General features: G+C 42.2%; 50 protein-coding genes (2 of these 50 running past the window's edge). 21 read left to right on the top strand and 29 right to left on the bottom strand.

What is annotated here, in order from left to right; genetic code table 11:
* The 9 genes from J7384_RS01285 to galE form a co-directional block, all read left to right on the top strand.
* Nucleotides 1-257, top strand: partial view of a nucleotide sugar dehydrogenase gene (locus J7384_RS01285; RefSeq protein WP_209110421.1) — the 3' end only. Its footprint begins 910 nt before the window's first position; 257 of the gene's 1167 nt are visible here — the last part of the coding sequence; its start codon lies off the left edge, out of view; its stop codon occupies nt 255-257.
* A 24-nt stretch (nt 258-281) separates the two neighbouring features.
* Complete coding sequence (locus tag J7384_RS01280; RefSeq protein ID WP_209110419.1) at nt 282-1289, top strand: NAD-dependent epimerase; 1008 nt, start codon at nt 282-284, stop codon at nt 1287-1289.
* A gap of 123 nt (nt 1290-1412) precedes the next feature.
* Nucleotides 1413-2309, top strand: a complete 897-nt coding sequence (galU, locus tag J7384_RS01275; protein WP_209110417.1) for a UTP--glucose-1-phosphate uridylyltransferase GalU — start codon at nt 1413-1415, stop codon at nt 2307-2309.
* Nucleotides 2310-2452: 143 nt separating this feature from the next.
* Nucleotides 2453-3352, top strand: coding sequence for a sulfate adenylyltransferase subunit CysD (gene cysD, locus J7384_RS01270; protein WP_209110416.1), 900 nt, complete (start codon nt 2453-2455; stop codon nt 3350-3352).
* Nucleotides 3353-3415: 63 nt separating this feature from the next.
* The gene (gene cysN / locus J7384_RS01265) at nt 3416-4831 is read left to right on the top strand and encodes a sulfate adenylyltransferase subunit CysN (RefSeq protein WP_209110414.1); all 1416 of its coding nucleotides are present in this window, start codon (nt 3416-3418) and stop codon (nt 4829-4831) included.
* A 159-nt stretch (nt 4832-4990) separates the two neighbouring features.
* Entirely contained in the window at nt 4991-6718 is a 1728-nt protein-coding gene (locus tag J7384_RS01260) for an SLC13 family permease (RefSeq protein WP_209110412.1), read from the top strand.
* Between the two features lie 64 nt (nt 6719-6782).
* Entirely contained in the window at nt 6783-7397 is a 615-nt protein-coding gene (gene cysC, locus J7384_RS01255) for an adenylyl-sulfate kinase (protein WP_209110410.1), read from the top strand.
* Between the two features lie 10 nt (nt 7398-7407).
* Complete coding sequence (locus J7384_RS01250; RefSeq protein WP_209110408.1) at nt 7408-8394, top strand: DHH family phosphoesterase; 987 nt, start codon at nt 7408-7410, stop codon at nt 8392-8394.
* 41 nt (nt 8395-8435) lie between these two features.
* The gene (galE, locus tag J7384_RS01245) at nt 8436-9446 is read left to right on the top strand and encodes a UDP-glucose 4-epimerase GalE (RefSeq protein WP_209110406.1); all 1011 of its coding nucleotides are present in this window, start codon (nt 8436-8438) and stop codon (nt 9444-9446) included.
* A 128-nt stretch (nt 9447-9574) separates the two neighbouring features.
* On the opposite strand, the gene J7384_RS01240 is transcribed toward galE, so the two are convergent.
* The 15 genes from J7384_RS01240 to J7384_RS01170 all read right to left on the bottom strand — a co-directional run bounded on the left by J7384_RS01240 (nt 9575) and on the right by J7384_RS01170 (nt 24150).
* Nucleotides 9575-10795 carry an HDOD domain-containing protein gene (locus tag J7384_RS01240; RefSeq protein WP_209110404.1) on the bottom strand — a complete coding sequence of 407 codons (1221 nt, stop codon included), beginning with the start codon at nt 10793-10795 and terminating at the stop codon, nt 9575-9577.
* 112 nt (nt 10796-10907) lie between these two features.
* Nucleotides 10908-12365 carry a sodium/proline symporter PutP gene (putP, locus tag J7384_RS01235; protein ID WP_209110403.1) on the bottom strand — a complete coding sequence of 486 codons (1458 nt, stop codon included), beginning with the start codon at nt 12363-12365 and terminating at the stop codon, nt 10908-10910.
* A gap of 148 nt (nt 12366-12513) precedes the next feature.
* A complete protein-coding gene (locus tag J7384_RS01230) occupies nt 12514-13236 on the bottom strand; it encodes a DUF3379 family protein (RefSeq protein WP_209110401.1) in 723 nt (240 codons plus the stop codon).
* Nucleotides 13229-13744, bottom strand: a complete 516-nt coding sequence (locus J7384_RS01225) for a sigma-70 family RNA polymerase sigma factor (protein ID WP_247741561.1) — start codon at nt 13742-13744, stop codon at nt 13229-13231. The genes J7384_RS01230 and J7384_RS01225 overlap by 8 nt, the downstream gene beginning before the upstream one ends.
* A gap of 223 nt (nt 13745-13967) precedes the next feature.
* Complete coding sequence (locus J7384_RS01220; RefSeq protein WP_209110397.1) at nt 13968-15740, bottom strand: BatD family protein; 1773 nt, start codon at nt 15738-15740, stop codon at nt 13968-13970.
* Nucleotides 15740-17740 carry a VWA domain-containing protein gene (locus J7384_RS01215; protein WP_209110395.1) on the bottom strand — a complete coding sequence of 667 codons (2001 nt, stop codon included), beginning with the start codon at nt 17738-17740 and terminating at the stop codon, nt 15740-15742. Before J7384_RS01215 ends, J7384_RS01220 begins: the two co-directional genes overlap by 1 nt.
* Nucleotides 17733-18731, bottom strand: coding sequence for a VWA domain-containing protein (locus J7384_RS01210; protein WP_209110393.1), 999 nt, complete (start codon nt 18729-18731; stop codon nt 17733-17735). The genes J7384_RS01215 and J7384_RS01210 overlap by 8 nt, the downstream gene beginning before the upstream one ends.
* Nucleotides 18724-19239: a DUF4381 domain-containing protein gene (locus J7384_RS01205; protein WP_209110392.1), complete on the bottom strand. Its 516-nt coding sequence runs from the start codon at nt 19237-19239 to the stop codon at nt 18724-18726. The genes J7384_RS01210 and J7384_RS01205 overlap by 8 nt, the downstream gene beginning before the upstream one ends.
* The gene (locus J7384_RS01200) at nt 19236-20267 is read right to left on the bottom strand and encodes a DUF58 domain-containing protein (RefSeq protein WP_209110390.1); all 1032 of its coding nucleotides are present in this window, start codon (nt 20265-20267) and stop codon (nt 19236-19238) included. Before J7384_RS01200 ends, J7384_RS01205 begins: the two co-directional genes overlap by 4 nt.
* A 34-nt stretch (nt 20268-20301) precedes the next feature.
* Entirely contained in the window at nt 20302-21258 is a 957-nt protein-coding gene (locus J7384_RS01195; RefSeq protein WP_209110388.1) for a MoxR family ATPase, read from the bottom strand.
* 132 nt (nt 21259-21390) lie between these two features.
* A complete protein-coding gene (locus J7384_RS01190) occupies nt 21391-22608 on the bottom strand; it encodes a putative manganese transporter (RefSeq protein ID WP_209110386.1) in 1218 nt (405 codons plus the stop codon).
* Nucleotides 22609-22629: 21 nt separating this feature from the next.
* Nucleotides 22630-22926: a hypothetical protein gene (locus tag J7384_RS01185; RefSeq protein WP_209110385.1), complete on the bottom strand. Its 297-nt coding sequence runs from the start codon at nt 22924-22926 to the stop codon at nt 22630-22632.
* Complete coding sequence (gene sodN / locus J7384_RS01180) at nt 22926-23429, bottom strand: superoxide dismutase, Ni (RefSeq protein WP_209110383.1); 504 nt, start codon at nt 23427-23429, stop codon at nt 22926-22928. Before sodN ends, J7384_RS01185 begins: the two co-directional genes overlap by 1 nt.
* A gap of 24 nt (nt 23430-23453) precedes the next feature.
* Nucleotides 23454-23678 (bottom strand): hypothetical protein, encoded by a 225-nt coding sequence (locus J7384_RS01175; protein WP_209110376.1) that lies wholly within the window; start codon nt 23676-23678, stop codon nt 23454-23456.
* A 25-nt stretch (nt 23679-23703) separates the two neighbouring features.
* Nucleotides 23704-24150 carry a hypothetical protein gene (locus tag J7384_RS01170; protein WP_209110374.1) on the bottom strand — a complete coding sequence of 149 codons (447 nt, stop codon included), beginning with the start codon at nt 24148-24150 and terminating at the stop codon, nt 23704-23706.
* 275 nt (nt 24151-24425) lie between these two features.
* On the opposite strand from J7384_RS01170, the gene fadI reads away from it, so the two are divergent.
* The 4 genes from fadI to J7384_RS01150 all read left to right on the top strand — a co-directional run bounded on the left by fadI (nt 24426) and on the right by J7384_RS01150 (nt 28571).
* Nucleotides 24426-25733 (top strand): acetyl-CoA C-acyltransferase FadI, encoded by a 1308-nt coding sequence (fadI, locus tag J7384_RS01165; protein ID WP_247741560.1) that lies wholly within the window; start codon nt 24426-24428, stop codon nt 25731-25733.
* The gene (gene fadJ, locus J7384_RS01160) at nt 25733-27964 is read left to right on the top strand and encodes a fatty acid oxidation complex subunit alpha FadJ (protein ID WP_209110372.1); all 2232 of its coding nucleotides are present in this window, start codon (nt 25733-25735) and stop codon (nt 27962-27964) included. The genes fadI and fadJ overlap by 1 nt, the downstream gene beginning before the upstream one ends.
* Nucleotides 27965-28146: 182 nt before the next feature.
* A complete protein-coding gene (locus J7384_RS01155) occupies nt 28147-28347 on the top strand; it encodes a hypothetical protein (RefSeq protein ID WP_209110371.1) in 201 nt (66 codons plus the stop codon).
* A 29-nt stretch (nt 28348-28376) separates the two neighbouring features.
* Nucleotides 28377-28571: a hypothetical protein gene (locus J7384_RS01150; protein ID WP_209110369.1), complete on the top strand. Its 195-nt coding sequence runs from the start codon at nt 28377-28379 to the stop codon at nt 28569-28571.
* A gap of 184 nt (nt 28572-28755) precedes the next feature.
* Here J7384_RS01150 and J7384_RS01145 read toward each other — a convergent pair whose 3' ends face one another.
* The 3 genes from J7384_RS01145 to J7384_RS01135 form a co-directional block, all read right to left on the bottom strand.
* Nucleotides 28756-29193: a hypothetical protein gene (locus tag J7384_RS01145; protein WP_209110368.1), complete on the bottom strand. Its 438-nt coding sequence runs from the start codon at nt 29191-29193 to the stop codon at nt 28756-28758.
* A 128-nt stretch (nt 29194-29321) separates the two neighbouring features.
* Nucleotides 29322-33791 (bottom strand): EAL domain-containing protein, encoded by a 4470-nt coding sequence (locus tag J7384_RS01140; protein WP_209110366.1) that lies wholly within the window; start codon nt 33789-33791, stop codon nt 29322-29324.
* A 284-nt stretch (nt 33792-34075) separates the two neighbouring features.
* Nucleotides 34076-36844: an insulinase family protein gene (locus J7384_RS01135; RefSeq protein ID WP_209110364.1), complete on the bottom strand. Its 2769-nt coding sequence runs from the start codon at nt 36842-36844 to the stop codon at nt 34076-34078.
* A gap of 192 nt (nt 36845-37036) precedes the next feature.
* Here J7384_RS01135 and sixA point away from each other — a divergent pair, with 192 nt between their 5' ends.
* Nucleotides 37037-37516, top strand: coding sequence for a phosphohistidine phosphatase SixA (sixA, locus tag J7384_RS01130; protein ID WP_209110362.1), 480 nt, complete (start codon nt 37037-37039; stop codon nt 37514-37516).
* Nucleotides 37517-37543: 27 nt separating this feature from the next.
* Here the strand turns inward: sixA and smrB are convergent, their stop codons facing one another.
* Nucleotides 37544-38083 carry an endonuclease SmrB gene (gene smrB, locus J7384_RS01125; RefSeq protein ID WP_209110360.1) on the bottom strand — a complete coding sequence of 180 codons (540 nt, stop codon included), beginning with the start codon at nt 38081-38083 and terminating at the stop codon, nt 37544-37546.
* Nucleotides 38084-38147: 64 nt separating this feature from the next.
* On the opposite strand from smrB, the gene prmB reads away from it, so the two are divergent.
* From prmB to J7384_RS01110, 3 genes are all read left to right on the top strand, one after another.
* Nucleotides 38148-39170 carry a 50S ribosomal protein L3 N(5)-glutamine methyltransferase gene (gene prmB, locus J7384_RS01120; RefSeq protein WP_247741559.1) on the top strand — a complete coding sequence of 341 codons (1023 nt, stop codon included), beginning with the start codon at nt 38148-38150 and terminating at the stop codon, nt 39168-39170.
* A 99-nt stretch (nt 39171-39269) separates the two neighbouring features.
* Nucleotides 39270-40358, top strand: coding sequence for a chorismate synthase (gene aroC / locus J7384_RS01115; protein WP_209110358.1), 1089 nt, complete (start codon nt 39270-39272; stop codon nt 40356-40358).
* 112 nt (nt 40359-40470) lie between these two features.
* Nucleotides 40471-41628, top strand: a complete 1158-nt coding sequence (locus tag J7384_RS01110) for an MFS transporter (protein WP_209110357.1) — start codon at nt 40471-40473, stop codon at nt 41626-41628.
* A gap of 125 nt (nt 41629-41753) precedes the next feature.
* Here J7384_RS01110 and J7384_RS01105 read toward each other — a convergent pair whose 3' ends face one another.
* A complete protein-coding gene (locus tag J7384_RS01105; RefSeq protein WP_209110355.1) occupies nt 41754-42206 on the bottom strand; it encodes an Hsp20 family protein in 453 nt (150 codons plus the stop codon).
* A 332-nt stretch (nt 42207-42538) separates the two neighbouring features.
* On the opposite strand from J7384_RS01105, the gene J7384_RS01100 reads away from it, so the two are divergent.
* A complete protein-coding gene (locus tag J7384_RS01100; RefSeq protein WP_209110353.1) occupies nt 42539-43201 on the top strand; it encodes a DUF924 family protein in 663 nt (220 codons plus the stop codon).
* Nucleotides 43202-43262: 61 nt separating this feature from the next.
* Here the strand turns inward: J7384_RS01100 and tpx are convergent, their stop codons facing one another.
* Entirely contained in the window at nt 43263-43928 is a 666-nt protein-coding gene (tpx, locus tag J7384_RS01095; protein ID WP_209110351.1) for a thiol peroxidase, read from the bottom strand.
* 159 nt (nt 43929-44087) lie between these two features.
* Between tpx and J7384_RS01090 the strand changes: the two genes are divergently transcribed.
* Both J7384_RS01090 and J7384_RS01085 read left to right on the top strand, forming a co-directional pair.
* Nucleotides 44088-45176, top strand: coding sequence for a response regulator (locus J7384_RS01090; RefSeq protein WP_209110350.1), 1089 nt, complete (start codon nt 44088-44090; stop codon nt 45174-45176).
* 10 nt (nt 45177-45186) lie between these two features.
* The gene (locus J7384_RS01085) at nt 45187-46140 is read left to right on the top strand and encodes a diguanylate cyclase (protein WP_209110348.1); all 954 of its coding nucleotides are present in this window, start codon (nt 45187-45189) and stop codon (nt 46138-46140) included.
* A gap of 228 nt (nt 46141-46368) precedes the next feature.
* Here J7384_RS01085 and J7384_RS01080 read toward each other — a convergent pair whose 3' ends face one another.
* From J7384_RS01080 to J7384_RS01045, 8 genes are all read right to left on the bottom strand, one after another.
* Nucleotides 46369-48102, bottom strand: coding sequence for an amidohydrolase (locus J7384_RS01080; RefSeq protein ID WP_209110347.1), 1734 nt, complete (start codon nt 48100-48102; stop codon nt 46369-46371).
* Between the two features lie 67 nt (nt 48103-48169).
* Nucleotides 48170-49795, bottom strand: a complete 1626-nt coding sequence (lnt, locus tag J7384_RS01075; RefSeq protein ID WP_209110345.1) for an apolipoprotein N-acyltransferase — start codon at nt 49793-49795, stop codon at nt 48170-48172.
* A 19-nt stretch (nt 49796-49814) separates the two neighbouring features.
* Nucleotides 49815-50693, bottom strand: coding sequence for a transporter associated domain-containing protein (locus J7384_RS01070; RefSeq protein ID WP_209110343.1), 879 nt, complete (start codon nt 50691-50693; stop codon nt 49815-49817).
* 31 nt (nt 50694-50724) lie between these two features.
* On the bottom strand, nt 50725-51180 hold the full coding sequence (ybeY, locus tag J7384_RS01065) for an rRNA maturation RNase YbeY (RefSeq protein WP_209110336.1): 456 nt from the start codon (nt 51178-51180) through the stop codon (nt 50725-50727).
* A gap of 5 nt (nt 51181-51185) precedes the next feature.
* Complete coding sequence (locus J7384_RS01060; RefSeq protein WP_247741558.1) at nt 51186-52328, bottom strand: PhoH family protein; 1143 nt, start codon at nt 52326-52328, stop codon at nt 51186-51188.
* Between the two features lie 34 nt (nt 52329-52362).
* Nucleotides 52363-53811, bottom strand: a complete 1449-nt coding sequence (miaB, locus tag J7384_RS01055; RefSeq protein ID WP_209110334.1) for a tRNA (N6-isopentenyl adenosine(37)-C2)-methylthiotransferase MiaB — start codon at nt 53809-53811, stop codon at nt 52363-52365.
* 112 nt (nt 53812-53923) lie between these two features.
* Nucleotides 53924-56683, bottom strand: coding sequence for a DUF5074 domain-containing protein (locus tag J7384_RS01050; RefSeq protein ID WP_209110332.1), 2760 nt, complete (start codon nt 56681-56683; stop codon nt 53924-53926).
* A gap of 24 nt (nt 56684-56707) precedes the next feature.
* On the bottom strand, nt 56708-57160 hold the full coding sequence (locus J7384_RS01045) for a hypothetical protein (RefSeq protein ID WP_209110331.1): 453 nt from the start codon (nt 57158-57160) through the stop codon (nt 56708-56710).
* A gap of 229 nt (nt 57161-57389) precedes the next feature.
* Here J7384_RS01045 and J7384_RS01040 point away from each other — a divergent pair, with 229 nt between their 5' ends.
* Nucleotides 57390-57671, top strand: partial view of an FAD-dependent monooxygenase gene (locus tag J7384_RS01040; RefSeq protein ID WP_209110329.1) — the 5' end (the start) only. 891 nt of this gene lie beyond the right edge of the window; the window shows 282 of its 1173 coding nt (coding positions 1-282); it begins with the start codon at nt 57390-57392; the stop codon falls past the right edge of the window.

Raw genomic sequence — 57671 nt, 5'->3', positions numbered from 1 at the left:
TAATAATGAAGGCGGGCTCAGACAACTTTAGAGCGTCTTCTATCCAAGGCATTATGAAGCGTATAAAGGCTAAGGGAATACCTGTGGTGATTTACGAGCCAGAATTAACAGAAGACGATTTTTTCAACTCGAAAGTTGTGCGCTCATTAGAGGATTTTAAAAATATTTCAGATGTTATCGTTTCTAACAGAATGTCCGATGATTTAGCTGACGTTGCTGATAAAGTTTATACTCGTGATCTTTTTGGTTCAGATTAATTGTTATTTTTAGGGAATATATAGATGAAGTTTTTGGTCACTGGCGCCGCAGGGTTTATTGGCTTTTATGTTGTTCAGCGTTTATGCGAGCAAGGCCATCAAGTTGTTGGTATCGACAATATTAATGATTATTACGACGTAAATCTAAAGTTGGCAAGATTAGCTGAATTAGACAGTTTAACGAACTTTACCTTTATTAAGCTCGATTTGGCTGATAGAGAGGGTATTGCTGATTTATTTGAACGAGAGCAGTTTAATCGCGTTATTCATTTAGCAGCGCAAGCTGGGGTTCGCTATTCAATAGACAATCCGCTGGCTTATGCTGACTCTAACTTAGTTGGTCATTTGACTATTTTAGAAGGTTGCCGTCACCACAATATCGAGCATCTAGTTTACGCATCATCCAGCTCTGTTTATGGACTAAATAGTAAAGTTCCATTTGCCACTTCTGATAGCGTTGACCACCCAATATCACTTTATGCTGCCACAAAGAAGTCTAATGAGTTAATGTCTCATACTTACTCACATTTGTACGGCATTCCCACTACAGGCTTACGCTTTTTCACCGTTTATGGGCCATGGGGGCGTCCAGATATGGCGTTGTTTAAGTTTACTAAAGCAATTGTTGAAGGTAAGCAGATAGATATCTATAACAACGGTGATATGAGGCGAGATTTTACTTATATCGATGACATTGTTGAAGGTGTTATTCGGGTCCAAGATATCATTCCTAAAGCCGATGATACTTGGAAGGTAGAGACGGGTAATGCCGCGACCAGTAGTGCGCCATATCGCGTGTTTAATATTGGCAATGGTAATCCCGTTAAGTTGATGGAGTTTGTTCAGTCACTAGAGCGCTCATTGGGTCTTGAAGCCAATAAGAACTTTATGCCGATGCAGCCTGGTGATGTCTATCAGACCTATGCAGAGGTTGAAGACTTATTTGAAGTCACTGGACACCGACCTTCGGTCTCTGTTGCCGACGGAGTAGAACGTTTTGTTAACTGGTATCGCGAGTTTTATAAAATTTAGCTAGTACTAATTTGTTAGCGATTGAATTATTTTCAGCCATCTTTAATCGCTATAACATGGATTAGTAACGTTAACTTTGTTAGAACTTACAAATTAAATACGTTTAAATTGGAATTTATATCAATGAGTAAAATAAAAAAAGCGGTAATACCTGTCGCTGGTTTGGGCACGCGAATGTTGCCAGCAACTAAAGCTATTCCAAAAGAAATGCTGCCCATTGTCGATAAACCGCTGATTCAATACATAGTTAATGAATGTATTGACGCAGGCATTACTGAAATAGTGTTAGTGACTCATTCTTCTAAGAATGCTATCGAGAACCACTTTGACAAGTCTTTTGAGCTTGAAACGACACTTGAGAAACGGGTTAAACGCCAGCTGCTTGAGGAAATTCAAGCAATTTGTCCAAAAGAAGTCACTATTTTGCACGTTAGGCAAGGTGAGGCGAAAGGTTTGGGGCACGCAGTATTAAAAGCTAGACCTATTATTGGTAATGAACCATTTGTTGTTGTTTTACCAGACGTGATTTTGGATGACGCTAGCGCAAATTTAAAAACCGAAAATTTGGCTGCTATGCTTAAACGATATCATGAAGTTGGTGGTTACAGTCAAGTCATGGTAGAGCCGGTGCCTATGGAAGAGGTTAGCAGTTATGGTGTCGTTGATTGTGGTGGTGTAGAGCTTAACGCAGGTGAATCTCAAGCGATGACTGCCGTTGTCGAAAAACCACCAGTAGATGAAGCCCCATCCAATCTCGCGGTAGTCGGTCGTTATGTTTTATCTGAGAAAATTTGGGATTTGCTTGAGTATACACCACCAGGGGCCGGTGGTGAAATACAGCTTACCGATGCTATTGCAAGTTTAATGAAGCTTGAAATGGTCGAGGCATTTCATATGATGGGCAAATCTCACGATTGCGGTTCGAAAATCGGTTATATGAAAGCAAATGTTGAATATGCGCTTCGTCACCCCAAATTAGCAGCCGAGTTTACAGATTACCTCAAATCATTAGAGCTCTAGAACATAAGCCGCTTAAACAGCGGCTTTTTTATTGCTCAAGTTCAATATAATTTATGGTTATATAAGAGAGTGTTCTTATATGGATGTGTTGGTAAAGCTATGGCATTATTTCTACAATTACTTAGATTATTGATACCAATACCATGAATCAAACGCACTTAAAAAAGCTTGAAGCTGAATCTATTCATATTATTCGTGAAGTTGCTGCCGAGTTTGACAACCCGGTAATGCTTTATTCGATCGGTAAAGACTCTGCAGTCTTATTACACCTTGCGAGGAAGGCGTTTGCGCCGGGTAAAATCCCTTTTCCATTACTTCACGTTGACACAGACTGGAAGTTTAAAGAAATGATTGCCTTTCGCGATCGTTTAGCGAAAGACTATGGCTTTGAATTATTAGTGCATAAGAACCCAGAGGGTTTGAAAATGGGAGTAGGTCCATTTACTCATGGCAGTGCTAAACACACCGATATCATGAAGACTCAGGCCTTAAAACAAGCCCTAGACAAGTACCAGTTTGATGCTGCTTTCGGCGGTGCTCGTCGTGATGAAGAAAAGTCTCGTGCTAAAGAGCGCGTTTATTCATTCCGTGATACTAATCACCGTTGGGATCCTAAAAACCAGCGTCCAGAGCTTTGGAACACTTACAACGGTAAAGTGAACAAAGGTGAGAGCATTCGTGTGTTCCCATTGTCTAATTGGACAGAACTGGATATTTGGCAATATATCTACCTAGAAAATATCGAAATTGTTCCTTTGTATCTCGCGGCAAAACGTCCAGTTGTCGAACGTGATGGCACACTTATTATGGTTGATGATGACCGTATGCCACTAGAAGACAACGAACAAGTACAAATGAAAAGTGTTCGCTTTAGAACCTTGGGCTGCTACCCATTAACGGGCGCTGTGGAATCTGAAGCGGCAACTTTACCTGAAATTATTCAAGAAATGTTATTAACCAAAACCTCTGAGCGTCAAGGTCGTGTTATTGACCATGATTCATCAGGCTCGATGGAGAAAAAGAAAATGGAAGGTTACTTCTAAGTCATTTTCTTTTGTTTGCATTCAACACTTATTGGTTAATAAAAATTTTATTGGAATTAGATTATGTCTCATCAATCAGAACTTATCGAACAAGACATTCAGGCGTATTTAAAGCAACATGAAAACAAAGAGCTTTTGCGTTTTCTTACCTGTGGTAGCGTAGACGATGGCAAAAGTACTCTAATTGGGCGTTTACTTCACGACTCAAAAATGATCTTTGAAGACCAATTAGCCGCTATTGAAAATGACAGTAAAAAATCCGGTACTACTGGTGAAGCAGTTGACTTAGCATTGTTGGTTGATGGCTTGCAATCAGAGCGTGAACAAGGCATCACTATTGATGTTGCATACCGTTACTTTTCGACCGACAAGCGCAAGTTCATTATTGCCGATACTCCAGGACATGAGCAGTACACCCGCAACATGGCAACCGGCGCTTCAACCTGTGATTTGGCGATTATTTTGATTGATGCCCGCCGCGGTGTACAAGTACAAACCAGACGTCACTCTTTTATTTGTTCACTATTGGGTATTAAGCACGTATTAGTAGCGGTCAACAAAATGGATCTTGTCGATTACAGTCAAGAGACCTATCAGCAAATTAAGAAAGATTATCGTGAATTTGCCAACGACCTTAACTTTACTGATATCCGTTTTGTGCCTATTTCAGCACTTGACGGTGACAATGTTGTTGAAGAAAGTGACAATATGCCATGGTACCCAGGCGCCACCATGATGAAATTATTGAACACTATTAAGGTTGATGACACAGATAGTTTCAGTGAATTCCGCTTCCCAGTTCAATATGTTAACCGCCCTCATTTAGATTTTCGCGGTTTTGCCGGTACAGTGGCTTCGGGTAATGTTCGCGTAGGCGACAGCATAGTTGCGCTACCTTCAGGTAAAGAAAGCAAAGTGGCGTCAATTGTCACCTTTGATGGCGATTTAGAGCGCGCTGAACGTGGTCAAGCGATTACCTTAACGCTTGAAGGTGAAATCGATATTAGTCGCGGCGAGATGATCGTCAAGAAAGGTAATTTACCCAACTCTTCTAAAGAATTTGAAGCGACCGTTGTTTGGATGCATGACGACACTTTAGAAGCCGGTCGCGAATACTACATTAAGCACGGCACTAAGATGACCACGGGTTACGTTAGCCAGATTAATCATCAAATTGATGTTAATACTATGGTTAAAAGTGACAGCAGCCAGTTAGCGCTCAATGAAATTGGCAATGCTAATTTTGCTGTTGCGGAAACCTTGCATTTTGACCCTTATGATACCAACCGCGAAACGGGTTCATTTATTATTGTTGATCGCATCAGTAATATCACCGTCGGTGCTGGCATGATCGTTAGCACGTTAGAGGAGAAGAACGAGCAAGCATTTTCTGCTTTTGAACTTGAGTTGAATGCACTTATTCGCAAGCACTTCCCACACTGGGGAGCGAGAGATTTAACTAAGTTACTTAGCAAGTAAACAAAGTTAGTCTCTTCAATAAGGTGCAAATGCACAAAGGCGCTGTTGAGAGAAAAATGTTTTATTTATTTTTTGATAATCAGCTGAAAGCTAAAACTAACCCCTGTCGCTTTGCACCACCGCTCTTTATATTTCTAGTGCTTGAATCAAGAGGTTATTATGACACTTGACCAAGCACTTATGCTTGTTATTTTTCTTGGCACTTTTGCCGGTTTAATTCGCTGTCAAAACCATCCTGAACGGGTTTTTGGCGTTGCCACCTTAACCTGTCTTGCCGCTTCATTTGTTACCACTGAACAAGTGTTTCTAAATGCGGTCAACCCAGGTTTGATGACCTTAGTGTTACTGGTACTGTGCTCTTTCTCGTTTGAACGCACTAGCGTATTGCGCAAGGTTTCTAGTCTTTTAATTAACGGGTCTAAAGTTAAGTCGAGTTTGCGTACGCTCGTATTGGCTGCATTAGCGTCTGGCTTGATGAATAATACTGCCGTTGTTGCCGCCTTGATTAGCACGGTAAAAAACAACACCTTGATCAATCCAGGCAGGTTATTATTACCTTTGTCATTCGCGGCAGTATTGGGGGGAACACTGACCTTAGTCGGTACCTCAACTAATCTTATTGTCAACAGTATGTTGATTGAGAAAGGTCAGCCAAGCTTGGGGTTTTTCGACTTTACACTGGTTGGCTTAGCAGCACTGTTTTGTTGTTTCTTTGTTATTTTTCTACGTATTCCCAGTTTACCGCGAATGGCGAAACAAGAGTTTTCGCAAAAGCACTATTTTGTTGAGGCGGAAATAACCGCAGAATCTAAGTTAATCGGCAAGAGTGTCGAAGAAAATGGTTTGCGTAACTTAGGGACCTTGTTCTTGGTTGAAGTCGTTCGCTGTGGCCGCATGATCTCACCTGTGACCCCTGAAGAAGTGCTGCAAGCCGGTGACAAACTAATTTTCTCTGGTGATATCTCACAAGTGTTTGTTTTGAAACAATTTGACGGTCTTGAACTATATGCTCAACAAGACGGTTTACTACGAGATAACTTAACTGAAGTGGTAATTAAACCCGATTCAGCGATTGTCGGTAAAACGCTAAAAACCGCCGGTTTTCGCGCTCGCTTTGATGCTGCTGTGGTGGCAGTAAGGCGCGATGGTGGACGATTATCAGGAAAGCTCGGCGATATTAGTATTCAAGCCGGAGATTTTTTGGTACTCGCTGTTGGTAACGACTTTGCTGCACGTACTAACTTGTCGAAAAACTTCTATATTCTCTCTGGCCATCAACCAGAAAATATGCTCCACGGCTGGCGCAACATTAGCACTATTGGTGGCTTTATCTCGGCGATCGCTGTCTCGGTACTATTTTCGGTGCCTTTGCTAACCTGTGCTCTATTTTATCTCGCCTTACTGCTGTTTACCAAGTGTCTAACGGTCAATGAAATTAAGCGTCGATTTCCGTTGGAAATTTGGATGATCGTACTTGGCGCGCTAACTCTGGCTAAAGGAATTGAAAATACTGGGCTAGCGGCTTTGATGTCATCACATATTGAATCACTGTTAGCTGGTCATAGTGTCTATTTAGTCTTTATCGCAATCTTTGGTTTAACCTTATTAGTGACCGAATTAGTCACTAACAACGCAGCAGCAGCGCTAATGTTTCCTATTGCCTATAGCATTGCGCTGGCGATGGGGGTGAACGTGATGCCATTTGTCATGGCCGTCGCTTTTGCTGCTAGTGGCAGTTTTATTAGTCCATATGGCTATCAAACCAATGTTATGGTTTATAACGCCGGCAACTATAAGTTATTGGATTTTATAAAATTTGGAGTGCCAGTTTCACTGGTTTATAGTGCGGTGGTACTGACAGTGTTACCGCGAGTGTTCCCGTTTTAATTTTCACTATCGCTCAAGTACCCGTTGTCTAGACACATTTGAGTAAATTTAATGTAGGCTTCTAATGAAAACTGAAAATACTGTTTGGCATCCTCAGCAAATTACTAAACAACAGCGCGCTCAGCAAAAAGGCCAACGCCCTTGTTTACTTTGGTATACCGGTTTAAGCGGCTCAGGTAAGTCAACCATTGCTAATGCGGTAGACGACTTGTTGTTTGAACGCGGCTATCACAGCTACTTACTTGACGGTGATAATGTTCGTCATGGCTTAAATGGTGATTTAAGCTTTACCGACCAAGATAGAGTAGAAAACATTCGACGTATTAGCGAAGTCGGCAAACTGTTTGTCGATGCCGGATTGATTGTTTCCACTGCCTTTATTTCGCCATTTGCTAGTGATCGCGCCCTTGCAGCAGAAAAAATCGGCGAAGCTGAATTCATCGAAGTTTTTATTGATACCCCAATAGAAGTTTGCGAGCAAAGAGACCCTAAAGGCCTATACAAAAAAGCACGCGCTGGTGAAATCAAGCATTTTACAGGTATCGACTCTGATTATGATGTACCCGCTAATCCTGCTATTCACGTTAAAACTGCAGAAGCCGACATTAAGCAATGTGCGGAGCAAGTACTTAGCTTTTTAGCTGAGCGAGGCTTTATCAGCTCAACCAAAGCAGTTTAGAGAGATTTCTATGCATTTTGACGTTTTTAATGGCGATGCCGACGGCATTATCGCTTTACTGCAATTGCGCTTGGCTGAGCCTAAAACAAGTCAGTTAGTTACCGGTGTTAAACGGGATATTGAGTTGTTACAGCAAGTTGATGTCAATCAAGCTAAGTCAGTAACTGTGCTTGATATCTCAATGGAGAAAAATCACACCGCGTTGGTTGAGCTGTTAAACAGCGGTGTTGATGTTTTTTATGCCGACCACCATCGCGTTGGCGATATACCGCAATCGGAGCGCTTAACCAGTTTAATTGATACTGACGCTAATACTTGTACTAGCCTTATCATTAACCACTACCTTGGTGGTAAATATGCTCATTGGGCTGTCGCTGCCGCTTTTGGAGATAATATGAATCAATCGGCAATGGCGCTTGCCGAGCAGTTAGGTATTTCAGCTACAGATCAAGAACTGCTCAAGCAGCTCGGGATAGTGATTAACTACAATGGCTATGGCAACGATATTGGTGATCTTCATTATCATCCAAAAGATTTGTATCAAGCCTTACTAGAGTACCCTGATCCTTTGCTACTGGTTAATCAAAGCGGTTCGATATTTGAAAAACTTAATCAAGCCTACCAAGCCGATATTGCCTTAGCCGAGTCGGCACAAGTTGTTGCCGATAACGATATTTGTCAGATCGTGTTATTGGACGATGCTCCATGGGCAAGGCGAGTCAGCGGTGTCTACGGTAATTTATTGGCTAACCGTAACCCTGATAAGGCACATGCAGTACTGACCAAAAATAGTCAAAGTAATAGTGAGCCAAATGCTGACTCTGAAGTTAGTTACACGGTTAGCTTACGAGCACCATTAAACAATAAACAAGGTGCTGGCGATATTTGCGTCCAGTTTCCAACCGGCGGTGGTCGCTCAGCAGCTGCGGGAATTAATCAGTTACCTGAGAATTTACTTGAGAACTTTGTTGAAGCCGTGACAAAATACTATCAATAATGCGCTATTGATACGTTTTACATAAGTATATAAGGGAACTGATGAATTTACTCATTACAGGTGGTACCGGTTATATTGGCAGTCATACCGTGGTCGAATTATTAAAATTAGGCCATGACGTTGCTATTGTAGATAACTTAGCTAACTCTTCTACGCAAGTTTTACCCCGAATTGAACAAATAACAGGTCTTAGTCCTCGTTTTATTGAAGCGGACATTTGTGATCGTGCGGCGATGGATAAAGTGTTTAGCGAAAACGCTATTGATGCTGTAATTCACTTCGCTGGTTTAAAAGCCGTCGGTGAGTCTAACGATATCCCATTGAGTTACTATCACAACAATGTTTCTGGCACGGTTACTTTGTTGGAAGTCATGGCAGAGCACAAGGTTAAGAATATCGTATTTAGCTCTTCAGCAACGGTTTATGGTGAAAATAACCAGTCTCCGTTGGTTGAAACCATGCCAACTTCAGCGACTAATCCTTACGGCCAAACTAAGTTGATGATAGAGCATATTTTGTTTGATTTAGCCAAAAGTGATCCCGAGTGGTCAATTGCCTGTTTGCGCTACTTCAACCCAATTGGTGCCCATGAATCAGGCCTTATTGGTGAAAACCCAAATGGTATTCCAAATAATTTATTGCCTTACGTTGCGCAAGTAGCCGTTGGTCGACTGGCTCAATTACAAATATTTGGCGATGATTACGATACCATTGATGGTACTGGTGTTCGTGATTATATTCACGTTGTTGACTTGGCGCTTGGCCATGTCAAAGCGCTAGAGAGTCTTGATAAAATTGACGGCTGTCAGGCGATTAATTTGGGTACCGGCAACGGTACGTCGGTATTGCAAATTGTTGAGCAGTTTAAGCAAACTGCTGAGCGCGACATTCCTTATCAAATCGCACCGAGACGAGCTGGTGATATCGCAACGGTATTTGCCAATGCCGAACTTGCTAACAACTTATTGGGTTGGCAAGCAGAGCGTGGCTTAGTTGAAATGATTACCGATACTTGGCGTTGGCAGTCACAAAACCCGAACGGTTTTGAGTAGGTTGCGATAAAGCCAACAGACTAATTCAGCCAAACTAAAAAGGGATAATAAAAACACCAAAGTGGTTTTATTATCCCTTTTTGTTTTTTAAGGCTTTTGTCTCAATCTTGAGTTTAAACCCAGGGCCTTTATTCAGATATTAGGGCTTGTTCATCCGCCCATGCGACGGCGTCGTTGTAGGCCTTAACGACTTGCTGTTTGTCTAGCTTGAGTTTGTCACAAGCCAGCTCTACTTTTTCCCACTGTGCTTGTTCAATAAGCTCTGTAAGCTTAATTAAATTGGCAAGCATACCTTTTTTAGTCAGTAGGCTTTCTTTAATCTCTTGAGCTAAAGGTAGCTTTTCTAAAATCGCAGCCAAGTCTTCATCTAAAATCGCATCAATTAGCGACATTAAGCCAGTTAAGAAAGCGGTAGGGCCATCCACTTGCGCGTTTATAAACTCAGCAATAGCTTCACAGCACTTCGCCCTTGTCATAGAAAACTTAATCAGCTCAGATGGTTTGTCTGGGTTGACATTGGCGGCAAACATCACGCCGAGAAAACGTTTAAGTTCACTTGAACCAAGTGTGATTAGCGCTTGTTTAATCGTCGAAATTTCTTTTCTACGCCTAAATATTGGCGAGTTAGCATAACGAAGAAGCTTGTAAGACAAGGTTACATCGCGTTCAAAAACAGAAGTAATACTAGCTAAGTCTAATTCTGGCTTAGATGTCTCATAAAGTAGTTCTGCCATCGCCATTTGCGAGGGCGATAGGCTTTTCGTTTTAACCATTTCTGGTTTCGAAAAGAAGTAGCCTTGAAACAAGGTACAGCCAAGCGCTTTCGCTTGCTCGTATTCTTCGTAGGTTTCAACTTTCTCAGCTAAAAGCTGGATGTGAGGAAAGTCTTTGATCGCCGCTTTGACTTGTTCCATTTGCTCAGGTCTACTTTCTAACCAATCAATTTTGATTATTTTGATGTAAGGAAAGAAGTGTTGCCATACTGGTTGATGGACATAATCGTCAAGCGCGAGGGTATAACCTTGCTCAAATAAGTCTTTACACTCGGCTAATAATTTTTTACCCGGTTTTACTGTCTCCAATATTTCAACTACCACTTCGTCAGTGGTTAGCATTTTAGGGTAACCTTTGCTAATGGTGTCTAGTGTAAAGTTGATAAAAGCGGGCTTGTTGTGGGTAAAGTCACTGATACCCATATTAAAGCGGCTAGCTTCAATCATTTTTGTGGTGGCTTCATCACCATCGATATCGGGGAAAACATTGTCAATACTGTCACGAAAAAGTAGCTCGTAAGCGTATAAGTTTTTGTCTAAATCTAAAATCGGCTGGCGAGCCGCATAAAAGTACATGTAAACAAAATTCCTAACTTTTGATGGTTCAGATTTTATGGCTAAATGAGGTAAGCACTAAAGGTTGAACTATAGATGAAAGCGCCTAAGATAGCCATTGTTTTCTTGCTTGTTAGCTGTTTTTATTCAGTTTTACAAAGGTTTGTTCGACGCTTGGCTCGAAGCTTAGACGACTAACTAAATAGCCGACAATTGTCGCAAAAACAAAACCTGGCACTATTTCGTACAAATCGAAAATACCGCCATTTAGCTGTTTCCAAACGATAACAACAACTGCGCCTGTAATAATGGTGGCAATAGCCCCTTGTTTCGAGTATTTCGGCCAGTAGAGTGCGAGTAATATGGTTGGACCAAACGCCGCGCCAAAGCCGGCCCAAGCATAGCTCACTAGGTCTAAAATCGAGCTCTCTGGGTTAGTTGCTATAATCGTTGCAACAACGGCGATTAATAGTAAAGCAAACCGAGATAACCAAACCAGTTGATTTTCTGTCGCAGGTTTTTTAGTGATGTGTTTGTAAAAGTCCTCAACAATAACACTTGAACAAACCAGTAGTTGTGAGTCTATTGTACTCATAATGGCTGATAATATTGCGGCAATTAAAATACCTGCTAACCAAGGATTTAATAATGCTTGAGTTAGGTAAATAAAAACAGTTTCGCTATTTTCAAGTGGGCTATCTGCAAAGTATGCCGAACCGACTAAGCCAACAGCTAAAGCACCAATAAGCGCAACGATCATCCATAGCATCGCGATATTGCGTGACTTTGGAATATCGTCTCGCGATCTAATTGCCATAAAGCGAGACAAAATGTGCGGTTGGCCGAAGTAACCTAAACCCCAAGCCATTAATGAAATAAAGCCAAGCCAAGTAAAGCCATTGAATAAATTGGCAAAGTCTGGGTTGATTTCAGTAAGTTTACTTTCTGTTGCTGAAATACCACCGAGCTCTGTTACCGTGACAATTGGTAAAGCAATCAATGCGATTAGCATCAGGCAGCCTTGAAAAAAGTCGGTCCAGCTAACCGCTAAAAAGCCACCTAAAAAGGTATATGCAACAATAACAAAAGCACCGATAAGCAACGCAGACTGATACGGTAAACCAAAGACTTTTTCGAATAGAATTGCGCCACCAACTAAACCTGAAGAGACGTAAAAAGTGAAGAATATCAAAATAGTTGCCGCAGAAATAAACCTAAGTACATGACTACTATCGTTAAATCGGTGTTCAAAAAATGCGGGTAAGGTTAGGGCATTGTCTGCTTGTTCGGTAAACGTTCTAAGCCTAGGTGCGACCAAAAGCCAGTTAAAGAAAGCGCCAATAACTAAGCCAACGCCTATCCAAACCTCACTGACCCCTGATAAATAGATCGCGCCAGGTAAACCCAATAACAGCCAACCACTCATATCTGAGGCACCAACACTCAGGGCTGTGACACTAGGGCCGAGTTGTCGACCGCCGAGAATATAATCACTTAGCGTATCAGTGGCTTTATAGGCTAGGTAGCCAATCGATAGTGTGGTAAGTAGGTAACCAAAAAAGGTAATTAATGTGGGAGTTTCAAACGCCATAAAAAAATGCTTGCTGGTTGTTAGAATTATTATCCTAACATCCTAACAAGCATTTCTAGATCTCGCTAGTTTTTGTCTATCGCTAGACCAAAAGTTGCGTTCAACGGCTATTTTTTTTGCTACCAAATGACGCTCTAGATTTGGACTGCTAAATAGACCACTGAACCTTGTCGTTGATATTGCGTTGCCACTGGTCGATTGACTCGTTTTCATCGCCAATCACAACAATATTGCCGTTGACTGCCTTTGAGCTGAACTCCATCGCACGGCCTTGGTATTTTTCATCAGCAAAGCTTTCAGTGAATTTCATATCGCTCTCTGGCACAACAAAGACGGTTACAGGATTAGTATTACCTTGAAACACCAAGTGCAATACTTTTAATCCGTTAAAACGACAGTAATCAGCAGCGATAAGTTCACCTAAAGTGCTGTCAAAGCTGGCGTTAAAATCAGACATTTTGTCGTTGAGTGATGCTAAGCTGACTCGTGCCTGACTGTTGTTATCAAAGTAGCCTTCTTCATAATAAACATGTGCTAAAGCGTGGTCTGATAAATTACTATACGCGTTTGAAAACAACATAAAGTTCAGTGTTAAACCAAAAGCAAATGCTATCGACGCTGCGATCGCCAAGTGCCAACGAGTTTTACGCTTTTGTTGACGATGGCTAGCAAAGCTTTGTTTTAGCAATAATTTATCAGCAAGATCGTCTGGCACAGGTACATTTAATGCCTGTAAAATCTCATCATCTAATCGATCTATCTCTTGTGCGAATTGCTGCTTTTTCGGATCTTGACTAAGTGCCGCTTGCAACGCATCGTCTAAATTTTTTGGATCTGCATAAATACTACGTCTAAATTGCAAATCATCCATTGTGTATGCCTCTCATCATTGGCTCATCATCTAAAGCGTCTTTAAGTTGGTTACGCGCTCTAAATAGACGAGTCATTACCGTGTTCTTGTTTAAGGATAATATGCCGGCGATTTCTTCGCCGCTAAAACCACCGAGTACTTGCAGTACTAATGGTTCCCTGTATTCTTCCGGTAACTTGGCTATTTTCTCTCTGAGCCAATGGTTTTCCATTTCTTGTTCGTTACTCGCTGAATACGTGTCAGTGATTGCTGACTCTTCATATTCACCCATGTCAAAGCGCTTGCGCTCAAAGCGTCTGGCATTTTCACGACGTAAAATCGTAATAAGCCACGACTTAGCTGCTTTTTCATCTTTCAATGAATCTAAAGCGCGCCAAGCTCGCAAAAACGTTTCTTGCACTAAGTCTTCTGAAACCTGTTTATCGTGAGTTAGCCAAAATGCGTAGCGATACAAATCACCGTGCAAGGCTTTGACTAACGCCTCGTAGCGTGTTTGTTTTGTTGTCATGTTGGAAGAGACCTGATCTTGCTCAGATTTATTTCGAACTAATTTTTTTATCATGACTTTTTTCAAGATGAATGTGAGATCACGAGTTATCTTACCGCAAAATTAGCGCTTGTACCAAGCTGGTTATTATTAATGCAAGTAAGTAAAAAAGAAAAAGCCATGATATTTCAGTTATTAATATCACGGCTTTGATGTTTTAGCAGGAAAGGGAAGCGCTAAACAACTAGGGATTGAGTTGAATACGCTCAGAACTTTGTCTTACTTTTTTTCGTTCGCTAAGCATAGTATTTGCTTTTTGTAGCAATGTCGTCAGCTTGTCACCACGCCATGGCGTATCACTTTTGTTGAAGTAACTGGCCTGCAATTCATCAATTGCTGCGCTAACATCATCATCGCCCAGTATTTGCAGAGTTTGACTTAAATGACTGACGCGTTTGCCTTGGGTTAACCAAGACTGCGCATTAACCCATTGAGGAAGTAACGATAATACAAGTTGACCGTCATTTTGTTTTGCCGCGGCTAATAGCTTGAGGTAAATGCCATTACTGCTGTCGTCAGAGACAGGAAGCTCGCTAATTTTATTAGCTTTATTTCGTTTACTACTGATAAACCAGGCTAAACAAGTTAACAGCCACAAGGCCAGAAATAGCCACTGTAACCATTGTGTTTGCTGCGCTGATGTCGGCAACGGGTTAGTTAACCCTTGACTAACTTCATTATTTTTTGCCGTTTGCGCTTCCGCCTTGTTCGGTTGCTCAGTCACCTGGGCTTGTTCTGTGTTGGCAAAATCGGGGTTTACAGCAACGGTAATGGTTCGCGCGGGTAGGATAGCTTCTTGATACTTATTGGTGACCGTGTTCCACCAGGGAATGCGCACAGCCGGCAACTGGTATTGGCCAGGTTTACTGGCGACAATGGCAAAGTTGTAGACTTTTTGGCTCACCAATCGCCCTTTATTGATACCGGTATGGCTTTCAGCTTGGTCGGGGTAAACTTTTAAACCATTCGGTAAATCTAGTTCGATATCGGGCAGTTGCTCTTCTGAAACGCCGGCGGCAGTTAAGGTCACTGTCCGAGTAATAGGCTCGCCAACGACAAATTTTTCAGGGCTAGGTTGCCACTCGTGATGCAGGGTTAACAATTCACTTGGCAGCCACTGGCCATTAAAGTTACTCGGAATTGGTTTAACGTCGATCTCAATGTCTTCGCCAAGCACGCTCACTGGCTTGGTTTCATTAAAACCAAAAAAGCCATTATTACGACGTGATGGCACGATTATTTCGCCAGAAAACATAGGTGGTTTTAAGGTGAATTGGCCGCTTTGTTGTGGCTTTATCGCGAAGGTGCGCTCAATCACGCGGTAGCGACGACCATTAATAATTTTTTCGCTTTCACTGTCTTTGCCTACTTGTTTAATATCAGCGCTGCTCAACTCTGGCTCAGTTAGGCTACCTCTTTGCAGCTCGGCGGCAAAGTGCAGTTTTACCGATAACGTGAACTGCTGCTGAACGTAAACGTCAGTAGCCGAGGCTGAAGACTCGATAAATATATCGCGCTGCTGGTTTGATTGACTGGCTTCAACAACGGTTAACGCTATTTCATTGGTGCGGCTATCAGCGACTTGCAGCGAGGGAATAACCACTTTGCCAAGCTGTTTGGGGATTAACACCGTCGTCCACTGAGTGGTGCGACTGGTTTTAAAATTGACCATACTGGTTTGAGAGCTAACTGATGTCCGACCTACGGTGAAGTTTTTTAGCAGTGGCGAGGTATCCAGTGCATTGCGGTCGACATCGCCGTTGGCGATCACGGTAAATATCAGAGACTCGTTCAGCATCACAGGGTTTTTATCAACGGATGCGGTAACAGTTATTTCAGCTTGTGCCACTGACGAAAGCGCCGTTACAAGCAACAAGCTAAAGGTGTATAAAATTTTTTTGAACACAGCTAGCGCATTGACTAATCGCTGCATCGGTTTAGAGGCAGAAAATAACATTACCACTTTTTCTTAGCTCCATTGTTATTGTGTCGGCGCTTTTGATATTCGAGTTGCATTTTATTGCGCAATAACAAATACGGATCGTCCGTCACTTTTTTCAGTATTTGCTGATGTTTTTGCGCCGCTTCTTGATCTTGTTGCTCGGCTAAACTGGCTTGGTCAATTGCCGCAGTTTGCGCTTGTTCACCGGGTTGCTGAGCATCTGGTTGTTGCATTGCGTCAGACGCTGTTTGCTCGCTAGTTTGTTCTTGGTTGCCTTCATTACCAGATTCAGCCGGCTGTTGACTATTGTCTTTGGGCGTGTCGAGTTCGCTTTTATTTGACTGAGAGTTGTTCGATTGGTTGCTGTTATCACTTTGTTGTTCGCCTGAATCAGCACCTTGCTCTGAGTCGTCTTGCTCCGTGCTTTCTGAGTCTGAGTTTTCTGAGCTTGAGTTATCCGAGTTTGCGTTTTCAGTATTGTTCCCATCGGAGTTTTTACCAGCGTTATCACCGTTTTGTTGCTGATTTTGCTCTTGGTTGTTATCACCTTTGTTATCTTGCTGGTTTTGCTGCTCTTGTTGCTTTTTAAGCGCTTCAAGTAATTCTTTGTTAGCCTTCGCGTTGGTGAAGTCAGGTTGCTTATTCAGTGCTTGTTGGTAGGCGTCAATCGCTTCATCTATTCGGCCAAGTTTGGCTAAGGCATTGCCTTGGTTGTATAAGGCTTCAGCGCTGTTTGATTGTTGAAAGCCACTTAGCGCTTGTTCATAGTTACCTGCTTTATAATGAGCGCTGGCGCGCCATTGGCTATCAGCGAACTGTTCTGCCGCTTCTTGGTAAGCCTCGGCGCCAAATTTTTCTTGCGCTTGTTGGTCTTGGGTTTGCCATAAATCGGTCCAAGCATCTTGCAAGGTATTCGCTTGGCTAGGTACTGGTACTAAGCCAATTGATAAAGCCAATAGGGTTGATAACCCCGTGGTTAAGCTGGGTAATACCAAGCTAAAGAGCTGGCCTCGGCGAAAATAATTGAGTACCAAAGGCAAGACCAATAACAGTAAATAAGGGCCAGCTTCTTGCCATTGATCACCGGTATTGGATTGATTGTCAGTGCCTTGCTGTTGGCTGTTTTGATCTTCACTTTGGTCTTTATTCGAGTCTAGAAGAGAGCCGGAAACCAACTTTTCAATATCGCTATTGTCTAGGCTGATGGTGTGATAGTTGCCTTTGCCACTGCGGGCAATACCAGCGAGCTTAGCACTGGGTAATTTGGGAATAACGATGGCGCCGTTATCGTCTTTTAACAGTTCACCACTGGTTAATTTTATCGGTGCGCCAGCTTTGGTGCCGATACCGAGAATATTAACTTTATGGCCGAGTTTTTGTGCTTGCTCGTGCAGGTCGGTAAGCTCTTCGTTGTCGACGCCATCAGTAAACCAATAAATATCACCGCGCAGGTGACCCGCATTTTTTAGCATATCATCGGCCAATGCTAACGCTGCGTATGGGTTGCTGCCAAGCTCAGGCATAATGTCTGGGCTGAGGGAAGGTAGTAGTAACTTGATATTGTTAATGTCTGTGGTTAAAGGGCTGATGGTAAAGGCATCACCAGCGTAGGCTACTAAGCCAATATCGCCTTCGTTGATATTGTCGAGTAGGTCTATTGCCTTGTAACGCGCTCGAGTCAAACGATTAGGGCTGACGTCGGTGGCAAGCATCGAGTAAGACATGTCCATCACCAATACCGACCCGCGAGCAATTTGATAAACCGGTTGCGGCAGTTTTTGCCAAGAGGGACCGGCGAGTGCAATGATGGTTAAAAAGCCAATTAAAGCCGGCGCGAACAGTGACAAGCCAGTCGACTTAGCCGGTTGTTTTATCAATACCTCAGCCAAATGAGCGGGTAGCAGTTTTTGCCATGCAGTGTTGTTTACTTTGAGCCTGGCAACTAACCAGAGTGCGAATATCAATCCGATTAACGTGAACAACCAATACGGGCGAATAAAATGAAAATCAGCCATTATTCTTCCCCAATAATGCTTTTGGCCGACTGAGCCACAACAAATAACTAAATGCCAACAGTAAAGCTAATGATAGCGGCCAATAAAACAGTGCGGTTAACGGCCGCATTTGCTGCTGCTCTTGTTCTATTGGTTCAAGCTGATCTAGCAATCGGTATATTTCAGCCATCGATTCGCTGTCTCTGGCGCGAAAGTACTGACCACCGGTTTGCTCGGCAATATTGGTCAGTGTTTTTTCATCGAGTTCACTCGATGGATTGACTTTTCGGGTGCCAAACAGCGACCGCTCCAACATGACATCAGCACCGATGCCGATAGTGTAAATGGTTACCTTTTTGGCAATCGCCACTTCTAAGGCTTGCTCTGGCGTGATTTTTCCGGCTGTGTTTTGGCCATCCGTCACTAACACCAAGACTCGGTTAGATTTTTGTTTTTGGTCGAAGCGTTTTACCGCTAGTGCAATGGCGTCGCCGATTGCTGTTTTTTTACCAACTAGCCCCAACACGGATTCATCGAGCATTTGTTGGACTGTTTCTCGGTCAAAAGTCATTGGCGTTTGCATATAGGCGTCATCGGCAAAGAAAATTAATCCTAAGCGGTCGCTAACCCGACGTTCAATAAAATCGCCGAGTACGACTTTGAGCATGTCGAGGCGGTTGACCATACGGTTGCCAAGGCTCATATCTTCAACTTGCATGCTGCCTGATAGATCGACCGCTATCATCAGCTCGCGACCTTCAGTTGGAATGTTGACCGCATCACCTAGCCATTGCGGCCTAGCAGCGGCAAGTACTAACAACAACCAAATTACCGATAACAGAATAAGTGGCGCTTTACTTTTACTTTGTTGGCTGCCCGTTGACTGTTCTAAGGTCATCAACTTAGGTACTTGCAACGCGACCGAACTTTGCCTTTTTTTAGCGGGTAACCAATACACCAACAGTGGCAAAGGTAACGCCAGTAATAACCAGAACCAAGCGAAACTAATCATGAAAGCCTCCGCTGGTGCTGTTCTTTTTACTTGGGTTACGAGCAGGTGGTAGTGCTTTTTCTAACCAAAACACCAGCCCTTGCTGCAAATTTTTCTCTGCTTCCACTTGTGTTTTTGCCGCTTTGGTAGCCTCTCGATAATGTTGCTCAAAGCTTGAGGAGACTAACTGTTCAAAGTGTTGCTTGTCTTTATCGGGTAATTGCTCTGTTAAAAATGTGGCAAAGCCTTGACTGTGGATACTAGCAACACGCTCTCGGGGCCAGTAGGCGAGGGCTGCTTGCTTAAAAATAGACGATATTTCAGCTGCGCTGAGCGATTGATTCTTTGCCATCGCTAAAGCTTGTTTTTTGGCGTGGTTGAGCTTTTTGCGTTTGCTCAAGTAGCGAAGTGTGAAAACTAGGCTGAGAATAATAAGTGCTAACAGTAGCCACCAGCCAAGAGCAACCGGATATTGGTGAACATCTTGGGGTAACTGGATGTCTTGTAGTTGAGCGAGGGGATCGTTCACACGCTAACTCCGTATTTTAACTGACGCTCTAAGCTTTGTCCGGTGTGCAAATGGAGCAAGCGCGCGCCCGCTTTTTGTAATTGTTGATCGATTTGCTGATGCAACTGATCTGCCGCTTGCTGATAGTGTTGATGCGTCGTTTTGCTGGCGAGGTTGAGTTCTTGACGTTGCTCGCCATCAGTAATCGCCACTGTCATTGAATTTTGCTCAGGTAGCGCGCACTCAAGCGGGTCGTTAATCAGCGCGACGACAAGTTCACAATGCTGGCTAATTTGACTCAAGTGACGAACCGCAGTTTCAGAAAGCTGATAACCGTCGGTGATCAGATAAACTAAGCTGCCTGGCCGAGCTAATTGGCGCAAGCGTGCGCAGTTTTCAGCAAAATAGTCGTGTCCAGTTTGCTGCACTGGCTTGCGGTGGCCGACGTTTGTTTGATTTAGAGACAATTGCTGATTAACACTGAAATTTTGCCCTTCGTGCAAGGCGTGTAAGTAATGCAAAACACCTTGCTGGCGACTGCGAGGTTTGAGTTCGCTGTGCTGATATTGATTAAAGACAATACCGCCAATGCGATCGCCTCTCGCTTTAGCATTCCATGCCAGTAGCGCGGCAAGGTGACTTGCTTGTAGTGACTTGAATAAGAGCTGACTGCCAAAGTTCATGGTCTCGCCAAGATCTGTCGCGATTAATACCGGTCGCTCAACTTCTTCGCGAAACAGCTTAGTGTGGGTTTTGCCGGTGCGGGCGGTGACGCGCCAGTCAATGGTGCGAATATCGTCACCGGTTTGGTAATGTCTGACTTCGTCAAACTCCATGCCTTTACCTTTTGTTCGGGCAAGGTAGTTGCCTGACATCTGGCTGCGAACATGCTGTTTGGGTGCGAGGTTAATCAGCGATGTTTTGCCTTGATAAGCGATTAGCTCTTCAATCGACAGCAAAACCCCGTTACTGCCAAGTTCAGCCAGTTGCTCTTGGCTGTTTTGCTGGGCAGATTGCTTTTGACTAAATGCTTGACGTAACCAATTCATAAGCGTTTGTACAAGGTTAACCAACTAAACAGAATTAACCGACGGCCACTAAGCTCAACAAGCGATCGAGAATTTCGTTGCTGGTTAAACCTTCCGCTTCTGCTTGATAAGTCAGTAAAATACGATGGCGAAGAACATTGTGAAAAACGGCTTGGACATCTTCAGGACTAACAAAGTCACGACCGTGTAACCAAGCACGAGCGCGGGCGCAGCGATCTAAAGCAATGGTCGCACGCGGGCTTGCGCCATAAGCCAACCACTGTTTTAGTTTGTCGTCGTATTTTTCTGGTGAGCGGGTGGCAATAATCAAATCAACAATATATTGCTCGATAGCAGGTGCCATGTGAATCGATAACACTTGTTCTCGAGCGGCGAAAATATCTGCTTGGGTGATTTCTTCAACTTTTGTCTTTTCGTGCTTTAACGCTTCACCGCGGTTGAGCTTGAGGATTTCTAACTCACTAGCGGCATCTGGATAGTCAATCGCGAGGTGCATTAAAAAGCGGTCGAGCTGAGCTTCAGGTAGCGGATAGGTACCTTCTTGCTCAATCGGGTTTTGCGTTGCCATTACTAAAAACAATTCCGGCAACGGATAGGTTTTGCGGCCAACGGTAATTTGCCCTTCAGCCATTGCTTCAAGCAATGCCGACTGGACTTTTGCTGGCGCACGGTTGATTTCGTCAGCCAAGACTAGATTGCGAAATAGCGGACCAGATTGAAACACAAAACTGCCGTCTTCCGGGCGATAAATATCGGTACCGGTTAAGTCGGCAGGCAGTAAGTCTGGGGTGAATTGGATGCGGTGAAAATCCGCTTCTAGGCCGTCAGCAAGGGCGTTAACGGCACGAGTTTTTGCCAATCCCGGCGGGCCTTCAACAATCAAGTGACCATTTGCCAATAAGGCAATTAATAAGTTTTCGACTAAATTAGCCTGACCAATAATTTGTTGTTCTAAGTGTTGCTTTAATGCCGCAAAACGCTCTATAGCCATAAGGTTAAAATTTAGTTAATTTTATTAATGATAACTATATATAAGGCTAATAACAGTAAAAACAAGGCCGGAAAATATTTTGTCACATATTTATCTAGAATTAACCGCTGACAGAGCAATCTCACATCTTGTTTATTCGAATAGGTAAAAGTAGCCGTAAGCGACCATTAATGCTGGAATAGTTGAGTACAAGGTCGCCATTACTGCTGCTTTGGGGGCTAGTGCAATCGCTGGGAACAGTGCATCACCATCATTGCTAATGGCATTACCCAGTTGTGCTGAAAGTGGTAATGCATCGCTTATATATAAGCTTGTAACAATAATTTGTGGACCACAACCAGGTAGTAAACCAATAACAACGGCGACTAAAGGTGTCAACACGCCTAAGTTTGCAACACTGTTGGCGACGTTGATATCGCTCCAAAATATCACTAGTTCAAAGAGCAAAAAGGCGCTAATCACCCAGCTTGTGACGAAGTTAGTGTCTTGTGCGACTTTTTGATAAAAGCTACTCGTACCAGCTTTCGGATCTTCTGAAACTAAGGTTTGATAATTAACTACTTCACGTGTGGTTGCCCAAAGTATCATGGCAATAATCGCAGCAACAGCTCCTAAGTAAGCCATAGTGTTCGCTGGCAGTGTTAGTGCTTGTTCAATATCAACTTGAAACGAGTACAACAAAGCGACGGCAATACTTGGAAATAATAACCATTGCCAAAACCTGCCTTGCAGTCGCAAGCTGGTTTGGTCAATACCTGTTTCACTTTGCTCGCGGTAGACTTGCTCTTGTTGACATAGCTGCTGGCGTTTGTCTAGCTCATGGTCAGAACACGGCCGCATAAATTTATTGCCGTGGATTTTATCGACGACTAGTCCTGAAATAGCGCCGACCAACATACTGGTGACAATGACCAGCAGTGCGATTGACGGTTTGGCTGCGATCAGTAAAAAAGCGGCATCACCCATAGTGGCGGTTAACACGGCGACCACACTGCCAAAGCTCAGTTTGCCCCGGACATATTGGGTAATAACGACAATCGCGCCGCCACAACCGGGTAGGGCACCCATTAAGGTGGCAAATAATACTTGATAGCTTGAGTGCTGATCTATTAAGCGACTAATGGTATTGTCTTTTCCGAGTTTTACTGTGATCGCGTTGTAAACCGCTAAAGTTGCAGCAACATATGCTGATACCTGCCAAAAGGCATCTGAAAGCACTTGGATGGTTAAAGCTTGGGTATTGGGAGATAACAGTAAAGCGATGAGGGTAACAGGAAGAAACAAGCGCTTGTTAGTCAGTTGCCAGCGCTGTTTAACCAGCTGCTGTTTTACAAGTTGAGCCGAAATCATAACTTTGGTTAGAGAAGTCCTTTAGGGTTGGCGACAAATCAGACAGACTTTGCCGGATACTTGGTTTTTATTGACTGGGCCGATCTCTTCAATAGAAATACTGTGTTCATTCTCCCCGCAAAACCAAAGAAAACCGTATTTGTCGATGGCACTGACGGTTTTAATAAGCTCGCCATATTTAGGGTGATTAAATTTAAGTACCTGACCAACTTTAATCGGTAAAAAATTGAGCCAAGAGCAGACCACAACAAAGCTGTTGTCCGGCACTCTTGGCGACATACTTAAGCCATTTACTTTTGCTATTTGCCAACCGAGCATTAGCTGTCCAATTTAGGGTAAACAACATGTTGTGCTGGCGGATAAGGACAAACAGCAGTGAAGGTCTCAACGCCTTTGGTTGCCCAAAAAATTTCTGCAAAGCGATTAACTTTAGTCAGTAACTCTAGCGTAGCGGTTTTATCTACGTGCTGTTTAGCTGCTGAACACGCCAGCATGATGCTGTGGGTGAGTTCGTGAATTTCAGGAAACAGCTCCATTTGCGGTGTTTTAAAGTAGTCACCCCAAATAATGCGAATTTCTTCTTTTAATTTTAATCCGTGTTCTTCTTTTTGCGCGACAAGTCGATTAAATTGCGCTTGCTGATTGACGGTTAGCTGTTCGTTGGTTGTAAGTTCTTCAAGTAAATCAACCATGCGAATCATGGTTAATACAGCAATTTGTGCCGCCGATGGATCATAGATTTTACAAGGGATGTCACAGTGGGCAGATACGCGATCAAAATTGAGTTTAGTATCGAGCGTTTCAAATAATTTATAGAACATGGTCAATTCTCGTGTGAAGCCTAATTATTTTTTTGAGGTTGATTTGTCGTTTTTGCTGCCTACTAAGCGATATCCCGCATAAGCAATAGCAATAATTGCTGGTAACAACCAAAGTAAGTGAATAAGACCAGACTCTGGCGCGCTGTGATCGTGGCCGCTATGAGCAAACGCTGCACTAGGCAACAACAGGCTAAAGACTAAAGCAAGTGATGCAAAAAGCGGTTTTAAGATTGCGAGTTTAGGTAACATTTTTACAATGACTCCAGTTAATTATTTAATGAACAGTTTCTTGATTTTGGTCTAATTGAGCTTTGAGCGTTTGCAATGCATGTTGGCAATGATTACACGTTGGATATTTTTGACTGTATTGCAGCAAGGGCATTAAAGTGGTTTTTAATGCTCGATGAGCAATTAACTGCATATCTTCAGATAGTGTTTGGTTTTGTGACAAGTCCAGCATTCTTTGGTGGGCAATCAGTAAAAATTGCAGGGCGACTTGGCTTTCTTCTTGGACTTCAAATAGTGCTGATAAGTTGTGGACGCCACTTATCCAAGCCATCAACAACTCAATATTTTCTATATCTTGTTGCCAAAGAGAATCTAGGCTGGTAATAGCCTCTTGATAAAAATACTCGGCTTGTAACCATTGCTGTTGATCGAAACAATCATTGCCTTGCTTCATTAACTGTTGCCAATGCATTTCTTCTAGTCCTAAATTCACAATCAGTAAATTAAATGATAATAATTGTTATTTGTATTATCAAGGGTTTTGTTGGTTAATTAATCGTAATTGTTTATAACACTTATTTTTATTGTTTATATTTAATCGTTAACTAGTTGTTTTTAATTGAGTAATAAGTAAGGGTAGTGTTTAATTATTGTTTGAGTTTGAGCTCTTTTATATTTGCTTTTGCTTTTACCGTTGAAAAAATTTCATTTGCGATTAAAATCTATGCCACAACCAAGAGGTCTGACCTCTCAGCTAAGGGATAAATTATGACACAAACCCGACTTACAACAGGCAGTGGCGAGCGCATAGCGATCGTTTCTGGCTTACGCACGCCATTTGCCAAGCAAGCAACGGCTTATCACGGTGTACCAGCCGTTGATCTAGGTAAAATGGTGGTTAATGAATTAATCAAAAAACACGATCTCGACCCAAAAGTGATTGATCAGTTGGTTTTTGGTCAAGTTGTTCAAATGCCTGAAGCACCAAACATCGCCCGTGAAATCGTGCTTGGCACAGGTATGAATGTACATACTGATGCTTACAGTGTTTCTCGCGCCTGTGCGACCAGCTTTCAGTCGACCGTCAATGTTGCTGAGTCGATTATGGCGGGTGTCGTTGATGTTGGTATTGCTGGTGGTGCTGATTCATCTTCAGTGGCGCCGATCGGCGTGAGTAAAAAGCTGGCTAAAACGCTACTCGATTTGTCAAAAGCTAAAACCTTTGGCCAAAAATTTAATCTAGTTCGCCAGTTAGGTTTGAAAGATTTATTGCCAGTACCGCCTGCAGTTGCAGAGTATTCAACTGGCTTATCTATGGGGCAAACCGCCGAGCAAATGGCGAAAACCCACGGCATAACCCGAGAAGCACAAGACGAACTTGCTCACCGTTCTCACACGTTAGCGACCGAAAGTTGGCAGCAGGGCAAATTGGCGGATGAAGTCATGACTGCACATCCAGAGCCTTATAAGCAGTTTATTGAGAAAGATAACTGTATTCGCGAGAACTCTGTATTAGATGGTTATGCCAAGCTCAAGCCGGTATTTGATCGCAAGCACGGTAGTGTGACTGCCGCTAACAGTACGCCATTAACGGATGGTGCTGCAGCTGTTTTGCTTATGCGTGAAGGGCGCGCAAAAGAGCTCGGTTATGAGCCACTGGGTTATATCCGCAGTTACGGCTTTTCTGCCATTGATGTTTGGCAAGACATGTTAATGGGGCCAAGTTATGCAACCCCAATTGCCTTGAAACGAGCGGGTATGACATTAGCCGATTTAGATCTTGTGGAAATGCACGAAGCTTTTGCCGCACAAACACTAGCCAACGTGAAAATGTTTGCCAGCCGCAAGTTTGCTAGGGAGCAACTGGGCCAAGACCAAGCGATTGGTGAAATTGATATGACTAAATTTAATGTGATGGGCGGCTCTTTAGCTTATGGACATCCGTTTGCCGCAACTGGCGCTCGTTTGATCACCCAAACGTTAAACGAACTTAAACGCCGAGGTGGTGGTGTCGGTTTAACTACCGCATGTGCAGCTGGCGGTTTAGGTGCAGCAATGATTGTGGAGACTAACTAATGGCTGATAAAAAAGTGAAAGACCAAGCTACAGATGTTGATCAGGCCAATGATCAAGTGATTGAACAAGTTGAAAGCACAGAGAGCAAAGCATCAACATTTACCTTAGTGCGTCAAGAGTCAGGTATAGCCCATCTTATTATGGATGTCGTTGGCGATACCATGAACACGTTAAAAGCTGAGTTTGCCGATGAAGTGTCACAAACGCTGCAAGCAATCAAAGCTGACAGCACTATTAAAGGTGTGATTTTACTCAGTGGTAAAAAGGGCTCATTTGTTGCCGGTGCTGATGTCAACATGCTAGCAGCTTGTAATACCAGCGCTGAAGTGGTGGCTATTTCACGTCAAGCGCAAATGATCTTTCAACAACTAGAGCAACTTTCTGTACCGATTGTGGCTGCAATTGACGGCCCGTGTTTAGGCGGCGGTTTAGAGTTGGCAATGGCCTGTCATCAACGCGTATGTACTGACAGTGGCAATACTGCACTAGGTTTGCCGGAAGTTCAGTTGGGCTTACTACCTGGTGGTGGCGGTACTCAGCGTTTACCTAAATTGGTTGGTATTCAAAAAGCATTAGACATGATGTTAACAGGTAAACAACTGCGCGCGAAACAAGCGTTAAAAGCGGGTCTTGTTGACGATGTTGTACCGGCGAGTGTGTTGGTGAAAACGGCCGAAAAAATGGCTCTTGCACAAGCTAAAAAAGGCTTAAAACCTAAACAGCGCAAACAAAGCTTACTTGATAAGGCGCTAGAAAATAATCGCTATGGTCGCCAAGTGGTATTTTCGCAAGCGAGTAAAACGGTAGCGGCGAAAACCAAAGGAAATTATCCTGCGCCATTAAAGATTATTGATTGTGTTCGTGCGGGTGTTGAGCAAGCTTCAGCAGTTGGCTATCAAGTAGAGGCAGACCATTTCGGCGAACTTGTCATGAGCCCTGAATCAGCTCAACTGCGCAATATCTTTTTTGCAACCACTGAAATGAAAAAAGAGCAGGGCGTTGCCGGCGTTAAAGCCGAAAAATTAAATGCCGTTGCTGTTTTAGGCGGTGGCTTAATGGGCGGTGGTATTTCGTTTGTTACCGCAACAAAAGCGAAACTACCGGTGAGATTGAAAGATATCAGCCACCAAGGTATTAGCCATGCGTTGAAATACAGCTACGATTTGCTGAACAAAAAGGTTAAACGTCGCTTTATTCGCAAAAGTGAAATGCAAAAGCAGTTAGCCATGGTTACTGGTACTGTTGATTATACCGGTTTCAAAGACGTCGATATTGTAGTTGAAGCGGTATTTGAAGACTTGTCATTAAAACAGCAGATGGTTGCTGACATTGAACAGCATTGTGGCGAGAACACTATTTTTGCCAGCAATACTTCTAGTTTGCCGATTGGTCAGATTGCCGCAAAAGCGAAACGTCCAGAAAACGTCATTGGTCTGCATTACTTTTCGCCAGTAGATAAAATGCCGCTTGCTGAAATCATTGCTCATGAAGGCACTTCAGATCAAACTATTTCAACGACCGTAGCTTTTGCTAAAAAGCAAGGTAAGACACCGATTGTTGTTAAAGATAAGGCGGGTTTTTACGTCAATCGCATTTTGGCGCCGTATATGAATGAAGCCGCTAACATTTTGTTGCAAGGTGAACCTATCGACAAGCTTGACCGAGCTCTGGTTAACTTTGGCTTCCCGGTTGGGCCGATGCAGTTGCTCGATGAAGTGGGTATTGATATCGGTGCTAAAATCAGTCCTATTTTGAAGGCTGAACTTGGCGATCGTTTTGAAGCACCTGCGGCTTTTGATAAGTTGATTGCTGATGGCCGTCTGGGTAAGAAAGCTAAGAAAGGTTTCTATTTGTACGAGAAATCAGGCAAAGGACTATTTGCTAAAAAAGGCAAACAAGTTGATACCAGCATTTATCGCTTGTTAAATATTGAGCCTGAAGGGCGTTTGTCTGAGCAGGAAGTTGCGAAGCGCTGCTTGTACTTGATGCTGAACGAGGCTGCTCGTTGTCTGGGCGAGGGCATTATTCGCAATGCTCGTGATGGTGATATCGGTGCTATTTTTGGTATCGGTTTCCCACCATTCCTAGGTGGTCCTTTCCGCTACATGGATAAGGTTGGTTTAGTTGCTGTAGTTAAACAGTTAAATCACTGGGCCAATGAACATGGCGATCGTTTTACCCCGTGTGATAAGTTAGTTGCTATGGCTGAAGCAGGTGAGAGCTTTTACTAGCCATATCTGTTTAATGCAGTTAGTTGCCGTTAAGCGGCATTAACATTCCATAAGGAGGGGCAAGACATTGCCCCTCTTTTTGTATTTAAAATCTAATACTGCAGTCATTTTTCACACAAAGTTAATTATTAGTTCTATTTAACTTGCTATAATATTGGCTCGATTTTGCCAGAGGTAGTTGTATGTTGTTGGTGTTGGCCTGTTTAGCTGTTTTGTCTGGGCTATTCTTTTACTGTCAAGCGTTGATGAGTGGCTTAGGTCGCAGACGCTGGGCGTTTGCTGGTGTTGTCTTTGGGCCTTTGTTATGGCCAATGTTTTGTATGAAAAAACGCATGAAGCATTATCAGTCTTTTGGTCTTAATTGTTTGACCTTTAATGCTTAATATTATTCTCAAGACTATAGGTTAATATCGTGACTAACAAAGCTAGCAATAAAGATTTGTCTGCCAATACTCTTCCGCCTAAAGTTTTGGTAGAGACATGGGTTAATATTATTCGGTCTTCTGAAAATCAGTCTGCACGAGAGCGCGCAAAAGACATGTTACTTGGAGCGTTTGGTGATATGCAGTCAGTTGCCACTTATATGAGAGAAAACGGCTTATCTTAACGTTCTGCAGCAATATGAGTAGATAACCGATAACATCCTTGTTATTTGGTTCTAGTGATGCGGGTATGCACAATTACCATCCTTTAGTTGCTTGAATTTCCTTGATTTCTATCGACATAGCAATTTTGTTTGCCTTAGGGCTAACTAAGAAAAAGTCTTTTAACAGCTTAATCATAATATGCTCCTAAATACGAATCATACCGCGACGAGTAGCTGACTCTTGCGTGTCTAACTCATTTGAAATACGAATCATACCGCGACGAGTAGCTGACTCTTGCGTGTCTAACTCATTTGAGATGCGAATCATACCACGACGAGTAGCGGACTCTTGCGTGTCTAACTCATTTGAAATACGAATCATACCGCGACGAGTAGCTGACTCTTGCGCGTCTAACTCATTTGAGATGCGAATCATACCACGACGAGTAGCTGACTCTTGCGTGTCTAACTCATTTGAAATGCGAATCATACCGCGACGAGTAGCTGACTCTTGTGTGTCTAACTCATTTGAAATACGAATCATACCGCGACGAGTAGCTGTTTCATAAACCGCTAAATCGTGTGATTCAACTGTTGCTGGTGTGTTAGCCATCCCAAGTGCCAAAATAATTTCGTTAATCATAGCTTTACCCTTAAGTGTTAATAAACTATTAAGAGTTAAGCTATTTTTGTGCCAAAGATACTAGGTCATATAGTTATTGGGCTGTAGCGATATATTTGAAATACGGTAATTTTTTGACGGTTATAAAATTATCTAGATTTTTTAAACGTCGTAGATTTGTCAGTAATACTGTGGGACAGCAAATAGTTATGAAAGTCTTTCTCAGGTAACGGTTTACTGTATAAATAACCTTGAAGCTGTTCACAGCGCAAACTAGCGAGATATTGTAATTGTTGGTTTGTTTCTACGCCTTCCGCAACCACGTTCAAACCTAGATTATGAGCAATGGTGACAATAGTTGCTACCATGTTACGGCCTTGCTCAGAGTGCTCAATGTCATCAACAAAAGCTTTATCTATTTTAAGAGTATTTAGTGGAAAGCGTTTTAAATACGCTAGAGATGAATAGCCAGTACCAAAGTCATCTAAAGACAAGTTAATTCCCATTGCGCGAATTTGCAGCATGGTTTCTATCGCCTTTTGCGGTGAGTCCATTACTGTACCTTCGGTAATTTCAAGCTCTAAATACTTAGCCGGTAACTGGCTCTCTGTAAGCGCACTTTCAATCACTGAAACGAGGTTCGGTTGAGTAAATTGTACTGCCGATAAATTGACAGCCATACGACCGTCAAATAAACCGGCGTCTACCCATTTTTTGGTTGCAAAACAAGCTTTGCGCAATACTACTTCACCAATGTCGATTATTTGACCTGTTTCTTCAGATACTGGAATAAAGACGCTTGGACTGATGACACCTTTATTTGGCATGTCAAATCTGACAAGCGCTTCCATGCCTGACACTTTACCTGAAGCAATATTTATCTTAGGTTGATAGAAAACAGAGAAGAAATCGCCTTTTAGGCCATGTCGAATCAAGTTTTCAACTTGCAATCGCTGAACTGCTTGCTTATTCATTGATTCGCTAAAAAATTGATAGCGGTTACCACCTAGGTTCTTCGCGTGATACATGGCTGTATCTGCGTTTTTGAGTAATTCTTGCGGGCTAACACCATCTTCTGGGTATAGCACTATACCAATACTACTATACAACACTAGCTCTTGGTTCTTAATGCGCAAAGGTTGAGCGATTGCTGCCAGTATCTCTTTAGCAATAGATGTAATGGTATGAATGTCATTGGTGTTTTCAATTACTAAACTAAACTCATCGCCACCTAAGCGATAAACGGTATCTTGCTGACGACCAATATTTAAAATGCGCTCTGCTACTTTACACAACAGGACATCGCCTGCTTCATGACCTAGTGAATCGTTAATCTTTTTAAAGTTGTCTAAATCAAAAACCAGCAGGGCATGTGGTACTTTGTTTTTGACCAAACGAAGCTGATTAGCTTGAAAATAAGAGCGGTTTGGTAACCCAGTTAGCGTATCTGAATTCGCAAGTTTTCTGAGCTCAGCTTCGGTTTCTTTACGTTTAGTGATATCGGAAAAGACACCGACAAAATGAGATATACTGCCAGCGTCATCTTTGATGATATCTAGGCTAAGTTCAGTCAAAAATACTTCGCTATTTTCTCGACGGTTTTCTATTTCACCGTGCCAACTGCCGTTTTTAATTACGTTCTTTTTAATACTTTGATTAAAAATATCTGAGTACTGTGCAAAATGCATTGGGGTGCCAAGCATTTGTTTTTTAGACTTACCAGTTATGCGAATAAATGCCTGATTAATATCGACAATAGTAAATTGTCGGTCGTAGATTACAACTGCGTCAGAAATACTCTCAATACATTTAGCAAATAACTTTAATCGCTCTTCGGCTTTTTTGATGTGACTAATATCTTTTAGGGTACCAGTCATTCGAGTTGGCTTGTTGTCATCATCTCGATCAACGATTTTTCCTCGATCTAAAATCCAAACCCATTTATTGGTTTTGTCCTGCACTCGGTAAGTGGCCTCGAAGTGCTTGCAGTCGTCATCAAAATGATGTTTCAACGCGCTTTGTACTCGTTTAATGTCTTGAGGGTGAATGTTACTGTATTCTACTTTATTGCTGCGTTTTCCATCTTGTGGAAAATCTAAGGTTCCCCAGATGTTTGAACGATAAATTTTGCCACTGGTAATATTCCAGTCCCACATTTCATCGCCGCTACCCCAAAGGGATAGTTTTAAGCGCTCTTCACTTAACTTGATTTGTAAGTTGTACTGTCGTTTATAGCGATACTGCTGGACGAAGTAACCTATGACTAACAAAGCGAGTAATGTGTAAGCAGCCTTTGCTATGTTCGATAGCCACCATGGTGGCAGTATCTTGATCGTTAATTGTCGGGTTTTGTGGTTTTCGGGGTGATAGATATCGTAAGCCTGTAACTCGAATATGTATTCACCAGCACTCAAATTTGTATAGGTTGCTCTCCTATTATTTTCACCAGAGTCTATCCAACGCTCCTCTAACCCTTTTAGACGATATTTGTAACCAAGTTGCTCTGGTAAGTCTGCATTTGGCGACGAAAACTCTATACTGAATGGTGATTGTGCATGTTTCAAGGTTAGAGTTGTAAGCTTGTTAAGTGATTCTCTAAGGGTAAACTTATCTTTTACCTTGACAGGGGGAATCTCTATACTTACAGGCTTATTTGCAATCAACAGCTTATTAAAAGATGGCGGCGATATTTGAGTATTTAATGCTTTTAGGGTCAATGGATTAAACTCAACTATCCCGTTCAGACCTCCAAAGAAAAATGAATCGCTAGAATACTTAAGTGATGAATGACTAATAAATTCTATATCAGTTAGCGCGAAGTCAGTATAAAATGCCTGCGATTTCAATAAGTGCGGGTCGATAACATTTATACCTTTATTAGTCGAACACCAGGCTGCGCTGTTTTGATCTATTATACACGCGTTTATAAAGTTGTTTGTTAGCCCTGAATTTTCGTTAAATACCGTCGACTTTAAATTGTTTAAGTCTATCAGAGCAATTCCTTGAGATAATGAGCTTAACCAAACGTAATTGTCTGAAACATGTATATTGTTAACAGAAAGAAATGAGAACTCAGAATTTGATGCTATAGTGTATTTCTTCTGCTTCCCATCAGCTATGTTGAATTTTATTAGTTCATTACTTCCAGTTACACTCCATATGTATTTTTGTTCTTGATTGTGCAAGCCCGTCAGTACTTGCTCACTTGCGTTGGTATGTATTGTAAAGTCGTAATTATTTAGATTAAATGACTTAAGTTGACCACTGTTATCCAAGAACCAAATAGAGTCGTTTATTATTGTTAATTCTGTAAACGCATTGAAGTCACTCTGATTGAACCATTGCTCGATTTTTATATAAGAAAAGGTTTCTGGGGAATACTTAAGTAACTGATTACCTGTGGTCACTAGCCATAAAGTACCATGACTATCTGATTTCAATTGAACAATTTCTTTTCCAAGATTCAAGGGAATATTTGTTACTATTTCATTATCTATGTAATTAAGACCTTTTTCGACTGACGCAAACCAAAGCTTGTCATCTGGAGTTTTTGTCATGACTTCAACGCTTATGTGTTCATTGTCGAAATCATATAGTTGGTGCTTAAAAACGGTTGATAATGGGGTAAACTGATTTAAGCCCTTCAAGGTTCCAATCCACAAACTTCCATTTGAGCTTGCAAATATATCCATCACTTGATCATCGGATAAGGACATGTGATGGCTTTCAGATTGATAATTTGAAATGTGGTTATCTAAGACCCTAACCGTGCTAATACCGTTACTCGTGCCCAACCAAATATCATCATTCGATTGTTTAGCTATTGCTCTTACAGTATTTGATAACAACCCGTTTTCAACTGTAAATTGTTGCTCAACCGAAAAATCTTTGCTAATTACATAAGCGCCTTTTTCTGTTGCAAGCCAATATTGGTTATTTATTTCTTTCATGTCATACAATGCTTGCGCATCTATAGACAGATTCAATTTATTATTGTTTTGCAATGAAGTAGCAAATGAAAAGGTATTGTTTGCTATAAAAATACCTTGGTCATAAGTGCCGAGCCAATAATTACCTTGGTTGTCTTGAAATATTGTCCTCACTTCTCTGAGTTTATCGGTAACTCCTCGAATACGAACACGATTAAAGGTGTCATTTACTGAGTTATATTTGTGTATTCCTAGCTCTGTCGATACCCATATAACCCCTTTGTGATCCTGATAAATGTCCCAGATAATGTTGTCGCTGAGTGTTGATACATCGTTAGCGTAGTGTTTGTAGTTTACAAAACTATCAATATCGCGGTTGTATCGGCTCAAGCCATTTTGTGTGCCAACCCAAAGGTTGTTTTGTTTATCTACAAAAACTTTTCTAATGAAATTATCAGCTATTGAGTTTTTTGAAGACAAATTGTGTCGATAATATTTAAACTCATAACCGTCGTACCTATTCAAACCGTCTTGAGTAGCAATCCAAATAAAACCGTCGTTGTCTTGGGTAATACTGTACACGTAGTTTTGCGATAAACCGTCTTTCACTGACAGTTGTTGAAACTTTAATGGTGCATCTAACTGGAGGTTTTCACTGTGAATAGAAAAAGATAATACGAGAGATATCAACGAGAACAAAATGCATTGTGTGCTTCTAGTAATTTTTGAGTCAAGTAGCAATCGAAATTTTGTTACTAATAAGTACACTACGTTGTAACCTTTTAACACCTGTTACCGTACTCGTTAAGCACTTAAGGTTGTTATTGTTTTTATAATTTGAGCACCCATTAGAAATGATGTTGTTTGGTAAGTCAAATTTTCCCTTAAATAGCTGATTAAACGCACTAAAAATAAGCCTTAACAGGACAAAAACAGATTGGTTTTGTCCTGGCTAGCCTCATTAATTTGCCAGATTAATATTTATAGTTTGCAGATGTTGTGAATTTATCGTTTTTGCCGATAATTTTTTTATCTGACATAGCTGTTTGGTAATCTTGTTGTACTGACAACAGTGTCAGGCGGTCCGGAATTACCTGTTTAACAAGTTGTTCATTGATGAACTGCTGGATATCGCTAAGTTCTATTGCCAACAAAGCTTCAATCAGTTTCTGTTTGTGATCAAAACTGAAATCTTGATGGCAAATTGCCGCCCAAAAGCGCTGGCTTTTAATTCTCAGGCTAGTATCTTTTTCTAACAACTGTCCGGCTAGGCCCTGCTTAAGTTGTTGCCATTCACCTTCAGGCATAGCGGCAATATTTTCGCTACTTTGCTCGATAAATTGCTCAATCGCCAACGTTAAATTATCGGCATCGGTGTGTGGTGATTGAATGTAAAACGCGATACCGGGATATCGATTGATTGGAATATAGCCAACACCCACTAAGTAACCGTATTGTTTCTCCGTCCTCATTTCTTGGAAAAATAGTGGTGACAATAAATGGCTGGTGACCATAGTTTTGGCCGTGGTTGTTAATGTTTTATCACTTTGTGGGTAGTATAGCACCGAGGCGTGATCGTGTTCTGGCAAGGTCAATGGTAGTATGATTTCACCTTGCTTAGACATATCGGTTACTGGAATCTTGACACGGTTTTGCACGTTACTCATTTTCGCGAAACTAGCTTCTACTTGTTCGAGTATCGCTAAGGCATGCTGCTGTTGCCAATTGCCATGAATGAGCATTTCGACAAATGTCGCGTTAAACAAGCTTTGATAAAAAGTATTAAACTGGTCAAAGTTAACACTTGCCAGCGCAAGTGCCATATCATCACTACTTGGATTTTTAGGCTGCATTGCTGAACTGAGTTTAGCGAATAACTGAGCGATTGATTTGCTTTTATCGGTATTTTGCCATTGAGTTATTAGCTGCTTTTTAAATAAATTAAAGCGGCTTTCTTTAAATTCACTACAACGCAAACTGTTTAATAGGTGTTGCAACAGTTGAGGTTGTTTTTCACTTAGGCCAGACAGTTGTAATGTCATTCCTCCTTGGTGGGAGTATAAGTGGTAGTGAATACCTGCTAACTCAGCCGCGTAGTTTTGTTCAACAACCTTGTCGTTGAAAAGCTCAATAAACAGTCGCGTCATCACGATGTTATTCGTGCTTACAATCGCAACAGGGGTGTCGATACCGAGATAAATATGACCCTTTGGCACCTTGAAGGTATGATCTTGTTTGAACCAACATGAAATATTTGGGTTGTTAGACAGCTGACGGGGAAGCGCACTTATTTGCTGGCAATCGTGAATTTCGGGCGCTGTCGAAATGTAAGGATTTGGCGGCGGTAGAAAAAGTGCGTTATTGGGCTTTGCTGATGCCCAATGAGTAATAAGATCGGATGAAATTGGCGCCACTCGATATGGCACTTGGTACCAATGGCTAACCCGATCAAACTCATTGTTTTTACTGATGTGGACAATTCGCATATTGTCACTGTTGAAATAGTTGAGTAAATAATCAACTTTTTCTTGTGACATAGAGTCGAGCACGTAATCACCGTAAATATAATCACATTCAGGATAGTGCTGCATGTTTAGCGACATTTGGTTGACGGTGTCAAGTGGCCGTTGTTTTTCTAAAAAGTCAAAGGACAGTTTAGCTATCGCTTGTTTTTCTTGATAAAAATACTCAGGTATTGGTTTTGATTTGAGTAAGGCGAGATAGCTAAACAGTAATTCGACAATATCATCAATGTGATCTTCTCCCAGTTCAGTAAGGGAGATATTGATATTGAAGTCTTTAAAGTTAGAGCCATTAATCCCCGAGCCTGCTGTTAGCCTCATGGCCCATTGATGTTGTTTGAGCAATGATAATAAGCTGCCTGGCCCTTCGTGACCGATTAAATAAGCCAGCAGAGATTCAGGTTTGTGTCGGTATAAGCTGTCAATACTCGGCAGGGCAAAGCTAACGATTAACTGACGTTCATTTTTGACCGGCTTTACCAGCACTTTTATTTGTTGATGTTCTGGTAAATAGAGTGGTTCGGTAATTTTTTGCAGAGGTGCTTTTGCTTGTTTAATCCCACTAAAGTGCGCTGTTGCTAACTCGCAGATTTCATCTAGTGGCATCGGCGCTTCAAGCGCTAACGTCATATACTCGGCACAATAATAGTGTTCAAAAAAGTTGGCGACCTCATCTCTGATTGAACTATTTTCTCTGTCAGCAAGGGTATCAATATTACCGACGGAAAATTGGCTAAATGGATGCGCTTGGTTAATGGTTTCCTTGTGGACGTCGTAAAGTCGTCGAATATCGTCTTTCAGTTTTAGTTTGAATTCTGAGTCGATATTTTTTCGCTCTTTGCTGACAAACTCTTGAGACAGTAATGGCGCGGTAAAAAATTGACTGAAGCGATCTAGTGCCGCTTCAAACGCCGAGTGGTGAATGTCAAAGAAGAAACTGGTGTGCTCGGTCGCGGTCCAAGCGTTATTACTGCCACCATTTTTACTGATAAACTTTTGATATTCACTGCCGTCGGAGTATTTTTCTGTACCGAGGAACAACATGTGCTCAAGAAAGTGGGCCATGCCTTGACGATCGGCCGGGTCGTTAAAATGACCAACATTAACCGTCAATGCGGCGGCAGCTTTTTTACTCTCATAATTACTTATTGCGACTACTCGTAAGCCGTTTGCTAGCGTAAGTGCTTGGTATTCTTTGTTGTCGTTTGGGCTTTTACGCAAGCGAAATTCCTCAGTTGATGGTGAATATCAATGTTTACTAGCTAAACTAACCTAAGCCTTGACACGAGTCTATGGTTTCTCAAATAAAACTCAATAACTTAGTTATTTAGCGAGCAATAGTATTACATTTTGGCTGCTATTTTATTACTATAGCTACTCATTAACCACTTGCTAATCAAGAAAGCCCAATTAATGAAAATTTTTATCATGCGTCATGGTCAAGCTGAAGATATTGCCGTGACAACCAAAGAGCAAGACGCTAAGCGCGCGTTGACGAAACTGGGTGAAGCGCAAGCGGCAAGTATGTCATCGTTATTTAGCGCGGCAGCATTGTCGCACATTTGGGTTAGCCCTTATTTAAGGGCACAGCAAACCTATCAACAAGTGCGCAAAGGCTTGGACATAAATAATGTTGATGTGACCACTAATACGGACATTACGCCATACGGCAATGCCAGCTCGCTGCACGATTATCTCGACGCAGTGCAACAGTCAGATAATATCAGCGCTTTGTTAATTGTTTCTCATATGCCCTTGGTTAGTTACTTGGTTGACAGCTTCACCGCCGGCCAGCAGTCACCGCTGTTCCAAACTGCGGCTGTTGCTGAGCTCGATTACGATGTTGAAACGATGAAGGGCGAACTAGTGACGATGCACCTGCCAACTGCGTAGCGGCCACAGTAACAAATAGCACTTGGTTTACTTACGCATAAATTTATCGTGTAGCTCGATAAGTACCAGTAGTGCACCGTCGCCGCCGTATTCTAATGGCGCTTGATGAAAAGCCATAACGTCTGGATGTTGGACTAGCCAGTGAGGTATTTTGTTTTTTAACACTCGGCTGCCAATCCCGTGCACGATACAAACACATTGGGCGTGTTCTTTTTGGCAAGCATAAAGCAAAGCGGCGATTTCTTGTTTGGCTTGGTGTTGTGCTAAACCGTGCAAGTCTAATATCAGGTCCGGATGGTAGTGGCCGCGTCTAAGGTTTTTCGCTTCAAAACTGTCAACGTCTTCGCGAACGTATTTTACTGGCCCATGTTCGTTGATAAAGGGCTCATATTGATCTGAAAAGTGAAATTGAGCAACTTGTTTAGGGTCGTGTTGGCGTTTTTTAGCTGCCGCCATCGGCTTAGCTTTTACTGGCGCGATTTTGTCTTGTTGCAAAGGCTTTACTTTGCCAATCGCACTTTTAAATAGCTGCTTGTCTTGCTCAGATAAAAGATCTTTAAATTTCATCGCGCCAGTCTATGAATAATTAGGTAAAATAACAACTCTCAGTTAGGAATTTATACAGTTAACCATGGCCAACCAAGACAATACTCAAAACATGACTCATCACCAAGCCGAGGCAGTTGACAATCAAGAGCATCTTTATTCGTCAGAAAACAGCCTTGTGTTTAATTACAGTGAAATCAGTCAATCACTAGATACTATTGCCGATTTTATGCGTTTTGCCACCAGTGAGTTTAATCGCGCTGAACTCTATTTTGGTCACGGCACTAATAACGCTTGGCACGAGGCACAAATTTTAGTGATGTTTGCTTTGCACTTACCAGAAGATATGGCAGAACAAGTGCTTACTTGTCGGTTAACTGAATCGGAAAAGTCAGCAGTGCTATCGGTTATTGAACGTCGCATCAATGAGGGCATACCTGCGGCGTACATCACTAACCATGCATTATTTGCCAACTTGTCTTTTTACGTTGATGAACGCGTATTAGTGCCAAGATCGCCAATTGCCGAGCTTATTGAGCAAAAATTTGACAATTGTGTTAAACAAGTGCCGTCGCGCATTTTAGATTTGTGCACTGGCAGTGGCTGTATCGCAATTGCTTGTGCTTATGCTTTCCCTGAAGCAGAAGTAGACGCGCTTGATTTGTCAGTTGATGCCTTAAACGTTGCCCAAATGAACATTGAGTATCACGGTTTAACAGAACAAGTTATTCCAATACAGTCTGATATTTTCTCTGGGGTAGATGGGCAGAAATATGATTTAATTGTGACTAATCCGCCGTATGTCGATCAAGATGATGTTGACAGCTTGCCGCAAGAGTTTTTGCACGAACCGGAAATGGGGCTAGGCTCGGGACATGACGGTTTAGATATCGTCAGAGTTATTTTGGCCCGTGCAAGCCAACATTTAACCGATGATGGTGTGCTTATTTGCGAAGTAGGTAATTCACAAGTACACGTATGTTCAGTCTATCCTGAGGTGCCATTTAATTGGCTGACCTTTGAGCGAGGTGGACATGGCGTCTTTATGCTAACCAAAGCAGAGCTTGATAAGTATCAAACTGTATTTGATCAACAAGCTGAGCAATAACAAACAATCTGTTGTTGTGATGGCCAGTAAAAGTATGTCGGCAAACGTATAAGTATCAATAATTGAAAATAGACTAAATATAAGTAGGTAAGAAGATTCATGTCAGGTAATACATTTGGAAAATTATTTACAGTCACCACCTTTGGCGAAAGTCACGGACTTGGCATTGGTGCCATTGTTGATGGTTGTCCTCCAGGCTTGAGTCTGACCGAAGAAGACTTGCAGCTAGATCTCGACCGCCGTAAGCCCGGTACTTCGCGTTATACTACGGCGCGCAGAGAAGCCGACCAAGTTAAAATTATGTCTGGGGTCTTTGAGGGTAAAACCACAGGTACGCCAATTGGTTTGATCATTGAAAATACCGACCAACGCTCAAAAGACTACGGCAATATTGCCAGCAGTTTTCGTCCAGGTCATGCCGACTACACATACAGTCAAAAATATGGCTTTCGCGATTATCGCGGCGGTGGTCGCTCGTCTGCTCGTGAAACTGCCATGCGGGTTGCTGCTGGTGCCATCGCGAAAAAATACTTAAAAGAAAAATTTGGTGTTGAAGTACGCGCATGCGTTAGTCAAATTGCCGATATTAGCGCGGAACAATACGACTGGGATTTTGTTGAAACTAATCCATTCTTCTTTCCTGACGAAAGCAAAATAGATCAACTTGATGAGACCTTGCGCGGTATTATCAGACAAAAAGACTCTATTGGTGCCAAAGTTACCGTTGTCGCGAACAATGTTCCTGTTGGCTTAGGTGAACCGATTTTCGACCGTTTAGACGCCGACTTAGCCCATGGCTTAATGAGTATTAATGCGGTAAAAGGTGTCGAGATTGGCGATGGCTTTGAAGTGGTTAATCAAAAGGGATCAGAGCACCGCGACGAGTTAACGCCAGAAGGGTTTAGTACTAATCACGCTGGTGGTGTTTTAGGTGGTATTTCATCAGGACAGCCAATAGTAGCTAACATAGCGTTAAAACCAACATCAAGCATTGGTGTTAGTGGCAAAACCATTGATGCAGAAGGTAACCCGGCAGGTATTATTACCAAAGGTCGTCACGACCCGTGTGTTGGTATTCGCGCAGTACCGATTGCTGAGGCTATGGTAGCGTTAACTTTAATGGACCATTTACTTCGCCATCGCGGTCAAAATGCCGATGTTGCTTGTTCGACACCGGTAATTGAATAGTTTTATTTAAGCGATAACTTTCAACTATTTAAGCATTTGACTAAGCTGTATTGATATATACGCTCGGTCAAATGCTTTTGTGCTTCCAACTATTAACTGACAGCTAATATCAATGCCCTATTTATTTGTCAAGTTTTCTGCAAGCTACTTTTGGTACTTTGCGGTTATTGGTTTGATGATCCCTTACTTACCGGTTTTTCTCGACGGCAGGGGCTTTAACTCTCTGGAAATTGGCGAACTCGTTGCGATTTTTACCGCAACTAAAATCTTTGGTCCGCCGTTATGGGCGGTATTTGCCGATAAAAGCGGGCAACAGTTGCCGATTATTCGTTTGGGCGCTTTATTGGCTGTGACTTGTTTTATTGCGCTTTTTTACTTTGATAGCTACTGGGGAATCGCCTTTAGTCTGGCCGCGTTTAGTTTATTCTGGACGGCGATATTGCCACAAATGGAAGTGATGACCTTAACCAGTATTCGAAAAAGTGCAAAAATTTATGGTCGCATTCGCCTGTGGGGTAGTGTCGGTTTTACCATTACTGCTTTAGTGTGTGGGCAAATTGTCAGTGTTTACGGCAGTGATGCCGTATTAGTGTGTGGCTTTGTTATTTTGCTCAGTTTGTTTTTATCGACGCTATTGTTAAAGCAGTTGAAAAAGCCTGTGGTTAGTACTCACAAACAAAACAGTGCATCAATTCTAAGCCGTATTTTAACACCGAGCTTTATTATCTTTTTTGTTGCCGGCTTGTTATTGCAAGTAAGTTTTGGTCCTTACTATAGCTTTTTGGCACTATATTTAAGAGATCTATCTTACCCTGATTATTTAGTCGGTGTGTTAACCGGCTTTGCAGTTGTTGCTGAAATCGTCGTGTTTATTTACGTTGGTAGGTTATTCCGCTACTTCAGCGTTAAACAGTTGCTAGTGTTTAGCTTTCTGATTACTGCGGTGCGTTGGTGGGTGATGGCTGATTTTGGCCAACACTTGTTGCTTTTATTTGTTGTACAGCTTGCTCATGCTGCCGGTTTTGGTCTTTATCACAGCGCTTCTATGCAATATTTACAAGAGCATTTTGCCGTTGATCAGCAAAATCGAGGGCAAGCGATATATATTAGTGGTGTTTGGGGCGTTGGTGGTGCTGCGGGGGCTTATTTGGCCGGCATTTTATGGGCTGATGGCAGTGGTGCTAGCGCAGCATTTTACTTTGCCGCAACCGCCAGTTTGATTGCGGGTTTACTGGCAATGTTATTACCTAAACCTAAGATTGCTATCTAATAGCTTTGGACGGTAGCATAAAAAAGACCCAGCTACTGAGCTGGGCCAAATGACTCTATATTACAAATACACTATATAGAAGATAAAACAGGGAGAAACATGAGTGCTTTCGCACGGGGCAATAATTAGCTATCAATCAGTGGCTTTTTGTTGATACTGATTTTTCTCGGCTTTAAGGCTTCTGGAATTTCTCTTTCCAAATCGATATGTAACAGGCCATTTTCGAGACTAGCATCAATGATTTTTACGTGGTCACCCAATTGAAATTTTCGTTCAAAGTTACGCTCGGCGATACCTTGATGTAAGAAGCTGCGATCTTTGTTGGCTTCTTTGTCAGCGGTTTTAGTACCAGTAACAATAAGGGTGTTTTGTTTTGATTCAATATCTAGCTCTTGCTCGCTAAAACCAGCAATCGCCATCGTAATTCGGTATTTGTCTTCAGCCAATAACTCGATGTTATATGGGGGATAGCTAGACTGTTTGTCTGCTCGGCTTGCTTTGTCAATTAAGTTAGCTAAGTGATCAAAGCCGATAAAAGAACGGTAAAGAGGGCTGAAGTCTGAAGTTGTGTTACGCATAATTCATATCCTATTAATAAAGTTAGCAATATGGTTTATTCATCGATAACTCAGTATGCTTGATAAACAACCTTAGTCCTCTTAGGAGCGACTGGGTGCTTATTAATACCGATTTATCTTGAATATGTGCCTTTCGTAAAGAACAGGCGGTTAATTAAAATAAGTCCCTAACGGCGACTTAATTAATAGATAGGTTCGGTTAGATAAATTTCAAGAAAAAAACTATAAAAAAATTGTACTTTGTTTTTATCTTATTGATATTTAATGATTAATTTTTTATGTTTTTGTGCGGTAAATTTTTAATAGTTAGCTAAATGGCATTGGGTAACAGCATGACGGATAAAAGTACTTCGGTAATTTTTAGTAGTGATAATAGCACTAGTAGCAGCGAAGCGAGCGAACTGTTGAGCTTTTGGTTTGGCGAGTTAACCAATCAACTACCCAGTGAGGAAAAGCGGCGATTGTGGTATCGGGCGACGGAGGCCGATGATTTGTTGCTGAAAGATAAATATTTATCGTTATATCAACAAGCACGCCTTGGCAAACTAGACAACTGGCGCAATCAGCAAGCATCGAGCTTAGCGTTAATTATATTGCTGGACCAAATACCGAGAAATATTTTCCGTGGCCAAGCGCAAGCATTTGCGACCGATGATTTAGCGCTTGAGGTGTCAAAGCAAGGCATTGCTCAAGGGTTTGATCGAGATTTACCATTAATTTATCGGATATTTTATTACCACCCATTTGAGCATAGTGAGTGTTTGACAGAGCAAAGCCAATCTGTGGCGTATTATCAAGGTTTGTACGACCAATATAGCGCTGAACAGCATCGCGCTTATTTAACCAATACCTTAAACATGGCAATTAAACACCGCGATATTATTGAGCAATATCAGAGGTTTCCACATAGAAATGCGATATTAGGGCGTGAGTCTGTTGAAGCAGAGCGAGAGTATTTGGCAAGCGGGACCAATTTTGGTCAAGTTAAGCGCTAATTAGGGGAGTTAAAAGGGCAAACAGAGAAAATGCTTGCCCGACTTGTTTTTAGTTTTCTAGCTATTTTCCTTGGCTGGTGGCTGAGTCTGTTACTTCAGCTTGTTCGTCACTTGCTTGCTCAGGTGTTGTCATCACTTTTAACTTAGCTAAGGCATCGTCGTAATTTGGGTGCTTGGCAATATTGTCGACTAGTTCTTTGTAGGCGATATTGCCTTGATCATCGATTATAAAGATGGCTCGGGTAAGTAAGCCCATATCTTTAATTAGCAAGCCATACTTGCTGCCAAAGTCGCGCCATACAGCGTCTGAAAGCACTTTTAATTTATCTATCTTTTCAGTTTTACAAAAACGCTTTTGTGCAAAGGGTAAATCGTTGCTGATGGTTAACATGGCAACACTGTCATCTAGGTTCGCCACTTCTTCGTTAAAACGTTTGGTTTGTAGCGAACACACGCCAGTGTCTAAGCTTGGCACCACTGAAATAAGCACCGTTTTATTTTTGAAGTTATTGAGTTCAACAGGTGAAAAGCTCTCGTTCACCACTTTAAAATCAGGCGCAGCTTCTCCAACCTCAACTTGCTGGCCAAGTAGCGTGACAAATTTATTGCCCGCCTTTACTAAGTTGGTTGTTTCGGCTAGTTGAGGATCAATCAAAGTGTTAGCATGGCTTGATAGCGCCAATAAACTAGTGCAAGCTAGACTGATAAAACGAGATGACAATTTCATGATATTTTAATAAGTTAATAATTAATTACGCTACGCTAAAGCTTAACTTTGTCGTGACAAAATAGCTATATTTTTGTTAATTAATCACGACTGGTTTTACGGTTATTGTGTTATTATTGCACTGTTTTTCATTTTCTAAGAAAAAAGTTGGATATCTAGATGTCGACCCGGTTATTAATTTGTGATGATTCGAATATGGCGCGCAAGCAAGTGGCGCGCTCTTTACCTGATGGCTGGGACGTTGACATTAGCTTTGCCACCAATGGCATTGAGGGCATCGAAGCGATTAAAGCGGGTAAAGGCGATGTTTTATTACTCGACTTAAATATGCCCGAAATGGATGGCTATCAAGTGCTTGAGCAAATCATGGCTGAAGACTTGCCAACGCTAACCATTGTTATTTCAGGTGATGTGCAGCCAGAAGCTTATCAAAGAGTCAAAAGCTTAGGTGCGCTCGATTTTATTCAAAAACCTGTTAACAAACAAAAGCTAACCGAAATATTAATGGCTTACGGTGTTTTTAGTAAAGAGCAGCTAGTCGCTGTCGATAAGGCACCAGCATCAGCCGAAAAAAGCAAGCCTACACCGCCAGTTAAACCCGCTAGTACTGCTGAAATTACCTCAGTTTCAACGGATGGTGGAGTAGGTCCCCTTGCCAATGATATTCGCGATTGTTATCAAGAGATTGCTAACGTTGCCATGGGCCGTGCCGGTGACTTACTGGCAAGATTGTTAAACGTGTTTGTTGAACTGCCAATTCCTAACGTCAATTTGATTGAAGTTAGTGAGTTGAGCATGGCGTTGTCGGCGATTGAGCGCGAGCATAGCACTTCGGGTATTTGCCAAGGTTTTATCAGCGCGGGTATTTCCGGTGAAGCACTGTTAATTTTGAACGACTCCAGCTTTCAAGATGTTGCCAAGTTGATGGACTACCAACAAGACCTAGACCAAGGCGCAGAGTTAGAGCTATTGATGGACTTGGCTAATGTGCTTATTGGTGCTTGTTTAAAGGGCTTAGCAGAGCAGTTAGATGTTTCGTTTAGTCAAGGTCACCCTGTTGTTTTGGGGCAACACCGAAACGTTTCTGACTTGATCGCCAGTAACTCGACAAAATGGCAGCGAACACTTGCCATCGAAATTAGCTATGGTATTGAAAACTATCCCATAAAATGCGATTTGTTATTATTATTCACCGAAGAGTCGATGAAAACGCTAAACAACAAGCTCGCATACTTGATTGAAGAATAGGCCGAATTGAATGTCGTTAGATAGCAAACAAATGAATGAACTCCATTGGTTGATGGAGATGTTACACAACATTGATGTTGGCTTGGTGGTACTGAATCGCGATTACCAAATTCAAATTTGGAATGGCTTTATGGAAAATCACAGTGGTTTATTGCCCGGTGAGGTAAAAGGCAAGCTGCTGTTTGATTTGTTTGAAGAAATTCCACAAGCTTGGTTTCAGAACAAAGCTGAATCAGTATTTTTACTGAAAAACAAAGCGTTTACCATTTGGGAACAACGACCGTATTTGTTTAAGTTTCAGAACTACCGCCCGATTACTGGTAGTGCTGACTACATGTATCAAAATACCACCTTTATTCCGCTGTTGTCGGCCAGTGGTGAAGTCACTCATTTGTGTTTATTGGTTTATGATGTAACTGACAGTGCTGTTCACAAAAGTGACTTGGAACAGGTTAATAGTGAATTAGCAACCCTGAGCCAAACCGATGGCTTGACTAAGCTTTTTAATCGTACCCATTGGGAGCGTTGCTTATTGGCTGAGTACAAGCGTTGGACTCGCAGTCAACAACAAAGCAGCTTGTTAATGCTGGATATCGATCACTTTAAACGGGTTAACGATGAATATGGTCACATGGTTGGCGATGAAGTGATTAAACACCTTGCCGGCGCAATTAAAGATTGTGTTCGTGAAACCGACATTGCTGGCCGTTATGGCGGCGAAGAGTTTACTGTGATGCTGCCAGATACCGACAGTGAAGGTGCTCGAGTATTCGCCGAGCGTTTGCGAGCTAAAGTGGCCCGTAGTATCATTCAATACAATGATATTGAACTCAAATACACCGTCAGTATGGGCATCGCTCAGATTGATAAATCGATGACCAGCCATGAAGCGTGGATTATGTCAGCGGACAAAGCCCTTTATCAATCAAAAGATAATGGCCGTAACCAAGTTACTGTGATTTAAATCATATTTAGATCTAAGCAGAGATGTCTAAAGCGATCAGTTGTCATCAACTGATCGCTTTTTTGTACAGGGAAGTACTTATCCAGCGGTGCCATGGACGGCAAGGAGCGGATTTGTACAGGGAAGTACTTATCCAGCGGTGCCATGGTCGACAAAGAATAAGTTTTTACATGGAAGATTTATTCAAACATTTCATTGCGAGTAATACCTACCTTACTCACAGCGACTTTAGTTTTTGTACACTCGGTTGCCATTAACCCAAGTTTCTAAGACCTTTATCTGCCATATATTTTCAGCATCAATAGTAAATGGGTCTTGCGCTAACAAAATAAAATCAGCTTTTTTACCTGCGGCTAGACTGCCAATAATATGCTCTTGATGGCCAGCGTAGGCGGCGTCAATGGTGAAGCTGGCAAAAGCTTCGGTTCTGGTCATCGACTCGCTGCTGATCCAACCGCCTAAAGGTTGATTGTCGCGATCTTGGCGAGTGATTGCTGCATGTAAGCCGAACAACGGATTAGTCGGTTCTATTGGGAAGTCAGAGCCATTGGCAACTTTTGCCTTGGCACTGAGCAGTTTTCGCCAGGCGTAAGCGCCAGCTAAGCGCTTTTTGCCAATTCGATCTTGTGCCATGTTTTTATCACTGGTTGCGTGGGTAGCTTGAATAGAAGCGACAATATTGAGCTTGGCAAAGCGTTCAATATCACTCAATTGCAAGACCTGAGCGTGCTCAATACGGTGGCGTAAATCGCGAGTACCCGTTTGTTTAATTGCGTCTTGATAGTGGTCTAAGACGAGCTTGTTGGCGTTGTCACCAATAGCGTGCGTATTAACTTGAAAGCCAGCTTTCATCGCTTTAAGCATTAAGGCTTTAAGTTCTTTTTCGGGATATAGCAGCAAGCCTTTGTGACCGGGTAGATCTGAATAGTCGTGAATTAGTGCCGCGCCACGGCTACCCAATGCGCCGTCAGATGAGATTTTTACACTATGGAGCGCAAACATTTGATCAGGGCTTTGATAATGACCTTGCGCTAAAATGTTATCGGTTTGGCTGTCGTTAATATCTAGCATACCATTGACGCGAATTGCCATGTTTTGCTCTTCTGCCAACGATTTGTATAGCTCGATATTTTCAGCGCTGATACCTGCATCGTGAACGCTGGTGAGGCCGACTTCTGCCAAGGCTGATAAGCCTCTAATCAGTGCAGCTTTTTTCTCACCAATGCTCAAGGCTGGTTGTACTTTGAAAATCAGCTCCATTGCATTATCAATAAAAATACCTGTGGGTTCACCGTTACTGTCTTTGACAATTTCGCCGCCAGCAGGGGAGGGAGTATTTTTGTTAATCCCAGCGAGTTTCATTGCTTTACTATTGACCCAAATTGCGTGACCGTCGACGCGGTTAAGCAGTACTGCACGCTCTGGAAATACTTTGTCTAAGCTCGCAGCGCTGGGAAATTCTTTGTCAGGCCAGTGGGTTTGGTTCCAACCCCGGCCAAGTACCCAAGTGTCGGCATTTGCAGCAGATTGCTTCTGATAATGGCTTTTGACTTTTTCAACGGCGTTTTGCTCTGAAGTCGTGTCATTTAAATTAGCTGATAACAAGCTCAAGCCGTAGTTGAGGACATGACCATGAGCATCAATTAAGCCCGGTAAGAGCGTTTTACCTTTGCCATCTAATCGAGTCATTGATTGGTCATTTGGCAATGATTCGTGTGTGCGATAGAGCTTTTCTATTTTATCGCCGTTAAATTGAATTGAATGGAATCTTTGTAAGCCGCTATCAGACATAGTATAGCCATTGATGTTGTATATGAGCTGGCTGGTCTCGGCGAGTGTTATTGGGCTCACGACTAAAGGCAAGGTTAAGGTCGCAATCAAGTAAGCTCTCTTAATGAATACTTTTTTTGTCAGTGCTTTTGAGGTTAATGCTCTTTTGCTTAATTCTTTGAAAAATTTCATTATTATTATCTATTGAGCTGATTTAATAATCAGTATAAACCCAAGTCAGTCAATAGATAAAGCAGTATTAAGAAGTGTGCTTTGGTGCCTTGCGCTCAATCACAACAATCGAGATAAAAAGTAACAGTGACAGGATAAATACTGGGTATTTTTGCCAGCGACTAAATGGGGTGTTGCCAGTGACTAGCTCAATATGACTGACCAAGACACCTTGTTCAAATTGTGGCAGGCGGTCAATAAACTGACCATAGGCATCGACACTTGCGGTAATACCTGTATTGGTTGAGCGCAACAGTGGACGGCCAAATTCGAGCGCTCTCATACGAGCAATTTCCATGTGTTGATGTGGCCCGTGTGAGTCAGCGAACCATGCGTCGTTACTCACAGTTAATAACACACTGGTTTGCTCGGTAAAGTTAGCGGCAAGTTGCTCTGGAAAAGCAATTTCAAAGCAAATTAAAGGCAACACGTGTTGCCCTTTGGCAATCAAGTTATTTTGAACATAGTCGCCTCGACTGAATGACGACATGGGTAAGTTAAAAAATGGCGCAAGCGGTCGCAGCCAGTCTTCAAATGGCACAAACTCGCCAATTGGCAATAAGTGATACTTGTAAAAGCGATTGTCGTGATTGTAGCTGTAGCTACCGACTTGGTTTTGCCGATTTGTTAACTCAGTGTTTTGCGAACTTAGTTGAGCTGTTGAACTTGCATTTGTTTGGCCAACTGTGACTAAACCGTTAAAGTACTGTTTGCGCTGATAATTATAATTGAGTACACCCGTAATAATGGCGCTGTCATTTTGATAAGCAAGTTCATCCAGCGTCGTTAGAAAATCTTGAACTCTTGGTTCTAAGGCTGGAATTGCCGATTCAGGCCAAACGATAATATCGCTGTTTAAATGCTGTTTGGTTAGGTTTAAGTATTTGACCAGTGTTGGCCATTCTTGCTCTGGCTGCCACTTCAATTCTTGTTCGATATTGCCTTGAACTAATGCGGTTTTTAGAGACTTACCACTTGGTGTTAGCCACTGAACTTGTGGCAGTAATACCAGCGCTAAGCCTGCGACAAATAAGGTTAAACAAGCGCGAACTCGCACTATTTTTATACTTGGCCAAACAAGGTAGTAGAGGGCAATACTGATAAACAGCAAAAAGAAAGTAATGCCAACTTCGCCAAAAATCGGCGCGATGAATCTCAGTGGGCTATCGATTTGGCTATAACCGAGGGATAACCACGGAAACCCAGTGAGTAGGGTGTTTCGAAGGTATTCTGCTAGGGTCCAAGTTGCCGGTAACAACAAGAGGTTTAGTTGTCTATTTTTGCTAAGACGAGCGGCAAGGTAACAGGCCAGTGCGGGGTAAATAGCTAAATATAGGCAAAGTAGCAGCATCAGCAGCAAAGAGACCACTAACGGCATACCACCGAACAATTCAATACTGACATGCACCCAGCTAATGCCACTAGCAAACCAGCCAAAGGCAAAGAAAAAACCGATGCCTGCCGCGGTTTTAGCAGTTGTTTTATCGAGTAACTTAAACCACAGTGGCAGTGCGACAAACATTAGCCAGTATTGGCCGTATGGTGCATAGGCAAAAACTAGCACTAAGCCGAGTAAAAAACTCAGCCAGTGCTTTTTATTGGTAAGCAGGCGCCTGCTAGCGCTAGCGGCGTTTTTGAACAATGAAGTTGTCACTACTGATGATCTGTCAAAGCTAGTCTGAGATCTTACCGGTAACTTGATGCTCTTTTGGCACGGTTACTTGGATAGTCTGAATACGGCGATTGTCGGCGGCAACAATTTTAAATTCAAAACCGTCAATGACCATCTCTTCACCTTTTTTCGGCATGTGTCCGAACTGATGTAGAACAATACCGCCAATGGTATCAGCATCTTCCTCATCAAACTGGCAGTTGAAGTATTCGTTAAAGTCAGCGAGTTCAGTCAATGATTTTACTAAGTAAACTTGACCCGCTAAATGTTTGATATCTAGTTCGATTTCATCATCGGTTTCGTCTTCGATTTCTCCGACGATTAATTCGAGGATGTCTTCAATGGTAACCAAACCTGAAACGCCGCCGTATTCATCGACGACAATCGCCATATGGTAGCGCTGTGAACGGAATTCTTTAAGTAGAGGCTCTACTTTTTTACTTTCGGGAACGATAATCGCAGGACGGATGATATCGGATAATTTACACTCTTGCTCTTGTTGACCAAAACCATAAGCCAGTAAATCTTTGGCGAGCAAAATACCTTCAACGTGATCGATATCGTCGTTTACGACAGGGAATCGCGAGTGTGCTGATTCTAAAATAGTAGGCAGGAATTGCTCTTGGCTTAAGTTGATATCCAAAGTGACCATTTGCGAACGCGGAATCATAATATCGCGTACTCGCATTTCACTGACGCCTAAAACGCCTTCGATCATTTGTTTGGTTTCTGGTTTGATCAACTCTCGGTCTTCTGCGTCGTTTAACACTTCGACCAATTGTTCTTTATTTTGCGGCTCTCCAGTAAAGGCTTGTACTATTTTCCCGAGTAAAGACTTATTTGCAGAGCCGTTGCTAGAGTGGGGATTATCATCGCTCATGGCGTATTTTTTGTCCTGTAAATTTAGGTTACTAGTCAATCGTGTAAGGGTTATTAAAGCCAAGTTTAGCTAGGATGTCTATTTCCAGCGTTTCCATCTCCAAGGCTTCTTCTTCTGTTATATGGTCAAAACCGAGTAAATGCAAGCAACCGTGAACAACCATATGAGCCCAGTGGGCAATGATTGGTTTTTTTTGCTCGCTAGCCTCAGCTTTAACGACTGGGGCACAAATAACCAAATCGCCCAGTAGATCAAGCTCAATACCTTCAGGTACTTCAAACGGGAAAGACAAGACATTGGTCGGCTTGTCTTTGCCGCGATACTGATGGTTTAAACTTTGGCTTTCACTGTTGTCGACAATGCGAATAGTGAGTTCAAAATTGCGCTGGTAGCTGGCAAGTGCAGCGTCGAGCCAAACTTGGATATCAGACTCAGCCGGCAGGTCAGCCGCTTCACTGGCTATTTGTAAGTCTAAGGTGATGGTCATGGCGCTTAGTCTTTGTTGGCTGCTGAGCTATTAGTTTTTGTCGCTTCAGTTTCAGTAGCTTCAGTGCTGCTAGCTTGCTGCTCCTGTGCTTCAACTTGATCTAGGCTTTGGGCTTGTTGCTTTGCCAGTTGCGCTTGTTGTTTCTGCTGCTTGATTTTGTTGACGTTGTGTTCGTGCTTTTCGTAGGCTTCAACAATACGAGCAACAACAGGGTGGCGAACAACATCTTTTGATTGAAAGAAATTAAAGCTAACCCCAGGGATGTCTTCTAGTACCTCAATGGCGTGACGCAAGCCTGACTTTTGCCCGCGTGGTAAGTCGATTTGGGTAACATCACCGGTGATTACGGCGCGTGAATTAAAGCCGATTCGGGTCAGAAACATCTTCATTTGTTCGACGGTAGTATTTTGGCTTTCATCCAAAATAATAAAGGCGTCGTTCAGGGTCCGGCCGCGCATGTATGCCAGTGGCGCAATTTCAATAACATTGCGCTCAATCAGCTTTTCGACCTTTTCAAAACCGAGCATTTCAAATAAGGCATCGTACAGAGGTCTTAAATAAGGGTCGATTTTTTGTGATAAATCACCTGGTAAAAAGCCGAGTTTTTCACCCGCTTCAACGGCGGGACGAGTTAACAAAATACGGCGGATTTCTTGACGCTCTAGCGCATCAACGGCACATGCAACTGCGAGGTAAGTTTTACCGGTACCAGCGACGCCAACACCAAAGCTAATGTCGTTAGTGATAACGTTTTGGACATAGGCCGATTGGTTGTCGTTTCTCGGCTTGATAATACCGCGCTTGGTTTTGATGGTGACCATTTTTTCATAGTCAACGTCGACTTTGGTTGGCGCTTGTTCAAGGACATTGGCCGCTAAAATGGCTAAATGAACCATTTCAGCGTTAATGGTTTTACTTTGGCCTTTAACAACCTCAGTTTCTAGGTAAAGATCTTTGAGTAATTTGCTGACCGCTTGGCAATTATTGGCCATACCAACAATTTTAAACTGATGGCCGCGGTAACTAATTTCGACACCTAAACGGCGCTCAATAGTTTTTAAGTGATCATCCATTGGGCCGCAAAGGTTTGCCTGTCGGTGATTATCGACAGGCTCTAAGGCAAATTCCAAACTGGTGTGCTTAGTCAATGAAAATCCTATTTATTGTTGTTTTATGCTGTAACTAAGGCGTGTATGTACCTACGCCAAGTTCATCGATACCGGCATTGTTCGCTGCTTGATTGTGGTGGTTGTTGGCCAAAATATCCGCAGGTGAATGAGCGATACGCAGACCCATGTCTTTTTCTTCACGGACCAGCTCACCGCGCAACGAGTTGGCGTAGACGTCGGTAATTTTAACGTCGACAAATTGGCCAATGACATGGTGTGGTGCAACAAAGTTAACAATGCGGTTGTTTTCAGTACGGCCTCTAAGTTCCATTGGATTCTTTTTCGATGGGCCTTCAACCAAAATACGTTGTTCGCTGCCTAGCATTTGACGAGCAATGCGCAGGGCTTGCTGCGTAATTCTGTCTTGCAAAATTTGTAGGCGTTGCTTTTTGGTTTCTTCACTGATGTCATCAGGTAAGTCAGCCGCTGGTGTCCCTGGACGAGCACTGTAAATGAAGCTAAAGCTCAAATCAAAATCTATTGCTTTGATCAAGTCCATCGTGTCTTCAAAATCTTGGTCCGTTTCGCCTGGGAAGCCAACGATAAAGTCAGAAGACATACAAATATCTGGGCGAGCTTTGCGCAAACGGCGAATTTGCGATTTGTACTCAATGGCAGTATGACCGCGTTTCATCTGAGTCAAAATGCGATCTGAGCCACTTTGAACCGGCAAGTGCAGGTGGCTGACAAGTTCAGGAACGTCTTTGTACACTTCAATAATGTCGTCGGTAAACTCGACCGGGTGCGAAGTGGTATAGCGAATGCGATCGATACCGTCAATGGTAGCAATTAAACGCAATAATTCAGAGAAGCGACAAACGCTACCGTCGAAGCTCTCGCCGCGGTAAGCGTTAACATTTTGGCCAAGTAAATTAACCTCGCGAACACCTTGCTCAGCGAGCTGGGCAATTTCGTAAAGTACGTCGTCAAGTGGACGGCTAACCTCTTCACCGCGCGTATAAGGAACAACACAGAAAGTACAGTATTTACTACAACCTTCCATAATTGAGACAAATGCGCTTGGTCCCTCAGCTTTTGGTTCAGGTAAGCGGTCAAACTTTTCAATTTCAGGAAAGCTGACATCAACAACCGGGCTGCGGTCACCGGTGACTTGTTGAATCATTTCTGGCAAACGGTGCAATGTTTGCGGGCCAAAAACCATATCGACATAAGGTGCGCGCTGGCGAATCGTATCGCCTTCTTGTGAGGCAACACAACCGCCAACTCCGATAACTAAGTCAGGGTTGTCATTTTTTAAGTTTTTCCAGCGGCCGAGTTGATGGAAGACCTTTTCCTGTGCCTTTTCTCTAATAGAACAAGTGTTTAGCAAGATGACGTCAGCGTCCTCTGCTTCTTCAGCCAATTCGAAGCCGTGGGTTGAGTCTAATAACTCGGCCATCTTTTGCGAGTCATACTCATTCATTTGACAGCCCCAGGTTTTGATATATAGCTTTTTACTCATGAACTTTTGCCTAAAATGCGAACAGGTTAAAAATTAAAGGACGCGTATTTTACGCTTTTTCCCACCAGTTCGCTAGTTTATCTGTTGTTCAAATGTCGATATTTTACCGTTGTTAATCGAGTTTCATTAGAGGAATGCTGATCACCAGTTGGCTGCCTTGACCTTCGTGGCTATTGTTGAAGGTATTGACTGAAGCTTTGTATTTGCTTGCGATTTGTCTGATATAGTACATTGCCATGTCAAAGCTAATACGGCTTTGGTAGTTAGTGAAACCTTCGTTATCGTCTTGAATAGTCAACCAAACCTTACCCTTAAAATCTTGCATTGAAATACTGAAGTTTCGACTACTGTGATTCAGCATATTTGACGATATCGCTTCGTAAATTATTTTGTAAATATCTGCTTGTAACTCATAACTTAGTTTGCTGCTATCGAGTTCAGTGACTAGTTTGATGTTGATATGGTGTTTTCGATGCATATATTGCACAAAATACGGCAGAGCCACTTCTAACGTTTTACCGTACAAGGCGTCGGGCTCTTCTGCTTTAGTAGCGTTAGTTAATTCTTCAATACTCTGCTCTAACACTTTTTTGATATCAAAGTCAGGTGTGGATTCACTATTGATGCTCTCGAGTACTTGTTTTAAATTTCGTGTCACGTTTAGTGCGGCACGGCCTTTACTTTTACTGTCGTTTCTAAGCGCTTGGTAGATATGGTTAATAGATTTACTGCGCAGATAAAACAGCCATGAGCAAAGTGAGACAACGCCAATTGCGATAACTAGATAAATTATCCGCATTTGTAATGTCCAGTACCACGGAAAAGCAACGCTGATATTTGTGTAAGCGTGGTACTTACTCCACTGTTCTAAACTATTCGTGCCGCGAATCTCGAGGTAGTAATCACCGGGAGATAGACCCGTTAAGGTGATTTGGCTATTGTTAACTTTATTCCACTGACCGTTGTTAATTTTGTACTCAAATGTTTTTGGCGGGCCAGGGCGGTAATCTAAACTGGCGAGATCGAGCGTGACAACGTCGTTTGCCGAGTTGAGTGTAATGCTTTTGTTGAGTAAGTAGGATTTTCCTGAAACTGTAGTTTGGGTAATAAGTACCTTGGGGTGAAAATCTTCTCGCTCTGTAGGTGGGACTTGGAGCACACCGCCTTCGTGGGGAGCATACAAACTGTCATTAAATTTCTTGACAGAACTCTCGATAGAAAATGATTCCGTGCCGGGAATTAAGTTTAGGCTGTAGTTACTTGAATCAAGCTTATATATCCCTGGTCTTGCGGTCGCCCAAATATTATTATTGATTTTAGACAAACTTGTAAATTGAATACCACTACCCTGTTGAGATAAAAGTTGCCCTTGTTGGTTAAAAACATAAAGACCATCGCCCATACTCGCGGCAAGTACTTTATCACCATCGGCTATTAAGGAGACTATTTTATGGGCAGGAGAGTGAAAGATTGTTGTTATTTGTTTACTGAAAGGATCGTAAATATCGACACCTTTAGCAGTCGCTAGCCAAATTTTATTGTCTACTGGTATTAGGTGTAATACCTCCGCAGAGCTAAGGTTGCTGGTTTTGTCAACGCGCTCAATAACCTCTTCTGTGTTGATGTCCATCACCAGAAAGCCATCACCGTCTATGCCAATATACAATTTTCCTTTTGAGTAATTGGCGCCGAGTATAACTTGATTTTTATCGACAATATCAATTCGAGTTAACCGTTGAGTTGATTGGGGGTACTTCCACAAACCGTCAAAAGTGCTTAGATATAAGGTATTATTAACCACAACACTGTCGTATATAAACTTAGATCGCTGAGAAAAAGTGTTTGATTCTGACTCGCCAAATATATTTTTACCAGTCTTGAAGCTAACAAGCCCGTGGCCATAAGTACCAATAATTAACTGGTTGTCGATTAATTCAATGGTACTAGAGTGTAAGTTTGCGCCTACTAAATGGTTTACGGCAGTACTTTCTACGATCCGCTTAATACCTTTTCCTGTACTTAGCCACAGAACACTACTACTATCGTGGAAAGTGTAGTCTATTTTATCTGGGCCAATTGCCGGGTAACTATGCTCTAAGTAAGAGAGCTTTTCTATATCAATATGCACAATTTGATTGTTTGCGTCTATTGCGTAAAAGCTACTGCCATTTTTGTGGGCAGTTGCGTTAATTAAAGCCGTATCTAGAGTTTTAGTGATAACTGAATTGTCTTCATTGACAATCATCACGCCGTTTTTTGTTAAGACAACAAGTTTATTGGCTACAACAGTTGCTCCTGTAATCGAACCAGATAGAACATGATTAATTTTTTCAGCTGTTATTTGAAAAACATCGTCACTATTAATCGCATAAGCATTTGATTGCGTTTTTAAAAGCTCCTTAATGTGTATATTGTTCGCGATTAATTTACTTTCATTAGTGGCTGTGTTTTGAGCGTATAGTTGATCAACGTCGCTTGAATATGCAAAGAAGCTTTGTTTGTGAAACAATGTTTCTGAGGTGTTATGTTTTTTGTTTTTTGCGTTTATACTAATTTCGCTACTTTGCCCTGTGTGAACGTTAAAAAGCCAAATACCGCAGCACTCAGAAGCAAGGAGTAAATTTCCATTATCGATCAGCTTTGCATCTTTGACCCATTTAAAAGGCAGCGTCCAATCTTGGTTATTACTAGAAAAGTTGATGAAGTTTTCGCCATCGTAGCGTATTAGGCCTTGTTGGCTGGTTAGCCAAATAAAGCCTAAATCGTCTTGGACAATATTGTTAATATCACCAATGTTATCGATGTCACTGTATTTGGTGGCAAAACTAAATTGAGTAAAGCAAAATAAAAGTGGCCAAAATAGCCACTTCATTTGAAATATACGTTTGTTCAAGAGTTAAATGATACTATCAGGTGCTTGATTTGAGATGTGATCATCGCCTTTTTTACCACAAACAGCAAAGACTTTTGGTAACTCGTCGTTTTTTGGCTTTTGAACTAACATATAAGTGGGTAACCTAGAGGCGCTAGCATCTTCTTTTTGGTTCCACGCCTGGCGTATTTTATCGGCGTGTACTTTTCCGTGTTTCGCTTCAATAGCCGCTGCAAACATTTCAACACCATAGTCGTCCATTAACATCATTGTGTTATTGTGGTAGCCACTTGTCGTATCAAAATCGATATCTACTGTCATGATTTCATTTTGTGGTGTTACTAAATCGGCTCTAAGCTTGGCGACTACAGCTCGGTTTTCTTTGGTCTTTAAGTTGGTATTGTTAGGTTTATCATCGTTTAAATAAACGATATTGATATCTTGAGCAACGCGGCGTGCTTTTAATTGTGCAGACATAATCTATTCCTTAATGTTATTGCTTGTTAGATTAGACTTGTATGAGCCAAGTCAATTTCATTATAGGGAGCTAGGTAAATAGTTGTAAACATATATTTTTTACAAACATTGAAGGAAAATTTTAGGTAAAATCAAAAGAATCCACCGGCTTGTTAAATCGTTTAATAAAATAAATAGTATGAAGGTTGAAGGTGGAAATTTGTCATATTCAAAGAGTTCGATATTAGGTATGAGCAGTAAATTTGATTGCACTATTATTGGTGCTGGTATGGTAGGTGGTGCAACAGCAATCGCACTGGCTGACTTAGGTTTAAAAGTCGTTCTGATCGATAAATTTGCGCCTGAGCCTTTTGTAGCTGAACAAGCATTTGATATTCGAGTTTCAGCTATTTCCTTAGCTTCTCAGCACCTGCTTGAACAATTGGGAGCTTGGTCGACCATTGCGAGTTGGCGTGTCGTACCATATCGACGCTTAGCAGTTTGGGAGAATGAAGCGTCCTATACTGAATTT

It is taken from the genome of Endozoicomonas sp. G2_1, assembly GCF_017744155.1.
GTDB lineage: Bacteria > Pseudomonadota > Gammaproteobacteria > Enterobacterales > Alteromonadaceae > JAGHQT01.
This window is presented reverse-complemented; position numbering and strand designations above follow the sequence as displayed.

Bases quoted from the DNA above. Each gene is read 5' to 3' on its own strand.
- fadI (WP_247741560.1), top strand. From the start codon at position 24,426: ATGACACAAACCCGACTTACAACAGGCAGTGGCGAGCGCATAGCGATC.
- smrB (WP_209110360.1), bottom strand. From the start codon at position 38,083: ATGAAATTTAAAGATCTTTTATCTGAGCAAGACAAGCAGCTATTTAAA.
- miaB (WP_209110334.1), bottom strand. From the start codon at position 53,811: ATGAGTAAAAAGCTATATATCAAAACCTGGGGCTGTCAAATGAATGAG.
- putP (WP_209110403.1), bottom strand. From the start codon at position 12,365: ATGGCGTTTGAAACTCCCACATTAATTACCTTTTTTGGTTACCTACTT.
- J7384_RS01105 (WP_209110355.1), bottom strand. From the start codon at position 42,206: ATGCGTAACACAACTTCAGACTTCAGCCCTCTTTACCGTTCTTTTATC.
- J7384_RS01080 (WP_209110347.1), bottom strand. From the start codon at position 48,102: ATGAAATTTTTCAAAGAATTAAGCAAAAGAGCATTAACCTCAAAAGCA.
- J7384_RS01175 (WP_209110376.1), bottom strand. From the start codon at position 23,678: ATGTTACCTAAACTCGCAATCTTAAAACCGCTTTTTGCATCACTTGCT.
- J7384_RS01155 (WP_209110371.1), top strand. From the start codon at position 28,147: ATGTTGTTGGTGTTGGCCTGTTTAGCTGTTTTGTCTGGGCTATTCTTT.
- J7384_RS01215 (WP_209110395.1), bottom strand. From the start codon at position 17,740: ATGGCTGATTTTCATTTTATTCGCCCGTATTGGTTGTTCACGTTAATC.
- aroC (WP_209110358.1), top strand. From the start codon at position 39,270: ATGTCAGGTAATACATTTGGAAAATTATTTACAGTCACCACCTTTGGC.
- J7384_RS01200 (WP_209110390.1), bottom strand. From the start codon at position 20,267: ATGAATTGGTTACGTCAAGCATTTAGTCAAAAGCAATCTGCCCAGCAA.
- sodN (WP_209110383.1), bottom strand. From the start codon at position 23,429: ATGTTCTATAAATTATTTGAAACGCTCGATACTAAACTCAATTTTGAT.
- J7384_RS01110 (WP_209110357.1), top strand. From the start codon at position 40,471: ATGCCCTATTTATTTGTCAAGTTTTCTGCAAGCTACTTTTGGTACTTT.
- J7384_RS01195 (WP_209110388.1), bottom strand. From the start codon at position 21,258: ATGGCTATAGAGCGTTTTGCGGCATTAAAGCAACACTTAGAACAACAA.
- sixA (WP_209110362.1), top strand. From the start codon at position 37,037: ATGAAAATTTTTATCATGCGTCATGGTCAAGCTGAAGATATTGCCGTG.
- J7384_RS01240 (WP_209110404.1), bottom strand. From the start codon at position 10,795: ATGTACTTTTATGCGGCTCGCCAGCCGATTTTAGATTTAGACAAAAAC.
- J7384_RS01190 (WP_209110386.1), bottom strand. From the start codon at position 22,608: ATGATTTCGGCTCAACTTGTAAAACAGCAGCTGGTTAAACAGCGCTGG.
- galE (WP_209110406.1), top strand. From the start codon at position 8,436: ATGAATTTACTCATTACAGGTGGTACCGGTTATATTGGCAGTCATACC.
- J7384_RS01220 (WP_209110397.1), bottom strand. From the start codon at position 15,740: ATGTTATTTTCTGCCTCTAAACCGATGCAGCGATTAGTCAATGCGCTA.
- J7384_RS01100 (WP_209110353.1), top strand. From the start codon at position 42,539: ATGACGGATAAAAGTACTTCGGTAATTTTTAGTAGTGATAATAGCACT.
- J7384_RS01260 (WP_209110412.1), top strand. From the start codon at position 4,991: ATGACACTTGACCAAGCACTTATGCTTGTTATTTTTCTTGGCACTTTT.
- J7384_RS01210 (WP_209110393.1), bottom strand. From the start codon at position 18,731: ATGATTAGTTTCGCTTGGTTCTGGTTATTACTGGCGTTACCTTTGCCA.
- J7384_RS01045 (WP_209110331.1), bottom strand. From the start codon at position 57,160: ATGTCTGCACAATTAAAAGCACGCCGCGTTGCTCAAGATATCAATATC.
- J7384_RS01050 (WP_209110332.1), bottom strand. From the start codon at position 56,683: ATGAAGTGGCTATTTTGGCCACTTTTATTTTGCTTTACTCAATTTAGT.
- J7384_RS01280 (WP_209110419.1), top strand. From the start codon at position 282: ATGAAGTTTTTGGTCACTGGCGCCGCAGGGTTTATTGGCTTTTATGTT.
- cysN (WP_209110414.1), top strand. From the start codon at position 3,416: ATGTCTCATCAATCAGAACTTATCGAACAAGACATTCAGGCGTATTTA.
- J7384_RS01230 (WP_209110401.1), bottom strand. From the start codon at position 13,236: ATGGATGATTTGCAATTTAGACGTAGTATTTATGCAGATCCAAAAAAT.
- J7384_RS01085 (WP_209110348.1), top strand. From the start codon at position 45,187: ATGTCGTTAGATAGCAAACAAATGAATGAACTCCATTGGTTGATGGAG.
- J7384_RS01185 (WP_209110385.1), bottom strand. From the start codon at position 22,926: ATGCTCGGTTGGCAAATAGCAAAAGTAAATGGCTTAAGTATGTCGCCA.
- prmB (WP_247741559.1), top strand. From the start codon at position 38,148: ATGGCCAACCAAGACAATACTCAAAACATGACTCATCACCAAGCCGAG.
- ybeY (WP_209110336.1), bottom strand. From the start codon at position 51,180: ATGACCATCACCTTAGACTTACAAATAGCCAGTGAAGCGGCTGACCTG.
- J7384_RS01225 (WP_247741561.1), bottom strand. From the start codon at position 13,744: ATGACAACAAAACAAACACGCTACGAGGCGTTAGTCAAAGCCTTGCAC.
- cysD (WP_209110416.1), top strand. From the start codon at position 2,453: ATGAATCAAACGCACTTAAAAAAGCTTGAAGCTGAATCTATTCATATT.
- galU (WP_209110417.1), top strand. From the start codon at position 1,413: ATGAGTAAAATAAAAAAAGCGGTAATACCTGTCGCTGGTTTGGGCACG.
- J7384_RS01250 (WP_209110408.1), top strand. From the start codon at position 7,408: ATGCATTTTGACGTTTTTAATGGCGATGCCGACGGCATTATCGCTTTA.
- J7384_RS01070 (WP_209110343.1), bottom strand. From the start codon at position 50,693: ATGAGCGATGATAATCCCCACTCTAGCAACGGCTCTGCAAATAAGTCT.
- cysC (WP_209110410.1), top strand. From the start codon at position 6,783: ATGAAAACTGAAAATACTGTTTGGCATCCTCAGCAAATTACTAAACAA.
- J7384_RS01145 (WP_209110368.1), bottom strand. From the start codon at position 29,193: ATGATTAACGAAATTATTTTGGCACTTGGGATGGCTAACACACCAGCA.
- tpx (WP_209110351.1), bottom strand. From the start codon at position 43,928: ATGAAATTGTCATCTCGTTTTATCAGTCTAGCTTGCACTAGTTTATTG.
- fadJ (WP_209110372.1), top strand. From the start codon at position 25,733: ATGGCTGATAAAAAAGTGAAAGACCAAGCTACAGATGTTGATCAGGCC.
- J7384_RS01090 (WP_209110350.1), top strand. From the start codon at position 44,088: ATGTCGACCCGGTTATTAATTTGTGATGATTCGAATATGGCGCGCAAG.